The following is a 57,671-nucleotide window of genomic DNA, read 5'->3' on the forward strand; positions in this document are numbered from 1 at the left end:
TCCGCTGCTGCTCAAGGATGACATCGTGGTCGAGCGGCCCACCTATCGCGACTTCAGCCTGCACCTGCCCGAAGGACCGGGCCTGGGTCTGGCGCTCGATGAGGACAAGCTTGCGCACTACCGGCGCGATCGCGCCTGAACAATCTGATTCACGAAGAGGAACGCCATGCTTTACCTGGTCCGGATGGATGTGAACCTGCCGCACGACATGCCCGCCGCGCAGGCCGATGACATCAAGGCGCGCGAGAAGGCGTATGCCCAGCAACTGCAGCACGAAGGCAAGTGGCAGCAGCTGTACCGCGTGGTGGGCGAGTACGCCAACTACAGCATCTTCGACGTGGCCTCGCACGACGAGCTGCACACACTGCTGTCGGGCTTGCCGCTGTTTCCGTACATGAAGATCCACGTGACGCCGCTGGCTAAACATCCGTCATCGATCCGCTGAAACGCGGCCCGGGACAAGAAGAACCCGCATCGCGCGGGCACGCAGAGAGGAGACTCATGAAAACGTTGTTCCAGCGGCTGGCCTGCACCGGCCGCGCAGGCGCGCTTGCCCTGGCGGCAAGCCTTTCGTTCGCCGCACCGGCCGCGCATGCGGCCTACCCCGACCACCCGATCCGCTGGATCGTGCCGTTCCCCTCGGGCGGCGCCATGGACAATATCGCACGCACGCTGGGCGAAGACATGTCGCGCACGCTCGGACAGTCGATCGTGGTCGAGAACCGGCCTGGCGCCGGCGGCAACATCGGCGCCGAACTCGTGGCGCGGTCACCGGCCGACGGCTATACGCTGATCATCGTGGCCAATGGCATGGCCGTGAACCAGGCGCTGTATGGCAAGCTGTCGTACGACCCGGTCAAGGACTTCGCTCCGGTCTCGCTGCTGGCCGTGGTGCCGAACGTGCTGGTGGCCAACAAGGCGCGCCGGCAGGAAACCACGGTCAAGGAGGTGATCGCCCACGCGAAGGCATCGCCCGGCAAGTACACCTATGCCTCCGCGGGTAACGGGACTTCGATCCACCTTGCGGCGGAACTGTTCACGTCGATGGCCGGCGTGGATATGCTCCACATCCCCTACAAGGGTAGCGGTCCGGCCATGACCGACCTGCTGGGTGGCCAGGTCGACTACATGTTCGACAGCATCACCTCGGCCAAGCCGCAGATCGATTCGGGCAAGCTGACGCCGATCGCCGTCACCACGGCCAAGCGCTCCAGCGCGCTGCCCAACGTGCCGACCGTCGCCGAGGCAGGACTGCCCGGCTACGAACTGTCGCCGTGGTTCGCGGCCTTCGTGCCGGCCAGGACGCCGCAGCCGGTGATCGACACGCTGAACCGCGCGATGCTCGAAGCCCTGCGCAAGCCGGCCGTGCAGAAGCGCCTGGCGCTGATCGGCGCCGAGCCGATCGGCAGCTCGCCGGCCGTGCTGCGCGACCACCTGGCCCGGGAGACCGAGAAGTGGGGCGCGCTGATCCGCCAGCGCGGCATCCGCGCCGACTGAACCCATACCGTGCCCGCCGTGGCGGGCTGCCTGATATGACCCATTCCGCTCTACCAGCCCGCACCGGCACGGCCACCAGCGCCGGCGTGTCCATCCACTATTCGATCGAAGGCGCCGCGGGCGCGCCGGTGCTGGTCATGTCCAATTCGCTGGGCACGACGCTGCAGATGTGGGACCCGCAGATGCCGGCGCTGCTCAGGCATTTCCGCGTGCTGCGCTATGACACGCGCGGCCATGGCCGCTCGTCGGTGCCGGCGCAGCCGTTCGGCATGGCCGAGTTGGGTGCCGACGTGCTCGCGGTGATGGAACATGCCGGCGTCGGGCGCGCGCATTTCTGTGGCCTGTCGATGGGCGGGATGACGGGCATGTGGCTGGCACGCCATCATGCCGACCGCTTTGGCCGCTTCGTGCTGGCCAATACGGCCGCGCTGATCGGGCCCGCGTCGGTCTGGGACAACCGCATTGCCACCGTGCAACGTGACGGCATGGCGGCCATCGTGCCGGGAGTGCTGGAGCGCTGGTTCACGCCGTCCTATCGCGCGTCGCACGCGCAGGCCATGGAGCCCGTGCGCGACATGCTGCTCGGGTGCGATCCGGTTGGCTACACGGCCAACTGTGCAGCCGTGCGTGATGCAGACCTGCGGGCCATGCTGCCGCAGATCGACGCGAAGGTGCTGGTCATCGCCGGCGAGCAGGATGCCGCGACCACGCCCGCGCAGGGTCGCGAGGTCGCGCAGGCCGTGCCGGAGGCGGAGTACCTGTCGCTCGACGCAGCGCACCTGTCGAACTGGGAGTTGCCGCAGGCGTTTGCTGACGCGGCAGTCCGGTTCCTGGGTGCGGCCTGACTGGCGGACTCCCGGTTGTGGTGCCTGGCATGCGCCGCTGCTTCGCCGGCGCAGGCCTGGGTTGCTTCCATCGGGCTCGCTGAGGCTGTCTATACTTGCCTGCGAGGACGATTGGAACGAAGTGCAGAATGCAGCGCGCCGCAAGACTCGGACGTTGCAGTACGCCGCGTCGGTGGCCTTCGCATCGGGCGCCCGGTTTCTGCGCCATCCGGTGATGGCAGTTCGGACGCGCCGCGCAGGCGAATCGGCCTCGAGTGAACCCATCGCATCTGCACGGGGGGCGCCATGCTGGCATTGTTCGAATCGCTCACCAGGCGGCTGATCACGGAGTGGGAACTGCGCAAGCGGGACGAGAAGCTCTCCCGCACCTACCACTGTCGTTGCGGCACGGCCATCTTCTTTCGCAACACACAGTGCCTGAATTGCGCATCCCAGTTGGGCTATCTGCCGGATACCCTGTCCCTGGTCGCGCTGGCCCCCGGCTCCGAGCCTGGCACGCTGAGGGCCGACGACAACGAGCGCGTCTACAAATACTGCGGCAACCGCGAGACACCGGCGCTGTGCAACTGGATGGTGGAGGCTAGCGATCCCGCTTCGCTTTGCATTGCCTGCCGTCTCAACCGCACGATCCCGGATCTCGATGACGCCGACAATGCCCGCTACTGGGCCGCCATCGAAGTAGCCAAGCGGCGCCTTGTGGCGCAACTGCTCGCCTTGGGGCTTCCGGTGAAGTCCAAGGTCGAGGAAGACCCCGAACGGGGCGTGATGTTCGATTTCCTGCGTTCGCCGCCGGAAGGACCGGCCGTGATGACCGGCCATGCGAATGGCCTCATCACCATGAATGTCGAAGAGGCCGACGATGTCAAGCGCGAGAAGCTCAAGCACGACCTGCACGAGCCCTATCGCACGCTGCTTGGCCACTTCCGGCACGAGATCGGCCACTACTACTGGAATCTTCTGGTGCGCGACACGAAGTGGCTGGAGCCGTTCCGGCAGCTCTTCGGCGATGAACGTGCCAGCTACGCCGAGGCGCTGAAGCGCAACTACGAAGCGGGGCCACCGGCAGACTGGGGCAATTCCTACATTTCTTCCTACGCCACGATGCATCCCTGGGAAGACTGGGCCGAGACCTGGGCGCACTACCTGCATGTGGTCGACAGCATGGGCACGGCGCTCGGCTTCGGGCTGGGTGCCGAGGATATCGAGGGCACAGTGACCCCGTTCACGAGCGAAGACCTGTACGCACCGGATGACCCCGGCGCGTCGGGCTTCCTGTCGCTGCTGAACTCATGGATCGAGGTGATCATGGTCCTCAACGAACTGGCGCGCAGCATGGGGCAACCCGACTTCTATCCGTTCATCATGTCCAGGCCCGTGGTGGCCAAACTGCAACTCGTGCACATGATCATCTTCGACGCGCAAGACCAGGGTGCGACTTGAAGACAAGGACGGTGCCGGCCTGAGCCGGACAGGGGAATGTGAGCATGAACCTGTCGCCTTCGCGATGCCTGCCTGGCAGTGCGCCGGGATGTAAAAGGGTGCTGGTTCCCGGGGAGAATACTCGTTGGTTCCGGGCCAACAGGGCAGGGCAGTGACGTAGTCCGGAGGGGCATGGGGCGCGACAAACAGCCCACGTGTCGCGCAAGACGTGGTGCCGCCCTCACAAAACGCAGCGCGAGTCGCGCCGGATGGTGCAACGACGCGCCGGTTCGCGCACAAGCACTCAACGCTGGCTGGAAACTTGCTTCTCCTCCTGTGTGAAGCCACTTGCACAGTCTGGAGGTTCCATGCACGCACGCATCACTGCTCACAAGGGAATTCTGGTTGTCGAACTGGTGCAGAACCAGGTGACGGAGGACGGCGGCCGTTCAGGCCTGGACAAGCTGCGCAACCTGGGCACGATTGTCCACGACACGCGACGCTATCTTGGCGTTTCGGACGAGGCGCTGGGGCTGCTGAAGATCGTCAAGCGCGGCCTCGACCGCATCGGCGATTTCGCGTGGTTCCGAAGCGATGATGGCATGGATCATTTTGCCTGGCTTGGCGGCCCCAAGCGTCTGGTCGATCCGAAGGAAGTCGCGACGGCCCGGAGCTACGAGATCCTGGCGCACCAGGTCATTCCGAACGAAGTGCCCGAGGGCGCAAGGGCCGCCATCGAAGCGAACTTCTGAGAGGCAGAGCGGCGACAGGATACGCATCCTGCCGCCGCCTTGCCCAACCGCTCCCCGGTTCTAGCGTGGCCTATTTCGTGCAGGCCAGATTGACGTAGAGTCCGCCCCAGGCGGTGGCCTGGTTGGTGTCAAGCTGTACCTGCAGCTTGTCGTTGTGGCTGACGGTCCCGGCCGGCATTTGCTGGCTGCAGTTTTGCTGTCCGTTGCTGATCTTGCAGCTCAGGTTGCCCACTGGCGCCATGGTCGCCGCCGCACCCGAACCCGTGACCTTGAACACGGCCATATTGAGGGTTCCGGTAGCCTTGCCGAGCGTGTGTGCGGTCAGGGTGATGCTGGTGCAGTCATAGGGAATGACGACGCCGAAGTCAGACGGCAACGGAACCGCACCGCCAGCCCCGGTCATCACGTACTTGCCACGGCTGAGCGTGTCCGGCACGTTGAAGTTGCCGTTGTAGACGGTAGGTACGGTGGCGCCCGTGGTCGGCCAATGGCCGCCGGACTTTGGCCCGTACAGGGTGCCGGTCGCAGTATCGAAGTAGAAGTCCCCGTCGACACCGATACTGTCGGTGGGTGCCCCGTTGCCGTAGATGACGTGGGCGCCGCCGACAGTGGTGCCACCGCCAGTGCTGCCGCTGCCACCACTGCCGCTGCCAGGCTGGCCGGCCAGTGCGACACCTGCAGGCCATTGCCCATTGGCCTTGGGCCCATAGAGCGTCCAGGTACTGGTGTCGAGATAGTAGTCGCCATTGGCCCCGATATTGTTGCCGGGCGCCCCCACGCCAGTCAGGACGGTGCCGCCACCGCTTCCCGGCGAACCGCCACCCAGCGGCACACCCGGTGGCCAGGTGCCATCGGCCTTCGGCCCGAACAGCATTCCTGTCGAAGTGTTGATGTAGTAGTCGCCGTTATTGCCGACGCCACTGGTCGGGTCCACCGAACCGGACAAGATGGTATTCCCGGCAGTACCGGTGTTGCCAACTGCCCCCGTATCGCCCTTGGCTCCCGTCGCGCCCGCCGTGCCGGCCACGGCAACACCCGGCGGCCACGCGCCGTTTGCCTTGGGCCCAAACAGCACCCCGGTCGCGGTGTTCAGGTAGAAGTCCCCGTCCTTGCCGATGTTCGCCCCCGGATCGCTGGTGCCCGTCAGCAAGGCGCTGCTGGAGGCTGCCGTCGGCGTTGTCGCAGGCGCTGTAGTTCCCGGACTTGGAGCAGCCGTGGTGGCGGCGGCCGGAGCCGAGTCGCCGCCCCCTCCGCCACAACCGGCCACGATGATGGCCAGGCACGCGAGCGGCAAGACCGCCAACTTCATGTGGATGCTTTTCATGACCCCCTCCCCGGATTGTGCGAATGATCGAAGTTCGATGGCACTTCTTCGATGCCAGCGATGCGTTCAATCTAGTACCCGGACAGGGGGACGGAAATACGCTCTATGGACGAGCCGCACATGCTCCAGAGTGCCAACCGTCTGCATGGGCAGGACCGGGTTTTCCCGAGGAAAAGTGGTGGTTTACGGTCCGGCACCCCTACCGCCGATGGAGGCCGATCCGGCAACCCCACGAAGGGGGATAGCAAAAGGGTGAGTCAGAATTGAAACGAGTGATCGGGGGAGGGTCGGGGAACCTCCACTGCCTGCGTTTGGCAGGGGAGGTTTCGCAGGAGGCAGGAGCGGAAATCTGGTGTTGCCGCGAACCTCACGTGCGCGAGGTTTGCGGAAGAGCGTAGAGAAGGTGTCGGCAGAAAAGCAACGGATCGGCGCTGCAGCCCGGCCAAACCAGTATCAGCGGAATTGGGGTCTTGAAAATCGGATATTCTGATTATTGGAAGCAACCGTCGGGCTTACAGTCAGAACACGAAATCTGGCCCGCTTCCATGAGGGGACACCATGACATCCTTTTTCACGACCTTCACCGCCGGGGTTCCGATCGACAGGCGCGCCGAACACTGCCCGCCTGCGGCCGCGGAATCCCCTGTTCCGGCGGCGCCTGAAATTGCGCCCGCGAGGCGGCAGCGTTTCGTCGACATCGCGCTTCGTGCAAAGTCCCGGGTGATGGCTGCGTTGCGGAGATTGCGCCGGTAGTGGCTGGCCAGCCGGCGCCGGTTTGCCCATGCCCGGGCGTGGGCATCAGCCATTGCCAACCGCCTGGTTGAGAGTGGCCTGGTCGATGGCGCCGTGCAGGTCCTCGGTATGCACCATCAGCCCGCGAACCTGGTGAAGCGTTGCATACTGGTTGAGCACGGTTTTCCAGCGCTCCGATTCCAACAACGAATGCCAGAGTGGCTCAAGCTCCCGGGCATCCGCATGCTCGCTTGCCGCGAGGTGGCTGGCGAATGCCAGGCTCTCGTCCGCCGACAGGAGTTGCATGCGGCTGGCGGCGCCGAGCAGGCGCGGGGCCGTTTCAGCGCGGGCATCGCAGCAATACAGCACCGTGCGTCGCAGCTCGGCCTCACTGGCGGAGAGCGCACCGAGCGAGGCACCCTGCAGGCACACCGTTCCCTGGCGGGATTCGAAGGCATAAGCCGCGTCATCGGTCGCGTGCGCAAGCAGGCGGATGCCGCGCAGCAGCCGCGGGAAGTCCGTGGTGGCCGCATCCACGGATGCCTTGACCTCGACGAGCAGGCAGACATCCCAGGCTGGCAGCCCGTCGATCGGGCTTGCCCGGCGCAGCAGGACCACGTCCCACTCGGTCTTGGCGCGCTCGTGGCTCGCGGGGATCGAAGCCGGGACGCGGAGCGAGGTGACGACGCGGTAGGGAGCGTCGTCTCCCTCCGCTTCATTCAGGCGCCGCGCCATGGCATGGAGCGCTTGCGCAGCCAACGCCTCGGCGCCGGCACCCCGTTGCTGCGCCGACACGCCCTGGGCAAGCGCTGTCGCGCTCCCCGGGCGAGGACCGACCCGGTCCCACAGCGACACGTACCGACGCACCAACTGGTCCGCCCCCAGGGCTTCGATGCGCTGCAAGCGCTGCAGGGCGGGGTTGTCCAGCAACCGCGCCAGGCCGGGCGCAACGGGCGCGTCATCTTCGTTATCGGGCGACCCGACAAGACGCTGCGCGATGCCGCGCAGCGCTGACCAGGACGCAGATGCCGCCGATGCATGCAGGTCCGCCAACGCTTCACGCTGCCAGCCTGGCGCCATTCGTTGTTGCCGGTTCGGATGCGCAACCGCGTTCACGGCAGCAAGGACCACGCGCCGATCCCCCTCGGCACGCGCCGACAGTGACGCGAACTCGCGCACAGGAGCCGCCCGGTGTCGAAGTACCATGGCCTGGAAAGCCGGATCTCCGGAATCCGGGTGAATCGCTTCGCGCACCATGTCCGCCAGCGCGTCGGCAAACCGGCGCTTCAGCGAACCGTCCGGCACCTTGCCGTGGACCACGGCCCGGCGCGCCTGCTCGATGGCGATCGCGAGCCGCTCTGCAGGGCTGGCTTCGCCGACGGGGCCCGATGGGACGGGCATCTCCGGCACCTGGTAGCGGCGCGTGACCGTGCGCAGGATTTCGTCGAGCAGATGCGGGGATGGCGTTCCGGAGATCACAGTGGCAACAGGGAAAAGCGCTGCGTGGTTTGCCTGGCGGCTCCCGATGCGGCTCGCGCAGGCGCCAGGGATGTCTGGGCAGGCGTCAGGATAGCCTGTTCGCGTCGCCCCGTCGTCCGCATCCGCCTCGATCGGTCATCTTCCCGCCATTCGCCGAAGATCCACCAGCCTGTCGAACGTTTCCCCATCCAGCAATCCAAGCTCGATCGCCGCCGCACGGGGCGTGATCTTGCGAGCTGTGGCGTGGCGGGTAATGGCAGCCGCCTTGTCGTATCCGATCACCGGATTCAGCGCCGTGACGGCCAGCAATGGGCTCTGCAGATCCCGGTCCAGCCGCTCGCCTGCCGGCTGAATGCCCGGAATCAGGCGCGTGGCCACCACGTTCGCGCAGTCTGCCAGCAGCCGGATCGACTGCAGGACGTTGTAGACCAGCACGGGCTTCGCGACATTCAGCTCGAAGTTGCCGGAGGAAGCCGCCATGGTCACCGTCACATGGTTGCCCGCCACCTGCATGGCCGCCTGCACCATGACTTCCGCGATGGTCGGATTGCGCTTGCCCGGCATGATGGACGACGTCAGCCCGTCCTCCGGGAGCAGCAGTTCGCCGAGCCCGGAATTCGGGCCGGAGCTCATCCAGCGCAGGTCGTTGGCGATCTTCGTGAACGAGGCGGCGATCACGTTGAGCATGCCGGAAAGTTCCAGCAGCGCGTCGTGCGCCGCCATGCCCTCGACCTTGCAGGGGTTGGGGCGGAACGCGAGGCCGCTCAGCCTGCCGGCCTCCTCGCAGAAGGCCACGTCGAATCCAGGCGGGGCGTTCAGGCCGGTGCCGGCGGCGGTGCCTCCCTGTGGCAGCACCAGCAGGCGCGGCATCGTATCGCGCAGGCGCGCGAGCGCGTTGTCGACCTGCGCCGTGAAGCCGTCGAAGGTGCGGCCAAGCGTCGTGGGCACCGCGTCCATGAGGTGCGTGCGGGCAATCTTGAGCACATCGGCGAAAGCGGTGGCGCGCTCGCGCAAGCTGTCGCGCAGGCCGCCAAGCGCCGGGACCAGCCGGTCTTCCAGCTCGATCGCCGCGGTCATGTGCATGACCGACGGGAAGCTGTCGTTCGATGACTGCGAGGCATTCACGTGGTCGTTCGGATGGACGGGCGATTTCGTGCCCAGCGGCTGCCCCAGCCGTTCGTTGGCCCGGTTCGCGATGACCTCGTTGGCATTCATATTGGTCTGCGTGCCGGAGCCGGTCTGCCAGATCGTCAGCGGAAAGTGCTCGTCGAAGCGGCCGCAGCGCAGTTCCGCCGCGGCGGCAACGATGGCCTCGCCGAGCCGGGCATCGAGTACGCCGCAGCGCAGATTGGCGTGGGCGGCAGCCATCTTGTGCAGGCCGAAGGCATGGGTCAGGCAGCCGGGAAAGCGTTCCTCCCCAACCTCGAATACGCCCAGTGCGCGCTGGGTCTGCGCGCCCCAGTAGCGGTCGGCGGGAATGTCCACCGGGCCGAAGGCGTCATGCTCCGTGCGGTACGTTGCCATGTTCGTTGTGTTCGTTCGTGTGGTGCCGGTCAGCTGGCCGTGGCGCGCTGCATCGGAATGCCTGACGAATGCGGATTGGCGGCGTTGGCGTCGTCCCCCAGCAGCGTGCCGTCGTCGAGCGCCGCGTCGGCGGCGGCCATGTCGGGATATCGCTCGGGATACAGGTGGCGTTTCGCGGTCTCGGCATCGAACGTGCCGGACCACTTCGCCACGACCACCGTCGCCACGCTGTTGCCGATCGTGTTGCAGGTGGAAATGGCCATCGACAGGAAACGGTACACGCCGAAGATCACGGCCAGCCCTTCAACCGGCAGTACCCCGGTTGATGTCACCGTCGCGGCGAACACCACGAAGGAACCGCCCGAGACCGTGGCCGCACCCTTTGACGTCAACAGCATCAGCACAAGGATGCCGAGCTGGTGGTCGAGCGTCAGCGGCACCCCGTACGCATGCGAGATGAACATCACGCCCATCGCCATGAAGATCGACGTGCCGTCGAGATTGAAGGCATAGCCGGTCGGCAGGACCAGGCCGACGGTCTGCTTGGCGCAGCCCAGCCGCTGGAGCTTGATCAGCAGGCGCGGCAGGGCGCTTTCCGATGATGCCGTGCCGAGCACGATGAGGATCTCGTCCTTGATGTAGCGCAGGAATCGCCACAGGCTGAATCCCGCCAGCTTCGCCACGATGCCGAGCACGACGGCGATGAACAGCACCACCACCGCATAGAAGCTCAGCACGAACTGCGCCAGCGCGACCAGCACGGCGACGCCGTTGCTGCCCACCGAGTAGGCCACCGCGCCGAAAGTGCCGATCGGCGCCAGCTTCATCACGAGGTTGATGAACGAGAACAGGACTTCCGAGATGGTGTCGAGGCCGTCGTTGATCTTCGCGCGGCGCGTCTCCGGAATGGCAAGGATGCCGATGCCGACCATCACCGCCAGCACCACGACCTGAAGCAGTTCGCCTTTGGCGAAGGCGCCGACGAAGTTGTCGGGCACGATATGCATCATGAACTCGAGGAAGCCCTGCGGCGCGGCGGCCTTCGCAGTCGCCGGCGTGGCGGCGCTGCCGGCGATGTGCGACATTCCCTTGCCGATCTCCAGCAGGTTGCCGGCGAGCATGCCGATCAGTAGCGCGATGGTCGAGATGACCTCGAAGTAGAGGATCGAGCGCCAGCCCACGCGCCCGGCGCTCTTGACGTCGCCCGCCGAGGCGATGCCGTGGACGATGGTCAGGAACACCAGCGGCGCCACGCCGGCCTTGATCAGCGACAGGAACATATCGCCGAGCAGCTTCAGCTTCGACGCGAACGCGGGGAACGCAAAGCCGACGGCGATGCCGAGAATCAGCGATACGAGCACCTGCATGCCGAGCTTGCGATACCACGGGAGCCGCGGCGCAACCGGCGGCGCGGCAGGGGTCTGAATGGTCTGGTCTTGCATGATGTCTTCCTCCACCGGGGCCCGTGCTCAGGCCACCTTGCCTGAAAGTTCGATGGCGCGATCCACCATCTGCGGGGCGAGCCCCAGGTAGTTGGCCGGATCGCACAGGCGCTCGATCGCCGCACGGTCGAAATGCTGCGTGACGGCGGGCAGGGCGCACAGCGCGTCGGCCAGCGTGCCGCCGGCCTCATTGACCGTGCGGCAGGCGTCGTACACGACGTCGTGGGCCTGCTGGCGGCCAATATGCGGCGCCATGCCCATCATCACGGCTTCGGCCACGATCAGGCCGTTGGTGATGCCAAGGTTGTGCTTCATGCGCGCGGTGTCGACGACCAGTCCGCCGAGCGCGAACTTCGCCTGGTGCAGGGCGCCGGAGGTCAGGATGAAGCTTTCCGGAATGGCGATCCACTCCGCATGCCAGGGGCCGGTGGCGCGCTCGAAGTCCTGCACCATCGCGTCGACCATCAGGCCGGCGTGCTGGCGCACGGCCTTCGAGGCCGCCAGCATCAGTTCGCTGGAGATCGGGTTGCGCTTCTGCGGCATCGTGCTGCTGGCGCCACGGCCCTTCACGAAGGGCTCGTAGACTTCCGCGAATTCCGTCGACGCCATGATCATGATGTCGAGCGCGATCTTGCCGAGCGAGCCGGTGACCAGGGCAAGCAGGTTGACCGCTTCGGCGAAGCCGTCACGCGCCACGTGCCAGGTGGTGGCCGGCACGCCCAGGCCCAGTTCGTCGGCGAGCGCGCGCTGCACCTCGAAGCCCTTGTCACCCAGCGATGCGAGCGTGCCGGCCGCGCCGGCGAACTCCACCACCGCCACACGCGGGCGCAGTTCGGCGATGCGCTGCTGGTGGCGGTCGAACATCGCCAGCCAGATCGCGGTCTTGTAGCCGAAGGTGACCGGCAGCGCCTGCTGCAGGTGAGTCCGGCCGGCCATCGGGGTATTGCGATGCTTCACCGACAAATCGGCGAGAATGGCGCGCAGTTCACGGATGTCGGCGTCGATGCTGTCGAGCGCATCGCGCACCTGGAGTGCGACGGCGGTGTCCATGATGTCCTGCGTGGTGGCGCCCCAATGGACGAAGCGGCCGGCTTCGCCGCACATCTGCACGAGCTGGTGGACCAGCGGCAGGATCGGGTAGCCGACAATGTCGGTCTCCTCGCGCATGTGGTCGAAGTCGATCCGCTCGATGTCCGACGCGCGCGCGATGGCCTCGGCAGCTTCGGCCGGGATCACGCCGACACGCGCTTCCGCCTTGGCCAGTGCGACCTCGACGTCGATGTAGCGCTGCACGAGGGCGCCGTCGGAAAAGATCTGGCGCATTTTCTTCGTGCCGAATGCGTCGCGAAAGAGCGCGGAGTCGACGACGGTGCTGGCGGCGGGAATGGCGTAGATGGACATGTTGCTACCTTGTGGCTAACAATCGGGTTCGCTAATATGTTCGAACATATCCAGTATTAAATATGTTCGAACATATGAGCGAAATAAGGGTTTTCCCGAGATTCATGAAACGGATGTCGTCGAACCAGATGAGCAGAACCAACTCGGCGGAGATCGCCAGGCAGCTTCTTGAGGGGATCGTCAACGGCCGGTTCCCGGTCGGATCGCTGCTGCCCACGGAATTTGAGCTGTGCGAGCAGTTCAACGCGAGCCGCTACACGATCCGGGCGGTGCTGCAGGAACTGCAGGACCAGGGCCTGGTGTCGCGGCGCAAGAACGTCGGCACGCGTGTCGAGGCGTCGCGGCCCAAGGCCAGATTCCGGCCCACGCTGGCCTCGGTCGACGATCTCGTCCAGTTCGGCGTTGAACATATGCGCCGCGTGCAGTCGGTGGAGACCGTGACCGTGACGGGAGACCTCGCGCGCGAAATCGGCTGTGCGGAAGGCACGCCGTGGCTGCGCATCTCCAGCATCCGTCTGGACGAGGGGCGGGCCGATTCGCCGATGGCGTGGACGGACATCTATATCGATCCTGCCTACACCGACATCGGCGAGCTGGTGAGCACGTCACCGGAACTGGTCAGTTCGCTGATCGAGGCGCGCTATGGCCGGCAGATCGCCGAGATCGAACAGGACGTTCGCGCCTCTACGCTCGCGGATGCGCGTGTCGCGAAGGCGCTCGGGCTTGAGGCGGGCGCGGCAGTGCTGAAGATCCTGCGCCGCTATCTTGACGCTTCCGGTGAAGCGTTCGAGTTCTCCGTGACGGTGCACCCGGCAGACAGCTTCTCGCTGTCGATGCGGCTCAAGCGCTCGACCGCATAGGGGATTCGACCCAGGCCAGGTCGCAGGCCCGTGGACTGTTCTCCAACGCCGGCGCCGCAAAGTCCTATGCTTGATGCAGGGGGTACTTGGGCGCATTGCCGGGGTTCGTGCCGTGCGCGATCAGCCCGGCCAGAGTCACGGCACGGAAAGCAGGACGGTGACGAGATGAACCGGGTTCGCGCAATGGTTGTCGTGTGCAGCCTGATGACTGCGTGTGTTTCGACGGGCGTCGACGTCATGCCGGAGCAACTGGACAACTTCCTTCCTGGATTTTCCACCGTCGAAGACGTGACCGGACAGCTCGGAGCCCCGACATCGAGAGCGGCGTTAAGCAACGGAACGCTGATACTGGTCTATTCGTTTGCGACCTCGAAGCCTCATCCCGAGAGCTTCATTCCGTTCATTGGCCCGCTGTTCGCCGGCGGCGAGATCCGGTCATCCACGGTCCTGTTCGAGTTCGACCAGCACGGCGTTCTCATGAGCCAGCGCAGGACGAGCTCCGTCGGCGCTTCGGGCCTGACCGTATTGCCACCTTGAGGAGGCGCCCGGAAAGGCGCTTGCATTCCCGCGGTGGCCATCAGCGATAACCATGCCCATGGCCCCAGTACCCGCGCGAATCATGGTAGCCATCGTAGTACCCGCCACCGTACGGCACCACGACACAACCGCCGAGCAGCGTGGAGATGGCAATCAGCAGCGCGACAATGACTTTCATGGCGACTCCACAAAGATGACAAAGACGGAGAGGCCAGGCTGACCATGCTGCCAACCGGCACTCTCCACAAAGCTCCTGCACGCGAACAGCGTTGCCACGGCTTTGCCCTGGCAACTGACCTCCCGTTCGCGCGAGTGGAGCGACTTACTGCTTCTTCGTCTTGTCGTTATCGGCGCTGGCTGTGGCCTTCACGGCATCGGCCTGTGCGCCCGGCTTTGCGGCATCCACGCTGGCCTTCGCGTGGCTGGCGTCTTTCTTTGCGTCAGCCTTTGCCTTGCCCGCCTCGGAACTGGCGGCTCCCATCTTGGCCGACTTGTGGTGGGTACCCTTGGCGGCAGGCTTGCTGGCATCAGCCTTGACGTCGGCCTTATCCTTGACGACCTTTGCCTGGTCTTTCGTCGCCCCTGCTTGTGGCTGAGTCCCGGAAGCTGGCGCACCAGTCTGCGCGAAGACGGTACCGACAAGGGCTGCAGAGGCGAGGGCAGCGAACAGCTTCTTCATGGCGTAACTCCCGAGAGGTTTTTTGAAGCGCGGCGATTCGCCGTGCCTGTCCCCTACAACGGCATTGTCCCAGGGGAAGATGACGCAGAACTCGTGACAATCCGTAAGTCTTGAAACAGACCGATGTGAATCGCATGCCTTGCCGCTGTGCCAAAGATGAGGCCGCCCGCTCGTAGCAAGCCGCGTCAGCGCAGGTACTGTTCGGCCAGCGCCACCCAGCAAGCGGCGCCGATGGGGATCAGCCTGTCGTTGAAGTCATAGCCGTCGTTATGCAGCGAGCAGCCGACCCACGCCTGGCCAGCCATGCCATTGCCCAGGGCAAAGTAGCAGCCGGGCATTTTCTCCAGCATCCAGGCAAAGTCCTCGCTGCCCATCTGCGACGACGGCGGCACGCGGATCACGCGCTCGCTGCCCACCACCGATGCCACCGCGTCGCGGGCGATCCCGGCCTCGCGCGCGCTGTTCCGGATCGCCGGCACCATGCGCTCATACCCGACCTCTGCCTGCACACCGTACGAGGCGGCCTGGTGCGCGATTACCTCACGGATGCGGCGCTCCAGCAGTTCGCGCACTTCCGGCCTGGTGGCGCGCACGCTCAGCCTGAGCGTCGCCGTCTCGGGAATGATGTTGTATGTCGTGCCGGCATGCATCTCGCCGACACTGATGACGGCCGCGTCCACCGGCGCCACGTTGCGCGAGACGATGCCCTGCAGGGCCAGCACGGTGGCCGACATGGCGAGGGTCGGATCGACGGCGAGGTCAGGCATGGCACCGTGGCCGCCGCGGCCGCGGAAGGTCACGGTGACGCGGTCCGACGAGCCGCCCAGCGGACCGTCCTGCACCACGGCCGCACCCAGCGGCAGCCCGGGCGCGTTGTGGAAGGCATAGACGCCGTCGCACGGAAAGCGCTCGAACAGGCCGTCGGCCATCATGGCGAGTGCCCCGGTCAGGCCTTCCTCGTCCGGCTGGAAGATCAGGTTGAGTGTGCCCGTGAAGTTGCGCGTCGAAGCCAGGTATTCGGCCGCCGCCAGCAGCGTGGCCGTGTGGCCGTCGTGACCGCAGGCGTGCATGCGGCCCGGGATTTCACTGGCGTAGGGCAGGCCGGTGCGTTCCTGCAGCGGCAGGGCATCCATATCGGCGCGCAGGCCGATGCCGCGCGTGCCGTCGCCCACCTTGAGCTGGCCCACCAGGCCGCGGCCGCCCACGGCGTGGACACTGTAGCCCCACTGCTTCAGCAGACCGGCCACCAGCTCGGAGGTATTGCCGACCTCCGCGCCCAGTTCAGGACGGGCGTGGATGCGCTGGCGGACTTGGGCGAAGCGCTGCGCGGCCTCATGCAGCGCTGCGGGGATGTTCAGGTTCTCGGGCAGTTGGATCATGGTGTCGTGCGTAATGGGGTGGGAGTCAGTCGCGCCCCGGGTGCGACGGGAACATCGACAGGGCAATCAGGCTGATGGTGCTGGCGGTCATCAGGTACCAGGCGGGCGCCATCGGCGAACCGGTGGCGGCAATCAGCCAGGTCACGATCAGCGGGGCAAAGCCGCCGAAGACGGTCACGCCCAGGCTGTACATCACCGACATGCCGGTGGCGCGGTGCTCGCGCGGGAACGCCTCCATCATCATGGCGGCGCCGGCGCCGCCGCTGATCGACATGATGGTCACGCTCACGCCGATCTGCAGCACCACCGACACCAGCGTGGCATGCGTGGTCAGCAGCAGGAAGTTCGGATAGCACCAGGCCAGCGACGCCAGCACGGCCGCCACGATCATCGGCTTGCGCGAGGGCAGGCGGTCCGCCAGCCTGCCAAAGAGGGGCGACATGACCAGCATGGCAAGGCCGGCCATGCAGGCGGCCAGGAAGGCCGTGACCGGGGGCATGTGGAGCGACTGGATCAGGTACGTCGGCATGTAGAAGACCGTGATGTACATGCCCGAGGTGCTGCCGGTCATCAGCAGCATGCCCAGCAGCAGCACGCGCCAGTACTGGCGGAAGACGGACTTCAGGTCGGCGTGTTCGGCGCCGCCCGTGTGCGTCTCCTTCAGGTTGCGGCGGATGTAGAGGCCGACCGGCGCGATCAGCAGGCCGATCATGAACGGAATGCGCCAGCCCCACGACATCATGGCCTCTGGCGAGAGTGTCGCGGTAATGGCGGCGCCGGTCAGCGCGCCAGCGAGTGCCGCGCCGCCCTGGGTGGCGCCTTGCCAGCTCACCAGGAAGCAGCGCTTCTGCTTGCTGGCCGATTCCATCAGGAGCGCCGAGGCCGCGCCGATCTCCCCGCCGGCCGACAGGCCCTGCAACAGGCGCCCCAGCACCACCAGCACGGTGGCGGCCAATCCGATCGAAGCGCGCGTCGGCGCGAAGGCGATCAGCGCGGTGCCGGCCGTCATCAGGCCGATGGTCAGCGTGAGCGCGGCCTTGCGGCCGCGGCGGTCGGCGAAATGCCCGATCAGCACCGCACCCAGCGGCCGCATCACAAACCCCGCTCCGAAGGTGGCGAACGACAGCATCAGCGAGGCCAGCGGGCTGCTGCTCGGGAAGAACAGGCGGCCGATGGTGGCGGCGAAAAAGCTGTAGACGGTGAAGTCATACATCTCCAGGCCGTTGCCGATGGCGGCGGCCACCACCGCGCGGCGCGCATGGGAGCGCTCGGCGGCCGGCGCGGCGCCGGCAGCGGCACCCGGCTGTGGCGGGAGGGGGAGTGACGCGTGCTGCGAATCGATCATTGAGTCCTCGCTGGTAAGGCCTGGGGCGCTGTAGGAAGCCGGAACGGGAGACCGGTGCGCCCGATCCTGTGTGCGCCAGATGGTAAGAGGACGGCCGCGTTCGCGGTCCTAGCTTTTGTTCATGGGTATGAGCAATGGCTATGACTCTCGGGTAATCCCGGGGTGTTGCCGCGCGCAAGGGCGCGGCGTCTCGCGAACGGGGCTTGCCCGCCGCAGTCAGGCCGCGGCGTGCCCGGCCTGTCCGTGCACTTGCTGCAGCCCGTCAAGCAGGCGGTTGTGCAGGCGTTCGGCGGCCCAGGTGAGGGTGTGGCGGTCACGCGCGACGAGCGACACCATGCGGTCCGGCAACGGTTCGTCGATGGTGATGAAGTCGATGGTCTGCAGGATCAGCGCGCTGCGCAGCGACTCGGCCGAGAGCAGCAGGAGCGCATCGGACTTCCAGCACAGGTCCAGCGCAAGGCTCATCGACGTGCATTCCACCACGCGCGGTGGCAGTTCCATTCCGGCGCTGGCGAAAAGCAGCGGAAAGGGCGAGTGGAAATCGCTGAGCGGATCCAGCGTGAGCCAGTCAGCCTGCTGAAGCTCGCGCAGGGAGCGCGAGCCGCGCAGGGAATGGCCCTTGCGCGCGCCGATCACCGAGGGCACGCGGCACACAGGGGTGCAGTCGAGCCCGCGATCGGCCGGCAGCAGTTGCGACGTGAGGGCGAAATCCATCATGCCTTCGCGTACCTGCTCCAGCAATTGCGCCGGCCGCATTTCCTGGATGCGCAGGCGCGCGGCGGGGAATTCGCGGCGGAAGGTGTCGAGCACGGACGCCACCGGCCGCATCAGGGCCGTCACCGGCGTCACGCCGAAGCTGATTTCGCTGACGACGGTGCCCTTCATGTCTTCGAGGTCGTCGCGCGCGCGACGCACGTTCTCGCTGATGAGCCGCGCATGGCCGACCAGCCGCTGGCCAGTCGGCGTCAGGCGGATGCCCTTGCTGGAGCGTACGAAGAGTGTTGCACCCACCGAGGTTTCCAGCTCCTTGATGGCCTTGCTGAGCGCGGGCTGCGTGACGTGCAGCACGCGCGAGGCTTCCTGGATGCTGCCGGCGTCGGCAACCGCGGCGAGCGCGCGGAGCTGATGTAGTTTCATGGGATGTGCTGGGCAAGATCGCTTGCGGCGCGATTCGGCCATTTGCCGGAACGGATGCCATTGTGTCGTGGATGGCGGCAAGAGGGCAATGTCCGCGGGAGTGCCTGGCCGGGTTGCGGTCATACGGGCATCGGTGCTGCAGCACAACAAGGGCAACGCCCGGCGTGCCGCTGGCCCCGCTCTGGCGTTTCAGCGGCATATCTGCCAAGATGCGCCCCCCACCGACCACAGGCAATCCATTGCAGTCCCATCATGGCCTCACGAAAAGCACACCACGCCACGGGATGGGCGACGGCCGTCATCGCGGCCTCCGTTATCGCGAAATGCGGTGGTGGAGGGTGGGGCTGGGCAAGCGCGGCGGGGTTCGTGGCGGCGCTGCTGGGCAGCACGGCGCCGGACTGGCTGGAAGTGGCATGGTGGTCAAGGTCGCGCCGCCTGTGGATTACCCACCGGACCTGGACGCACTGGGGCGTCGCGTGGATCGGCTTGCTGTGGTGGGCATACCATGCACTGGGAACGCAAGCCCTGGCGGCGCCGGCATTCGGATTTGCCTGCGGGGGCGTCATGCACCTGCTGGCCGACTGGCCGAATCCGCTGGGCGTGCCCTGGATCGCGGGCCGTCACTCCCTCAACTGGTGGAAGAGCGGGCGCTGCGACCTTGTCATCGTCACAGCATCCTGGCTGATCGCCCTGGCTGTTTCGGATGAACTCTGGCTTCATGGAAGACATAGCCTCGCGCTGATCCATCATCTGCGCTTTGGGCCGGCTTATTTCTGAAGGGCCGGTACATCTGCTTAGAGACCCGATGCAGATTTTTTTCAACCGTTTGAAGAAGATTCATATCGACGCGCGCACGGCAATTTGAGCCACGTATTCTTGCGCGCCACATATGAAAGCGGCCGCATATTTCGATCCACATCCACGCAAGCGTTTGCTTTGGCACGTCCATTGCTGATGTACCTCCGGGATATCTCGCCGGGCGACACCGCAGGCCTATCCCATCCCTGGAGACACCTGGAGAAGAAAATGTCAAAAGACATTGGATACAGACGCTTGCCAGCTCCCGTCGGACTGGCGCCGCGCGTCGTTGCGACAGCCGCAATACTGGTCTTGAGCGCCTGCGGTGGCGGTGGTGGCGATGACGACCATGCCAATAATCCTACGCACCCGATTACCCCGGTTTCCTGCGAGAACATGCCTGGCCACACCGTTGCAGCAAGCAGCATCGGTTTGCCGACCAAGGGAGCGACCGTAACCGCCGCCGTCAAGGTGCCGGCCTCGGGCGGTGGCCAGCTTGGCACGGGCGAGTTCTGCAAGGTGACCGGCACGATCGCCCCGGTCGATCCGACTGCGCCGGACATCAAGTTCGAGGTCGACATGCCGGCGAGCTGGAACCAGAAGGTTGTCATGTTCGGCGGCGGTGGCTACGACGGCACCATCCCGAACACGGCGGGCAACGTGCCGGCAGGCCCGACAGACCAGCCCACGCCGCTTGCGCGTGGCTATGCCACGTTCGCCAGCGATTCCGGCCACCAGGCCGGCGCGCTCGGCAGCCGCGACGGCTCGTTCGGCACCAATGACGAGGCGCTGCGCAACTTCGCCGGCGACGCGCTGAAGAAAACCCGCGACGCCGCGATTGCGCTGATCCAGCTGCACTACAACGCCGATGGCCCCAAGAAGGCCTACTTCGCGGGCGGATCGTCCGGTGGCCGGGAAGCGCTGGCGGTGGTGCAGCGCTGGCCTCAGGATTGGGACGGCGCTATCGTGCTCTATCCTGCCTGGAATGCCGCCAGCCTGGACCTGCAGTTCGGCCGCATCACCCGCGCGTTCGCTGCGCCGGGTGCTTATCCGAACCAGGCCAAGCGCAAGGTTCTGTATGACGCAGCCATTGCCGCATGCGACAACCTCGACGGTGTCAAGGACGGACTGATCAGCAATATCGCCGCCTGCAACGCCAGTTTCGACCCGTCAACGGCAATGCTGAACGGCCAGGCGGTACGTTGCGCCAACGGCGCCGATACCGGCGATAGTTGCCTGTCTGACGCGCAGATCAACGCCCTGAAGGTCTATAACTCGCAGATCGTGTTCGGCTATGCGCTGGGCAGCGGCGAGACGAAGTATCCGGGCTTCAACGTCTGGGGCGCAGACCTGGGTCTTGCCGGAAGTGCGTCCGTACAGCCTACGGTCATCGCGCTGGCACTCAATATCGATGCCCCGGCCAATCCGATGCCGACGACTGCGCCGTACATGAGCGTGTTCTGGGACCAGTGGGTGCGCTACTTCGTTACGCGCGACCCGACCTTCAACTCGCTCACGCTCGACCCGCAGAACCCGGGGTCGTGGCAGGACCGGGTCAGCCAGCTCACCGGTATCCAGGACGTCAACAAGACCGACTTGTCCGCCTTCATGAACCATGGCGGCAAGATCCTGATGGCGCACGGGATGTCCGACGCGCTGGTCAGCACGCGCTCGACGGAAGACTATTTCACGCGGGTGCAAAGCACGATGGGCGCTGGCAATGTCAGCACATTCATGCGCTACTACGAGATCCCCGGCTATGGCCATGCCGTGAGCTCCGTATTCAACGCTTCGTGGGATTCGCTGACAGCACTGGAGAACTGGGTCGAGAAGAATACGGCACCGGTCTCGCAAACGGTGACCGACACCGTCGGTGTACCGGGCCGGACACGACCGCTGTGTGAGTATCCGAACTGGCCGAAGTACAGCGGATCCGGCGATGTCAACGTAGCGGCGAGCTATACCTGCGCCACCCAGTGACGCGAAGAAAGGGCCGGCCACCACGCCACTACGGCCGGCCCCTGTGCAGTTCCTGCTATTCATCCCCGCGCGCTGCGCTGAACAGCGCTTCGCCGCGTTCCTGCAGCAGCGCCATGAGCCGAAGCGCGGCGGGCGACAGGTAGCCTTGCCGCCGGTACGTGACGCCAAGCCTGCGCCGCAGCGTAGCCTCTTTCAACGGCACTTCACGCAAGGCGTGCGCGTGTTCGTTGAGCGTATGCCTGGAGAGAAAGCTCAGCAGCTCGGTCTTTGCAATCAGCCGGGGCAGCAGCGGAATGGAGTTGGCATCGATCTGCGTGGCGGGGCGGGGCAGCCCGTGCGACTGGAACGCGGCGTCTATCCATTGCCGGCTGGGAATCGATGCGGCCGGCAAAACCCATCGCCATGACAGCAGCGATTTGAGCGTCACGCGCGGCAGCCCGAACACCGGGTGATTGCGGCTGGCGGCCACCACCACCACGTCTTCGACGATGGCATGGCTCACAAGCGTGTCATCCTGCCCGGGCATCAACCCGATCAGCAGGTCCAGCGTGCCTTCCTTGAGCCGTTCGCGCAGCACCAGGCTGGGGGCCACGGTGATGTCGATGGTGGTGGCGGGCGCCTCTTCCAGCAGCAGGCTGCAGATCTCCGGCAGGACGTGTTCGGCCGCAATCGGGCCGCTGCCGATCCGGACGTGTCCGGCATTGCCCTTGGCGAAATCCCCGACTTCCCGCAAGGCCTCGTCCGTGGCGCCGCGCAGCATGCGTGCACGCGCCAGCAACACCTCGCCCACCGGCGTGAGCCGGATGCCGCGTCCCCTGCGCTCGAACAGTTCGCTGCCGAATGCCTCTTCCAGTCGCTGCACCGCCTTGGTCAGCGCTGGCTGCGTGCGCCCCAGCTTTTCGGCGGCCTTGCCGATGTGACCGAGTTCGGCCACGGCCTCGAAATACCGCAGGTCCCTGAGCTGGATATCCATCGATAACTCACAGGAATGAAAGCATGAACATTATCAAATAGACGGAATGTTTTTGCACGGCAAGAATGCCTGTCATGCAGAGGGAGACAGGAGACACGATGCGCAAACTCGGAATGCTGGCCCTGGCCGCCGCGATGGCCGTTTGCAGCGGCGCGGCGAATGCCGACACCTGGCCCGCCAGGCCGATCCGGCTGGTGGTGCCGTTTCCGCCCGGCGGCGGCACCGACGCCGTCGCGCGCCTGATTGCCGAGAAGATGTCGGTGCAGGCGCACTGGACGGTAGTGGTGGAAAACCGGCCGGGCGCCGGCGGCAATGTCGGACTCGACGTCGTTGCCAAGGCGCCGGCGGATGGCTACACGATCGGGCTCGGGCAGACGGCCAACCTGGCGATCAATCCCGCGTTGTACCCGAAGATGCCTTTTGATCCGCTCAGGGACTTCGCGCCGGTTTCGACGGTGGCATCGCAGCCTGTGGTGCTGCTGGTCAACGCCACGTCGCCGTTCAGGACACTGAAGGACGTCGTGGCCGCGGCCAGGGCCAAGCCGGAGTCGCTGCGGATGGGCACCCCGGGCAATGGCACGGTGGCGCACCTGGCCGGAGAACTGCTGGAGCGCCAGGCTCGCTTCAGGTTGCTCAATGTCCCCTACAAGGGAGCGAGCCCGGCGATGATGGACCTGGTGGGCAACCAGGTCGAATTCAACTTCGCCAACACCGCGGCAGCCATCCCGCAACTGACGAGCCGGAAGGTCCGCGCGCTGGCCGTCACCTCCGCGCAGCGCCTGCGCAATGTACCGCAACTGGCAGGCGTGCCGACGGTGGCGGAGTCCGGCTATGCGGGCTTCGATGCGATCACGTGGACTGGCCTGGTCGCGCCGGCACGTACGCCGCAAGCCGTGGTCGAGCGCATCAACCTCGAAGTGCGCAAGGCGCTCGATACCCGGGAAGTCCAGGACAAGCTCGCCGCGGAAGGCAGCACGCCGATGGGCAGCACGCCGCAGCAGTTCGCCGACTACCTGCGAGCGGAGCATCAGAAGTGGGGCGGGCTGATCCGCGACGCCAATATCAAACTCGATTGAACCGCGAGATCTTCCATGCATATCATTCTTGTCACCGCTCCCGGGCTTGCACCGGCCGGCGCTGAACTGCTGGATCGGGCCGGCGCGCGCGTGATCTTCCTGTCGTCGCCCGACGATGCGCGGGAGGTCGAGCGTATCATGGCCAGCGAAGCCGTCGATGCCGTGATTTCGCGGACGGTAACGCTGTCTGCCACGGCCATCGCGTCCTGTGCCACGCTCAAGGTCATTTCGAAGCACGGCGTCGGCGTCAGCAACATCGACGTGGAAGCCGCCACGCTACGCGGCATTCCGGTCTATGTCACGCCCGGCGCGAACGCGCAGTCCGTGGCCGAGATGACGCTGGGGCTGATGTTCGCCGCGGCGCGACGCATCGCGTGGATGGATGCGGAACTGCACGGTGGCCGCTGGACGCGCGCGCAGGATGGCGTCGAACTATGCGGCAAGACGCTCGGCCTGGTCGGTTTCGGACAGATCGGCCAGCGCGTGGCAAGGGTCTGCCTGGCGCTGGGGATGAACGTGGCAGCGTTCGATCCCGCCCTGAACGGCGGCAAGAGTCCCGTCGACGGTGTCACGCTGGCCCCGTCCCTGGCGGAGTTGCTGCCGCAATCCGATGTACTGAGCCTTCATGTCCCGCTCAACCGGCACACGCGGAATATGCTTGGCGACGCGCAGTTCAGCCAGATGCCGAAGGGCGCGATCCTGATCAACACGGCGCGCGGCGAAGTCGTGGACGAAGCCGCGCTCGCCGCCGCACTGCAGGACGGCCGGCTCTTTGCCGCGGGCCTGGACACGATGGCCGTCGAGCCGTTGCCCGCCGACAGCACGCTGGCCACGCTGAACAATGTCGTGCTGACGCCGCATGTGGGCGGATCGACGCCTGCGGCACTGGCGACTATGGCAAGTGCTGCCGCGCGCAACGTGCTCGGCTGGCTGGACGGCAAGCCGGTGGATCGCGCCGCCTGTGTCAATCCGCAGGTCTTTGCCTGATTTCCGCTTCCTGACTTCGATTCCTGTTTCCGGAGACATTCATGCGTCAATCCGACTCCAACGCGGCGGTGCAGTGGCCCGCCGGCTATCGCATCCACCCGCGTGCGGCGGGGCCCGTCGCCGCGGTCGTGGCCGCGTTTCGCGAGATTCCCGTCGCCGCGATCGGCGACTCGATGAGTCGCAACATCGGCACGGTGGGGCTGCGCCAGTACCATCGTCGCCTGGAGACCGTTCTTTGTGGTCCGGCGGTGACGGTGCGCGTGCGGCCCGGCGACAACCTGATGATCCACAAGGCGCTGATGATGGTGCAACCCGGCGACGTGCTGGTCATCGATGGCGGCGGGGATGTCACGCAGGCGCTCGTCGGCGGCCTGATGCGCACGACTTGCGTCGCGAAGCAGCTTGGGGGCCTGGTCATCGACGGTGCCATCCGCGACCTGTGCGAATGGGCCGAGGATGGCATGCCGGTCTTCGCCAGGGGGCACACGCATCGCGGTCCGAGCAAGGACGGCCCGGGCGAGATCAACGTGCCGGTCTCCTGCGCGGGGCTTGCGGTGATGCCCGGCGACCTGATCGTCGGTGATGCGGACGGTGTCATCGCCGTACCGGCGTCCGACGCTGCGCATGTGCTGGAACGCTGCCACGCGCATCTTGCCAGGGAAGCCAGGATCCGCGCGGAAAACGCCGCCGGCACCTCCGATCCCGAGCGCTTCGATGCCGCGCTGCGGGCCAAAGGGCTGCCGGTGTAGGGACGACAAGCGTACGCGGGCGGTGGGGGACGGGAGCTGGGGCCGAGTTTGTACTTCAGAACTACGCCCTCCCAGCCGTTAGCCAGTCGTGCTCCCAACCGGCAACCGCGAGTGTGACCAACATGAACAGCGCAGAATCGTCGCAGATCATCCTCCAGGCCGCTTTCCTGCGGCATGAGGAAACCCTGGTACGGAACGACCACGTTTTCGGTGACGGCGACGGCGCCGTCTACCGGACGCTGCTGGAATCGACCAAGGCCATCCCGTGGAAGATCGACTGGGCAACGATGACGTTTGCCTATATCGGCCCGCAGATCGAAGCCCTGCTGGGCTGGGCACCGTCGAGCTGGCAAACCGTCAACGACTGGGCGGAGCGCATGCACCCCGACGACCGCGCCGCCGTGGTCGAATTCTGCGTGGCGCAATCCCAAGGCGGTACCGACCATGAGGCCGACTACCGCGCGCTGACCCGCCACGGCGGCTACGTCTGGCTGCGCGACGTGGTGCACGTGGTGCGCAACGACCGCGGCGAAGTCGATTCCCTGATCGGCTTCATGTTCGATATCAGCGAACGCAAGCGCACCGAGCAGGAACTGGCGCGCCTGCAGAAAGAGCTGGAGGACCTGTCATTTCGCGACAGCCTGACCGGAATCAGCAATCGTCGCATGTTCGACCGCACGCTGGAGCGCGAATGGGCAGCGGGCCAGGCCTGCGGCAAGCCGCTGTCGCTGATCCTGGCCGATATCGACTTCTTCAAATCGTACAACGACTACTACGGCCACCTGCAGGGCGACGCTTGCCTGAAGCGCATCGCCGGCCTGCTGCAGCAAGCTGCCGGACCGGATGCGTTCGTGGCTCGCTTCGGCGGCGAGGAGTTCGTTCTGGTCCTGCCTGATACCGACGCCGACGCTGCTGTGCGTACCGCGGAGCGCTGCCGCGAGATGATCGCCGGGCAGGCGATCGCGCACGTGCGTTCGCCGTACAACCAGTGCGTGACGGCAAGTTTTGGCGTAGGCACCGTGGTGCCGACTGACCGTGAAGAGGCATCGTCGTTTGTCAATCTGACAGATGCGCAGCTTTACCATGCCAAGGACAATGGCCGTAACCGCATTGCCGCGGTGGACCGGGCGGGCAGGGGTGGCGAGACGTTCAAGGTGCATTCTCGCTGACGAGGGCTTGCGCACGGTTTGAAGCGGACCGTGCCTTGGCCTCACATGCGGCAGTTCATGTGTGCATCCTGGGCGCCGTGGAGCGATACCACCCCGGCCACTGGCACCCGCTCTGCGCGGACAGCATAACTGCACCACGCCCTGAGTCCACGCCAGACTCCCTCGCACCGTCCGGGCTCACGTGACATGAGATGGGTTGCAATAACCTCACAACCGCCCTATGGTCATATGGCGTATGAGGCGGACGTGTCGGAGTGCTGATGCGGGTGCCGCAGGAAAGTGTTGGAACCGGCATGTATCAGGCATGTCCATCCTTCGAGGAGCGCGGCCATGTTTCCACGTGGTAAGCGATGGGTTCGGACGCTCTGTGTGTGGATCATAGCGGGGCTGGGGCTGGCATCAGGCGCTGTCGGCGCCCAGGCTCCCGCGGCGCCGGCTTACAAGCCGGAGGAAATCGAAGCGCTGGTCGCGCCCATCGCGCTCTACTCCGACTCGGTGCTTTCCCAGGTGCTGATGGCTTCGACGTATCCCCTGGAAATCGTGTACGCGGCTCGCTGGGTCAAGGCCCATCCGAACCTCAAGGGCGACGAGGCGGTCCAGGCGGTAGCGAACGAGTCGTGGGACGTCAGTGTCAAGTCGCTGGTCGCCTTTCCGCAGATCCTCGAGCCGATGAATGACAAGATCGACTGGACGCAGAAGCTCGGTGACGCGGTCCTCGCCCAGGAGAAGGATGTGCTGGCTGCCATACAGCGATTGCGCGCGCGGGCGCGGGATTCGGGACACCTTCAGACCAACGAGCAGCAGCGCGTGACCGTCGAACAGGCGACCACGGCCGACGCCGTCGCGCAATCGATCGTGCGTATAGAGCCGGCCAACCCTGACGTCATCTACGTGCCCGCCTATGACCCCGCCGTCGTCTATGGGGGATGGGCCTACCCCGCATATCCCTATTACTACTGGCCCCCTTACCCTGCCTATTATCCTGGCGGCGCCTTCCTCAGCGGATTTGCCTGGGGCATCGGTTTCGCGGCCGCCGGCGCGATCTTCGGCAACTGCAACTGGGGCGGCGGCAACATCAATATCGATATCAACCGGGGTGCCCACGTCGATCATCACTTTGACAGCAGCAAGTTCCAGGGCGGGCGCTGGCAGCACGATGCGAGTCACCGCAAGGGCGTTGCCTACCGGGATAACGCGTCGCGCGAGAAGTTCGGTCGCAACGTGGCTGGCGCTGACCGGCGCGGCGATTTTCGTGGCCGCGAATCCCTTGGCGGCCGGACCGGAATCGCCGACCGGGCAGGGGGTGCCAACCGTGCCGGCATCAGCGACAGGGCCAGCGTGGGGGATCGCGCGGGCGGTGCCGGCAGGGTCGGTACATCCGACCGCGCCGGGGCTGTGAACAGGGCCGGCACGTCGGATCGGGCCCGGGCCGCGGACCGGTACAGTTCCGGTTTCGGTGGCCGCGACAACGCCTTCCAGGGGGTCAACCGCAATGTGGCGCCACGGGATGTCAATCGGGGCCAGTCGAGCATGCAGTCGTCCGGCTTCAACCGCTCCGGGGGCGGTGCGCACGGATATGGCGGAGGCCACGGCGGAGGATATGGCGGCGGGCGCGGAGGCGGTGGAGGATTCGCCGGTGGTGGCGGGCGCGGCGGCGGTGGGCGTGGTGGCGGTCGGCGCTAGGGAGGCACAGGCATGTATTCACCAGTGATATCTCGTTGGCGGCAGACGAGCCTGATGGCTTGCCTTGCGGCCGCCGCGTTGCTGCTGGGGTTGGGGAATGTCACCGCCGCACGAGCGAACCAGGCCTTTGCCAACCCCGAAGCCGCGATGACGGAGTTTGGGGAGGCGGTCCTCAACGATGACGAGGCCGCCATGAAGCGCCTGCTGGGCGCGAACTATCACGACCTGATACCGCCCGTGGGGGCCGACGTCCGTTACCAGTTCCTCGCGGCCTGGGGCAAGACCCATACGGTGAAGCAGACTGGTCGCCGCGCCGAGATTGCCGTGGGCAACGATGGCTGGACGCTACCCATTCCCCTGGAAAAGTCGGACAAGGGCTGGCAGTTCGACACGCGTGCCGGCGCGGAGGAAATGCGGGTACGACGCATCGGACGGAACGAGCTGGCCGTCATCCAGACCATGCTGGCCATCCACGATGCCCAGAACGAATATGCCGAGACCCCCCGCGACGGGAGCCACGTGCTTGCCTATGCGGCCAGGTTGTCGAGTTCCCCGGGCAGGCACGACGGACTGTACTGGCCGACCCGCCCCGGCGAGCCGGAAAGTCCGCTTGGCCCCGGTTTCATTGGCGCCGGCACGCGCCATGCCAGCAAGGATGGCTACTACGGCTATCACTACAAGCTCCTCACTGCGCAGGGCCCGCACGCGCCTGGCGGGGCGTTCGACTATGTCCTGGATGGGAAGCTGTTCGGCGGCTTTGCGGTCATTGCCTGGCCCGTCCGCTACCAGGACACGGGCGTGATGAGCTTTATGGTGAGCCACGACGGCCAGGTCTACGAGCGTGACCTGGGAGCCAATGGCGCCGCGAAAGCGGAGGCGACGAAGTCTTTTGATCCCGGCGCGGGCTGGCGCAAGGTCTCTCCATGAGGCTGCTCAGTCGAGCGGCACCATGGCCCGGATCTGTTGCAGCAGCCAGACGTGCGCCTGGTCTGCATCGAACCGCCGGTGCCACGACATATAGAGCGGCGAGCCTTTGAAGTCGAGAGGTGGCTCGTGCATGCTCAGGTCGAACAGGCCGGCAAAGGTGGCGGCCATCCGGCTGGGTACGTTGCAGATGTATCCGGTACGGGCGGCGACCATCGGCATCGCCATGAAGTTCTGCACGACGGCGCCGATCTGCCGATGTTCGCCTCGTTGTGCCAGGGTCTGGTCGACGATCGTGTTCTGGCGGCTGCGAATCACGACATGTGGCCGCTTCAGGTACAGCGCAAGCGGGAAGCGGCGCTTGCTGAGCCCTTCCTGCTTCCAGATCATCGTGGTCAGGCTGACTTCATCGAGCATTTCATGCGAGATCCCCATTCCCTTGACCGTCTGGGCACCGACGATGGCGTCGAGATCGCCGGACTCCAGTAGCTGACTCGCGAGTTCTCCCTCGGGAACTGCCGCCAGCCTGATCACAATCCCCGGGGCCAGCCGGGAGACATGCTCGACCAACTGCGGCAGGATCGAGAATTCGAAATAGTCGGTGGCCGCGATATTGAACGCCCGCTGTGCCAGTGCGGGAACGAACGGTTCCTGCTCCTGCAGCGCGTGCTCGATCCGCTCGAGCGCGTCGCGCACCGGACCGATCAGCGCTTCACCGCGCGCCGTAGGTACCAGCCCACTCTTGGCGCTGACGAACAACTCGTCGCCCATTGCACCGCGCAATCGCCGCAAGGCATGGCTCACCGCTGGCTGACTCAGAGCCAACCGGTCGCTCGCGCGCGTCACGCTGCGCGTTTCCCACAACGTCACAAAGAGCACCAGCAGGTTCAGATCGAACGTTTTGATATTCACTTTTTGCATGCGGCGGATGATAACACTTCATTTTACTAATGCGTTCGGACCTGTTTTTATGTAGACCATCAGAACCTACAACGTGGAGACAAAGATGAGCAATTCCGCACCTCTCTCATTCGGCTGGTTTATCCCCACCCTCGGCGACACGAGCGCATTCGGGGATCCAGCCAGGAGCATCCCCCAATCGAAGGAGCACTTCGAGCGCGTAGCGCAGGCGGCTGAAAAGGCCGGCTTTGAGTACGTGCTTGTCCCGGTGACGCCCTTTTGCTGGGACGCCTGGGCCACCGCATCGTTTATCGTGAGCCGCACCAAGAAGCTCAAGGCACTGGTTGCCGTGAAGCCGGGCTTTATCCACCCGGTTGCCCAGGCAAAGATGATTTCGACCTTCGACCAGCTTTGGGACGGACGCATCCATATCAATCTGATCGCGGGCCTCAGCGAAAAGGACGCGATCGCCGAAGGTCAGCTTGGATCCAAGGAAGCGCGCTATGCGCAACTGGACGAGGAAGTGACCCTGATCAAGCGGCTGCTTTCCGAAGAGGCGGTCGAGCACCAGGGCGATTACTACCACGTCGACAAGCCAGTCATCATCCCGAAGCCCGTCCAGCAACCCTGGCCGCCCGTTTTCCTTGGCGGTGGCTCGGACCAGGCCGCTGACATCTCCGTCAGGCATTCGAACGTGCATCTGTTCTGGGGCGACTATCCCGAGCGCATCGGCGAGCAGATCAAGGAGTTGCGCGCCCGTGCCGCCAAATACGGTCGCGAGGACGAGATCCGCTTCGCCATGCGCCTGCAGATTGTCTGCCGTGAGACCGAGGAAGAGGCCTGGGCCGCGGCGAACCAGCTGGTGGCCGGTGCGACGGAGTGGAAAGAGCTGGCCAAGAACTTGTCTGCGGACATGAACTCCGTCGCCAACCAGCGCCAGCGGGAACTGTCGCAGACGGTCGGCAGCAGGATGACGCCGCATCTGTGGACCGGCATCACTGAAGTGCGTCCCGGCGCTGGCGTGGCCGTGGTTGGCAACCCCCAGCAGGTTGCAGCGCAACTGCAAGAGTTCGTCGACGTGGGTTGCAGCGGCTTCTGCCTGTCGGGTTATCCGCACCATGAAGAAGCCGAGCGCTTCGGACGCCTGGTGATGCCGCTGCTGGCCCGATAGCCGCATAGGGCAGGGTGAGAAGCAAAACAACAGCAAATGACGCAAAAGTCTTCGTGACCCGGGCCGGTTACGGCACAAAAGAGAGCCTGGGCACGAAGCGATGCAGGAGACAGAGATGACAACAAAGATCGACGCCCCGACTTTCCGCAGGGCACTTGGCTCGTTCACCACGGGCGTAACGGTGGTGACCACCCATGGCGAAGACGGCAATGACTACGGCCTGACGGCCAACAGCTTCAATTCCGTGTCCATGGATCCGCCCATGGTGTTATGGAGCCTGGGCAAGAAGTCTTCCAGCTTGCCGGCTTTCCAGACCACCGGACATTTCGCGGTGCATATCCTGGCCGCTGACCAGGAACATATCTCCAACCAGTTCGCCAAGAGCGGCGCAGACAAGTTTGCCGGATGCACGGTCGAGCGGGGCCATGGCCAGGTACCGCTGCTCGATGGCTGCTCTGCCCGGTTTGAATGCCGCGTGGTGCACCGGTACGAAGGCGGTGACCACGTCATCTTTGTGGGCGAAGTCTTGAACTTCAACAGCTTTGAACGGCCGCCGCTGGTCTTTCACGGCGGCAACTACGGCATGGTGATGAAGAAGACCGACGACACGGACTGCAGCCGCTCCGACATTGGCGATGGCTGGCTGGGCTTCCTGTTGGCACGGGCCTACTACCAGATGCTGCAGCCGGTCAGGAGCAATCTGGCCAGCCATGGCCTGCGCGACATCGACTACAACATCCTGACCGTGCTGAGCATGGGCGACGGCCGCACCGTCGCGGAGGTTGACCGGCTGGTGTCGATTACCGGCCTCCGCGTCACGGACGACGATATCCGGAAGCTGGCAGAGCGTGACCTGGTTGTCCTTGACGATGATGGTGGGCGCGAGAACATGGTGCGCTTCACAGACGCCGGCCGCAGCTATGCGATCCAGCTGCTGGCCATCGGCAAGGCGGCGGAGAGCGACGCCGAGCAAGACCTCGACTACCGCGAGACTCAGGTCGTGAAGTTGCTGCTCAAGCGCATCATCCGTACAACCGGGGCGATGCTCCCCGAACACTGGCAGAAAGAGCAGTTCTGGCGGGGCGACCATCTCTGGATGGAGCCGGATCGTTCAGACGCGAGCTAAGGCAAGTCACCTTACTTCGAACGCTCCATCAGCATCCATCCAGTCCGGTCTCATGGCCGGACAACCACCCGCCGATCGCCCTTACAAAATACGGCGGGGATCCCTGTGAAAGGGGGAGACAACTATGATTACACGAGATACCCACGCAACCGAGCCAATGAACTCGGCTGCGCAAGCCGCGCCCAGTGTCAGCCCGGCACGTGCCTGGTACGCCGTCTGCGTATTGCTGACCGCCTACATCTTTTCCATCATGGACCGGCAGATCCTCACCTTGCTGGTCGGTCCGATCCAGAAGACGCTCGGCATCAACGACACGCAGATCGGCCTGCTCCACGGGTTCACCTTCGCGGCCTTCTACGGCGTGATGGGCCTGCCGATCGCACGGCTCATCGACCGCGGCAACCGCCGCGCGATCATCGCCATCGGCATTGCCGTGTGGAGCCTGGCGACGGCTGCCAGTGGCCTGGCCAGCGAATACTGGCATCTGCTGGCCGCGCGCATCGCGGTGGCGGTGGGCGAGGCCGTGCTGCTCCCGGGCACGGTCTCGCTGGTGGCCGACCTGTTCACGCCGGACAAGCGGGGCCGTGCGATGGGCGTCTTCGGCGCAGCCGGCCCGGTGGGCTCCGGCGGGGGCCTGTTCGCCGGCGGCCTGATCCTGGGCGCCTACACGCTGTCGCATCCGGTGCTGCCCTTCCTGGGCGCCATCGAGCCGTGGCAGGCCACTTTCATCGCCGTGGGCCTGCCGGGTGTGGTGGTGGCTTTCTTCATGCTGGCCGTGCCCGAGCCGCGTGCCGCGAAGCAGGGAGCCACGGGCGGCAGGGGCCCCGAGTCGAAGATCGTCAACGTACCCGTGGCACAGGTCAAGGACTACATTGTCCGCAACGGCCGCACCTTCTGTGCCTTCATCGTGGGTGCCGGCGTGTTCTATATGTCGGTCTATGGCTTCGCCGGCTGGGCGCCGACCTACTTCGTGCGCCACTTCGGCTGGAGCTACCAGGAGATCGGCAAGCTGTTCGGCCTGCTGATGGTCGTCGCCGGACCAGCGGGGACGCTCTTCGCTTCCTGGCTGGGCGAGCGCTGGATCCGGCGCGGGGTAGTCCACGGCTACCTGCGGGTCGCGATGCTGGGCGTCTGCGGCATCACGGCATCGGGCAGCGCCATGGTGCTGGCGGCTACGGCGACGCCGGCCGCCATCTTCCTGGGCTTCGCCGCCTTCTTCGCGATGTTTATGTTCGGCATCGGCCCGGCCATCGTCGCGCAGATCACCCCGGCGCCGATGCATGGTCAGGTGGCCGCCCTGTTCACCGGCGCCTTGAACCTGCTCGGCGCTGGCCTCGGCCCCGTCGCGATCGGCCTCATCACCGACTACGTGCTGCGCGACCGCAACGCGATCGGCAGCTCCATGCTGATCGTGTTCCTCGGTGCCGGCGCCCTCGCATTCCTGCTCTTGCGCAGCGGTATCCGCAGCTACGGCGACTCGATGAAGCATGCGGCCCTCTGGCGCCCGGCGCACGAGCCGCAAGATCTCGCATCCGCGCCGCCCACCAGCGCAGCGCAGGGCTGACGCAACCGACATCGTCGGCGGGCAGGCAGACATCGCTTGCTGCCCCTGGCTGGCCCGATGCCCGGCCTCTTGAAGGAGTGCAAGGTCAAGGCCCTGGGCATCACCGCGCGTGAGCCGCATCCGATGTTCCCGGACCTGCCGCTGATGAGCCAGTACAAGCTGCCGCGAGACTGCACCTTGGACCTCTGCCCCGTCGTGCTGGTGCCCAGGGCGACGCCCGGACCCGCGGTCGCGACGATCAACACCGCGATGAGCGAAATCATCCAGCTTCCCGCCGTGTGCAAGGGAACGCAGGAAACCGGCGCCCAGACGCCTCGCGTCATGACGCAGGCCGGACTGGACAAGTTCTACACCAGCGAGATCGAGCGCTGACGGCGCGTGTTCAAGTCGATCAAGCTGGAACAGCAATAAGCAACTGAAATTCTGGAGACAAGAATGTTTGGTTTGATGATGGATCGCCCGCTGCTGCTGTCGAGTCTGGTCGAGCACGCGGAGCAGCAGTTCCCGGACGTGGAGATCGTTTCCCGCGAAACACACGGCCCGCTCTTTCGCTACACCTACCGTGAGCTCGCTGCGCGTTCGCGCCGCCTGGCCAAGGCCCTGGCCGCCCTCGGCGTGGCGCGCGGCACCCGGGTCGCCACCGTGGCCTGGAACAACCACCGCCACCTGGAGGCCTACTTCGCGGTCTCCGGCAGCGGCGCCGTGCTGCACACCTGCAACCCGCGCCTGCATCCGGAGCAACTCGCCTACATCCTCAACCACGCGGAAGACCAAGTGGTGCTGCTGGACAGTACCTTCCTGCCGCTGGCCGAAGCCGTGGCGCCGCTGTGCCCCGGCGTCACCGCCTGGGTGCTGATGACTGACGCTGGGCAGATGCCCTTGCAGTCCAAGCTCGCGAACCTGCTCTGCTATGAGACGCTGCTCGATGGCCAGGACGATGTCTTCGCCTGGCCCGAGTTCGACGAGCGCACGGCCAGCTCACTGTGCTTCACCTCCGGCACCACCGGCAACCCCAAGGGCGTGCTGTATTCGCACCGCTCCACCATGCTGCACAGTTTTGCGCTGAGCCTTCCCGACACGCTCTCGCTGTCGGCGCGCGACTGCGTGCTGCCTGTGGTGCCCATGTTCCATGTCAATGCGTGGGGCATCCCCTACGCCGCGCCGATGAATGGCTGCAAGCTGGTGCTGCCCGGCCCGAAGCTCGACGGCGCGAGCCTGTTCGAGCTGATGGAAAGCGAGGGCGTCACCTGCAGCGCCGGCGTGCCCACCATCTGGCTGGGCCTGGCCCAGTACATGGAGGCCGAGGGCGTGAAGCCCGCGACCATGCACCGCTCGGTGGTGGGCGGCTCGGCCATGCCGCAATCGCTGATCCGTGACTTCGACCAGAAGTTCGGCGTCGAAGTGCGCCACTGCTGGGGCATGACCGAGACCAGCCCGCTGGGCACGCAGGGCGCGCCGCTGGGCAAGCATGCGGCGCTGCCCGTCGACCAGCAGTACGCGCTTCGCAGCAAGCAGGGCCGGGCGGTGTTCGGCGTGCAACTGAAGGTGGTTGATGCCAACGGACAGGACCTGCCGCGCGACGGCCAGTCGGCTGGCGAGCTGTTGGTGCGCGGCCCGTGGATCATGTCCGAGTACTTCAAGGGCGAGAAGCCCGCACTGCAGGGCGGCTGGTTCCCCACGGGCGACATCGCGACCATCGACACCGACGGCATCATGCAGATCACCGACCGGGTGAAGGACGTGATCAAGTCCGGTGGCGAATGGATCAGCTCCATCGACCTGGAGAACGCGGCGATGGGCCATCCGGCGCTGGCGATGGCGGCCGTGATCGGCGTGAAGCATCCCAAGTGGGACGAGCGCCCGGTGCTGTGCGCGGTGAAGAAGCCGGGCCAGGAGGTGGACAAGGCGGCGGTGCTCGACTTCCTGGGCAACAAGGTCGCCAGGTGGTGGCTGCCCGACGAGGTGATCTTCGTCGATAGCCTGCCGATGGGCGCGACCGGCAAGGTCCAGAAGATGGACCTGCGCCGGAAGTACGCTGACGTGCTGATGTCGAAGTGAACGTCATGGCCGATTCGCAATTCCGGCCCCTGGCCGCCTCCTGCAGTTGCGGCGCGAGCCGCTTCCGGGTGAACGCGCGTCCCTTCGCGCGCTTCATCTGCCACTGCACGATCTGCCAGGCCTACACGGGCAAGCCATATTCGGACGTGACGGTGCTGCGCGCCCGCGACGTCGAAGTGGAAGCGGGCGCTCCGGTCGCCTACAGGAAGCACCGGCTGCCGCCCAACATCGAGCGGGGCACCTGCGCGTCGTGCGGCACGCCGGTGCTCGAATTCGGTCTGGCCGGGGCGGCGAAGCTGGCCTTCGTGCCCACCGCCAACTACGCCGACACCACGACGCTTCCGCCCGCATCGCTGCACATGTTCTATCACCGTCGCGTGAGCGACGCGCAGGACGGCCTGCCCCGCTACAGCGGCTACCTGCGCAGCCAGTTGGCCGTCGTCGGGCTGTTGTTGCGCGGCCTCTTTCGCTGTCGAGACCGATAGGCAACCCACGCTACACAGGACACCGCCAAGGCGAGCACCATGGACAACACACCATTTCATTCGACGCCGGAACTTGCAGCCACTGATCGCGTCGCACGCATCTTTGCTTCGCAGCGCAGCGCCTTTCTGGCGGATCCCTTGCCCTCGGCCGGCGTGCGGCTGAGCCGCCTGAAGGCGCTCAAGGCGCAATTGTCGCGCTATCAGGATGTGCTCGCCGACGCGATGAGCCGCGACTTCGGCCATCGCTCACATGCCGAGTCGAAGATGCTCGATCTGCTGGGTTCGATGATGGAACTCAACCACGCGGTCGCGCACCTCAAACGGTGGATGAAGCCTAGTCGCCGCAGCACCGAGTTGCTGTTCCTGTCCAACAGCGTCAAGGTGATGTACCAGCCCAAGGGGGTGGTGGGCGTGGTCACGCCGTGGAACTTCCCGATCTACCTGGCCCTCGGCCCGGCCGTTGCCGCGCTCGCTGCCGGCAACCGCGTCATGATCAAGATGCCGGAGGCCACGCCCGCGACCAACGCTGTCTTCAGGACAATGCTCGCAGAGGTGTTTGCCGAAGACCTGGTGGCGGTGGTTGGCGCGGAGTTGCTCGATCCCGGGGTATTCACCTCGCAACCCTTCGATCACATCGTGTTCACCGGCTCGCCCGGTGTGGGCAAGATCGTGATGCGCCAGGCGGCCGAGAATCTGACACCCGTTACCCTGGAGCTGGGCGGCAAGTCCCCGGCCCTGGTCACGCGCAACTACCCGGTGGCCGATGCGGCCAGGCGGATCACCCACGGCAAGTCGACCAATGCCGGCCAGATCTGCGTTGCACCCGACTACGCCTTGGTGCCGCGCGAACGCGTTGGCGAGTTCATCGTCGGCGTGCGCCAAACGTTTGAACAGTTCTTTGACAACAACACGGCCGGCAACCCCGACTACACCTCGATTGTCGACGAGCGTCAGTACAAACGCATCCAGAGACTGCTCGATGATGCGCGCTCCAAGGGCGCGCGCATCGAGTCCTGCGGGCCGATGCCGGTTGGCAACGAGCGCACGCTGCCGCTGCAGATCGTCACGGACGTCACCCCCGACATGCTGGTGATGACCGAAGAACTCTTCGGCCCCATCCTGCCGGTCGTTCCGTACGACACGATGGACGAGGCGATCGGCTTCATCAACGAGCGCGCGCGTCCCCTGGCTCTGTACTGTTTCAGCCGCGACCGCGCCGAGCGCGACGATCTGCTCAGCAGAACGCACTCGGGCGGCGTCTCGGTCAACGACTGGGGCTGGCATGTGGTGAATCACGACGCACCCTTCGGCGGCATCGGCAACTCGGGGATGGGCAACTATCACGGGGAAGAGGGCTTTCGCGAGTTGTCCCATGCCAAGACCGTGTTCAAGCGGCATCGCTTCTTCCCCATCGACCTGTTCTATCCCCCCTACGGAACGGTCATCCAGCGCATGGCACTGCAGTTCTTCCTCGGCCGCCCCGACCCCGCTCTGGGGGCCTCGAACAAGCACTGAAACTAGAGGCACCTGACTTCGACCGCTGCATCAGCAGCAATCCGGTCCGGCCTCATGGCCGGACGACCACCCGCCGATCGCCTTTACAAGATACAGCGGGGGATCCCTGTGAAAGGGGGAGACAAAGTGATTTCACAAAATGCCCACGCGACCGAGCCAACGCACTCGGCCGCGCAAGCCGCGGCCAGTGTCACCCCCGGCACGCGCCTGGTACGCCGTCAGCGTATTGCTGGCCGCCTGCATCTTTTCCTCATGGCATGCGGCCCGCGGGCGCCCGGCGCTCGAGCCGCAGGATCCCGCATCCGCGCCGCCCGGACCGACATCGATGGATGAGGTGATATCCAACGCGGTCGCCCCCTGATTTCATCAGGTTTTCAGAAACTCTCAACCGACACATGACTTGCGCGGTCGTGCACAGCAGGCCGTGCATGGGCTCCGCCGTGTCAACAGACAGCACATCAAGCGAGGAACAGCAAAATGAAGATCTACAAGCAGATTTACATCAACGGAAACTGGGTGGAACCGCAGGGCCACCAGTATGCAGAAGTGGTGAACGCTTCCACGGAAGCCGCCATCGCACGCGTGACGCTGGGCAACGCAGCCGATGCCGACAATGCTGTACGCGCCGCCCGTGCAGCTTTTGATGGCTGGTCGCAAACCAGTCCACAGGAACGTGCAGGCTTCCTCGCGAAGATTGCCGCAGGCCTGGAAGCACGGGCAGCGGAAGTCGCGCAGCTCGTCAGCACCGAGGTGGGCACCCCCATTGCCTGGTCGCAGTATGCCCAGGCCGGCGCAGCGATTGCGCATTTCGGTATTGCCGCGCAAGTGCTCGGCGAACTGACGTTGACCGAAGCGGTGGGGAACTCCCTGGTCATGCGCGAACCCGTCGGTGTCGTGGCGTGCATTACGCCGTGGAACTACCCGCTCACGCTGATCGCGGCGAAAGTGGCCCCCGCACTGGCGGCTGGCTGCACCGTGGTGCTCAAGCCTTCCGAAGTGGCGCCTCTCACGGCTTACCTGCTAGCCGAGGTAATCCATGAAGCGGGCTTGCCGGCAGGCGTGTTCAACCTGGTGCCGGGCTTCGGTCCGGTGGTGGGCGAGGCCCTTGCGTCGCATCCGGAAGTCGACATGGTGTCCTTTACCGGTTCGACCGGTGCGGGCCGCCGCGTTGGCGAACTGGGCGCTCAGACCATCAAGCGGGTTGCGCTGGAGCTGGGCGGAAAGTCTGCGGCGATCATCCTCGACGACGCCGACTTCTCCAGCGCGGTCGCCGGGGCAATCCAGGCCTGTTATCTCAACAACGGCCAGACCTGCTTCGCGCATACGCGCATGCTGGTGCCGAAGACGCGCATGGCCGAGGTCAAGCAGATCGCGGCGCAGGTGGTTGGCGGCATGAAGGTGGGCGATCCGCTCGACGAGCAGAGCCAGATCGGTCCGGTCATCTCGGCCGTGCAGCGCCACCGTGTACAGGGCTATATCCGCAAAGGCATGGAAGAGGGCGCTGAACTAGTGGTAGGCGGCCCCGACGCGCCTGCCGGTCTCGACAAAGGCTACTTCGTCCGGCCGACGGTGTTTGCCAACGTCACGCCAGACATGGTCATCGCCCGCGAGGAAATCTTCGGTCCGGTACTGAGCATCCTCGGCTATGAAGATGAGAACGACGCCGTGCGCATTGCCAACGATTCCATCTACGGACTGGGCGGCGCGGTCTGGTCGGGCGATATGGAACGCGCCAAGGGCGTGGCGCGCCGCCTGCGCACCGGCCAGGTGGATATCAATGGCGGTCCGTTCAACCTGCTTGCACCGTTTGGTGGCTACAAGCAATCGGGCAATGGGCGCGAGCTCGGCAAGTACGGCATCGAGGAGTATCTCGAATTCAAGGCCGTTCAATTGCCGATGCAGTGAGCGCGGCCATTCCGCCCGCACTGATCCGGACCTTGATGGAGCGCTTTGGCGTGGAAGTCCGCCATGCCTGGGGCATGACCGAAGCGGCTCGACAAGGACGAAACAGCAGCTAATTGGAGTTCCGGATACACATCCCACATAACACGGAGACAAGAACATGACCAACACGCCCCCAATTCTAATGAGCTGGGTCCAGCCCACCGCTGGCGACACCCCCGAGTCCTGCATGCGACTCCCGATCCTCAAGGCCATGCCGGTACCTGTTGCCTGCCTGGGTGGAGTTCGTCCATGACTACCATCGATCCGCGCACGCGTCTCCTTCTGGAAGCCCCCATCGTACCGACCGTCCTGCGCCTTGCGGCGCCCAATATGCTGGTGATGATCACACAGGCATCGGTCGGCCTCATCGAAACCTATTTCGTCGGCAAGCTGGGGAATGATGCGCTTGCCGCGATGGCGCTGGTGTTTCCGATCGTCATGCTGATGCAGATGAGTTCCGTGGGCGCGATAGGCGGCGGCATCACGTCGTCGATTGCGCGGGCGCTCGGCGCGCGACGCCGGGACGATGCCGATGCGCTGGTGCTTCACGCGCTGGTGGTTGCGCTCGGCTTCGGCCTTGCGTTCACATCGGCGCTGCTATTGGGCGGGCGGTGGCTGTATGCGGAGATGGGCGGCACCGGCGCGTCGCTCGAGGCTGCGCTGGTCTACTCGGACCTGGTATTTGCCGGTGCCGTGCTGGTCTGGCTATTCAACTCGCTGGCGGCGGTGATTCGCGGCACCGGCAACATGGCCGTACCGTCCAATGTGACCGTCGCGGGCGCGGTGGTGCTCATTCCGCTGTCGCCCCTGCTGATCTTCGGCTGGGGGCCGATTCCCGGCATGGGCATTGCCGGCGGCGCAGCGGCGCTGCTCCTGTACTACCTTGGCGGAACGCTTGCGTTCTGGCTGTACCTGCGTTCGCCGGGCAGCCTCCTCAAGCCGAAGTTCGCGGGGGTGCGGCTGCGCTGGCCGCTGTTTCGCGACATCCTGCGCATCGGCCTCGTAGGAATGATCGCGACGGTGTCCACCAACCTGTCGATCGGCATCGCGACGGCGCTGTCGGGGCATTTCGGGCCAGACGCGATTGCGGGTTACGGCACCGCCGCGCGTCTCGAGTACCTGCTGGTGCCGCTGGCGTTCGGCTTTGGCGCCCCGTTGGTGGCCATGGTTGGCACCTGCATTGGCGCCGGCGACCGGGAGCGGGCCCTCAGGGCAGCATGGATCGGCGCCGTCATGACCTTTGTCATCACCGAGGCGATCGGCCTGGCCGCGGCGATCTTCCCACACAGTTGGTTGCTGTTGTTTGGCAACGAGCCTGCCATGCTTTTGGCCGGCACCCAATACCTGCATGTCGTCGGGCCGCTGTATGGTTTCTTCGGCGTCGGACAAGTGCTGCATTTCGCATCGCAAGGCGCCGGGCGCCTGTGGTGGCCCGTGACCGGCAACCTCGTGCGCCTGACCGTAGCCGGCCTCGGAGGATGGCTTGCCTTGCGCTGGGGCGGCGACCTGATACACGTGTTCATTGCGCAGGGCGCCGGGCTCGTCGTGTACGGCCTCGTCATCGCCGCCACAATTGCCGGCGGCGCGTGGTTCGGCCGTGTGGGCTGGCCGCGCAGCACGGCCGCGTTGATGCGGCGGTTGACGCCACAATGACCATTTCCTCTGAAGAACCATGCGACAGCCAGTCCGCGAATGCCTCGATTGGCCCGGCGGCCTGACGAGCCAGTGGCCAGGCAGGCCGCTGGAATAACCGTCATGTACGCGAGCGGCCGATTCGCCGCTGGCGGGTTGCCGCCCACTTCAGAGGCGTTGGCAGAGAGCGATCAGGTTCTCGCGTAGCCATCGGTGCGCCGGGTCGGTGTCCGCCGAGCGGTGCCAGCTCAGGTAGATCGGGAAGCTCGGCACGCGCAGCGGCACCGTGTGTGCCGCCAGCCCGAAGTTGTCGGCGTACAGGTGCGCCATGCGCTTGGGCAGGGTGCACAGCAGCTTGGTCTTTTGCACCAGCACCGGCATCGACTGGAAATGCGGCACTTCAATCGCGATGTGCCGGCGCAGCCCGCGCTTGGCCAGGGCCAGTTCGATCATTGACATCGAGCCGGCACGCGGTGTGAGCGCGACATGTCGCTGCGCGAGATACTGCTCCAGCGTCAGACGACCGGACAGGTGCGGATGATCGCACTGAGAGAGTGTGAGCAGACTGTCCGTCAGTACGCATTCATTGCGAAACGAGGGGTCGTGCTGCACGAAGAAGTCCAGGGTCAGGTCGACCTGACCGTCCTTCATTGCCATGCCCAGTTGTCCGCCTGGCTCGGGGCGGATCTTGAGCCGGATATTCGGCGCCGTTTGTGCAAGCCACTCCGAGAAGCGCGGCAGGATCACGGTCTCGCCATAGTCCTCCACAGCCATCACGAAGCAATGGTCCGAGCGGGCAAAGTCGAACGCGTCGTCCGAACGGATGCCGCGCTCGATCAGGTCCAGCGCCTGGCGGACGGGATCCGCCAGCGTCTTGGCCCGTGCTGTCGGCACCATGCCGTCGGGCGTGCGCGTAAACAGCGGGTCGTCCAGCCGTTCGCGCAGGCGTGCCAGGGCGTTGCTTACCGTCGGCTGGGACAGCGCGAGCTTGCTCGCGGCCCTGGAGATGTTGCGCTCGCTATAGATGGTGTCGAACACCAATAGCAAGTTGAGGTCGATCGAACGCAGGTTCATGGCGGAAGGTGGGCGTCAGAGCGCCGCGTCGGCATGGCAGCACTAGGGTAATGGAGCATATTCCAACTATCAATAAAGCGCATTCGGTTTCTAAACTTCTTGAATTGGCTTGCGCTGCGTACGATTGCCCTGAACCCATCAGCGTGCAGCCATGAACGAAGCCAGTGACTTGTTACTCAGAGACCAGCCTGCCCCAGGCGTTGCGCGGCTTCGCATCAATCGGCCACACGCCCGCAATGCGCTCAATTCCGCGCTACGCCAGCAGCTTGCGGAAGCCTTCCTCGAACTTGATCGCGACAGGAACGTGCGCTGCGTGCTGCTGTGCGGCAGCCAGGGACATTTCGCTGCCGGGGCCGACCTCAAGGAGCTGGCGGAGCTGGGCTCCCACGCGGTCTGGGCGCTGGACGTACCGCGCTGCTGGAAGGCGATTGCCGACTGCAGCAAACCGGTGGTGGCGGCCGTGTCCGGCTTCGCACTGGGTGGTGGCTGCGAGTTGGCGCTGCACGCCGACATCATCGTGGCAGGCCGCAGCGCCCAGTTCGGCCTGCCCGAAGTGACGGTCGGCGTCATGCCGGGCGGCGGCGCCACGCAGCGCCTGATGCGGGCGGTCGGCAAGTACCACGCCATGAAGTTGCTGCTGACCGGAAAGCCGATCCCGGCAGAGGACGCCTTGGCGATGGGGCTGGTGAGTGAGGTCACCGACGATGAGGCGTGCGAAGCGGGTGCGCTGGCGCTCGCGGAGATGATTGCCTCGCGTCCGCCGGTTGCGGTGCGCCTGATCAAGGAAGCAGCGCTGGCGGGCGGCGACGCGGCACTCGCTACCGGATTACTGCTGGAGCGGCGCTCCTTCGAACTGCTGTTTGACACCGATGACCAGAAGGAGGGCATGAACGCCTTCATCCAGCGCCGTACAGCGGCGTTCACAGGGCAATGAGACACGGCAGCGTTTCACAACGAATCTTCTTTGACTTCAAAAGGAATTTCTCACTATGACCATGCGCTCGGAAGTCGCCATCGTCGGTGTCGGGCGAACGCCATATAGCCGGGCCAAGCCCGGCGAGCCGGCACCGACTGTTGACGAATACATCGCCTGGGCCGCCGATCTCGCGCTGAAGCAGGCGGGCCTCAGCAAGAAGGAGTTCGACGGGCAGGGCCTTGGCGTGGCGCATGCCGAAGTCGCGCATACGGTGAACTGGTCAGCCGCCACGGCCGAGAACCTGGGCATCAGCCCGCAGGTGCTGCTGCGCGCCGACCAGGGGGGCGCTTCGGCATCGGCGATGCTGATCCGCGCCGCGGCGATGATCAAGGCGGGCATCGTGGACCGCGTGCTGGTGGTGGGGGCCGATACGCCGCTGAACATTCCGTCCGCGGCCCCCGGGCTTCCGCTATCGCCGGAACGCACGCGCGGCGTCTATTGGGACTTCCAGGGACCATTCGGCGTGATGGGCGCGAGTGCGCAGTTCGCGCTGGTGCTGACCCGGTATCTGCATCAGTTCCCCTCGCTTCGCTTCGAGCAGCTGGGCAAGCTTGCGGTGTCCACGCGCTACAACGCATCGTTCCATCCCGGTGCCATCTATCGCAAGCCATTCACGCTGGACGAGTACATGGACTCGCGCATGCTGTCGCATCCGATCCGTCTGCTTGACTGCGTGCCTATCGTCAACGGTGGCCTGGCCTACGTGGTGACCTCGGCCGAGACGGCCCGCACGCTGACCGACAAGCCGGTGTTCCTGCGCGGCTTCGGCGAGGCCAACAACTACTACCATGGCTCGCGGGCCTTGCCTGACGTGACCACCACTGGCTATGCACAGTCAGCGCCACGGGCGATGGCGATGGGTGGCGTGCGGCACGCCGACATCGACCTGTTCCAGCCCTATGACGACTACCCCTTCATCGCCATGATGACGCTTGAGGACTGGGGCTTTTGCAAGAAGGGCGAGGGCGGGCGCTTCATCGAGGAACGCGACCTGCGCTTCCACGGCGACTTCCCGCTCTCCACCGACGGCGGCCAGCTCTCCGGCGGCCAGCCCGGTGGTGCGATCGGCGGCTTTATGCCGCTGGTCGAATCGGTCACGCAATTGCGCGGCGAAGCCGGTGAGCGCCAGGTCAAGAATGCGCGCATTGCCGCATCCTGCGGATTTGGCGGCATCCCCTACGGACGCCCGGGCCGCAGCTGTATTTCACTGATCCTTGGAACGGAGCCATGAACCCATGACCAGCCCCTTGACAGCCAAGCCGCTGCCCGCCATCACTGACCAGACCCGCCCGTTCTGGACCGCGGCGAAACAAGGCCGTTTCGTGCTGCAGAAATGCGGCGATTGCGGGACCTTCAACTTTCATCCCAAGCCCTGGTGCATCGAGTGCGGCAGCCGCGCGCTTGCCTGGACCGATGCGCAACCGCATGGCACCGTCTATTCGCACACGGTGTCGTATTCGGTCGCGATGAACTATCCCGGCTGGGAGGCTGACCTCCCGCTGGTCCTGTGCCTGATCGATCTGGATGACGGTGCGCGCATGTACGCCCAGGTGACCGATTGCAGGCCCGAAGAGATCCATGTCGGCATGCGCGTCGAGGTCCACTGCGAGGACATCAGCGCCGAGGCCGGTATCCCGAAGTTCCGCCCGTTGCGCAACCACTCAAGCAAAAGGATCTGACCATGACCCATCCGGCCCCGGACCCGCTTACGCTGCGCAAGGCCGCGATGCGCGACGTGCCATTCGACTGGCAGGACCCGTTGCAACTGGACACGCTACTCAGCGACGAAGAGCGCATGATACGTGACAGCGCACGCGCCTACGCCCAGGAGCGGCTCGCGCCTCGCATCCTTGCCGCCAACCGCCACGAGCGCTTTGACGTCTCGGTGATGAAGGAGATGGCCGAGCTTGGCTTCCTGGGCGCAACCATCGAAGGCTTCGGCTGCGCCGGCATCAGCTACGTGGGCTATGGCCTGATCGCCCGCGAATTCGAACGCGTGGACACGAGCTTCCGCTCCGCGCTGGGCGTACAGACCACCTTGTCGATGACGCCCATCTACCTGTTCGGCAGCCAGGCGCAGCGCGAGCGCTACCTGCCGGCGATGGCGCGCGCGGAGTTGCTTGGCTGCTTCGGCCTGACCGAGCCCGACCACGGCTCGGATCCTGGCAGCATGGCCAGCCGTGCACGCCAGGTGGAAGGGGGGTGGCGGCTGTCGGGCTGCAAGACCTGGATCACGCATGCGCCGATCGCTGACCTGATGGTGGTCTGGGCCAAGGACGACGAAGGCATGGTGCGCGGCTTTATTCTCGAGCGGGGCATGAAGGGCCTGGCAACCAGCAAGATCGAGGGCAAGTTCTCGGTCCGCGCGTCACCCACCGGGCAGATCCTGATGGACGATGTGTTCGTGCCGGAGTCGCAGCGTCTGCCCGACGCGCGCAGCATCGCAGCACCTTTCGCCTGCCTGAACAATGCGCGCTTCGGCATCTGCTGGGGCGCCATGGGCGCGGCCGAGTTTTGCTGGCACGCGGCGCGCCAATATGTGCTCGACCGCAAGCAGTTCGGCCGCCCGCTGGCCGCGAACCAGCTGGTGCAGAAAAAACTTGCCGATATGCAGACGGAGATCGCCCTCGGCCTGCTCGCTTGCCTCCAAGTCAGCCGGCTGCGCGACGCGGGCGCGGCCAGTTCCGAGATGGTGTCGCTGCTCAAGCGCAATTGTGCCGGCAAGTCGCTGGAGATCGCGCGCCTGGCTCGCGACATGCACGGCGGCAATGGCATTTCTGACGAATATCACGTGATTCGCCACCTGATGAACATGGAAACCGTCAATACGCTGGAGGGCACGCACGACATTCACGCGCTCGTGCTCGGGCGCGCCCAGACCGGCCTGTCGGCGTTTGCCAATTGACCTGCCATGCCTTCCATCGCCTTGACTGCACACCTACCTATTACCGCCGAACGCACGATGAACACCACCCAGTCCCTTGCCGGCTCCGCGGAGCCAGCGCGCAGTGCGCTGGATTGCCTGTTGCGCCCTCGCTCGATCGCGATTGTCGGCGCCTCGCCACAGTTCGCGAAAGTCAACGGCCGGCCGCTCAGGCACCTGATCGCAAAGGGCTACAGCGGGCGCATCTACCCCGTGAACCCCAAGTACCCCGAGATTGCCGGGCTTGCCTGCTATCCCGACGTCGCCGCGCTGCCGGAGGCGCCCGACCTCGCCATCGTCGCGTTGCCGGCGCGCGACGTCGAGGCCTGCATCGCGGCGCTGGGGCGACGCGGTGTCGCTGCCGCGGTGATCTTCAGTTCCGGCTTCGGCGAGATGGGCGCCGAAGGCAGGCAGATCGAGCAGTCGTTGCGCGCCTGCGCGGACGCGCACGGCGTGTTGATCTGCGGTCCGAATTGCCTGGGCTTCGTCAACGCGTTCGACAACGTCTATGCCACCTTCAGCCAGTATGCCGACGGCGATACCGGTGCCGGCCCGGTGGCGTTCGTCACGCAGTCGGGGGCGTTCGGCACGGCGATCGCGGCCCTGGTGCGCCAGCGCGGACTGGGGCTGGGGTATTTCATCAACACCGGCAACGAGGCCGGCGTTACTTTCAGTGACCTGATGCTGGCGGTCATCGAGGATCCGCGCATCCGCGTCGCCGCCGGCTATATGGAGGGCATGCGCGACGGCCCTGGCCTCGTTCGGCTGGCCCAGCGTTGCGCCGAGCTTGGCAAGCCGCTGGTGCTGACCAAGGTCGGCCGCATGGCCGCCGGTGTGCGCGCCGCGGCTTCGCACACCGGCTCCCTCGCGGTGGAGGACGACGTGTTCGACGCGGTGCTGCGCCAGCACGGGGTGCTGCGTGCCCGCAATGAAGAGCAGATGCTCGACATGCTCGAGGCGCTGTGCTCGGACCGCGTGCCGCAGGGCACCGGGCTTGGCATCGCCACGCAGTCGGGCGGCGCCGGCGTCATGATGGCCGACCGGGCCGAAGAACTCGGCCTCGAGGTGCCCGCGCTGGCGCCGCAGACGCAGGTGATGCTCGCCAGGGTGATGCCGGCCTTCGGCGCTGCCGGCAATCCGGTGGACGTGACTGGCCAGTTCGTCGCCAACCCTGATTTGCTGCTCGAATCCGTCGTCACATTGCTGACCGACCCGCAGGTGCATGTGGGCATCGTCTGGCTGCAACTGATGACCGCGCACGTGGACCTTCTGGTGCGCATCTTCTGCCAGATCCGTGACCGCACCGACAAGCCGTTCATCATCTGCTGGGTGGCGGCGCCGCCCGAAGCGGTGCGGCGGTTGCGAGCCGAAGGCATGGTGGTATTCGGCGCCGGGGAACGGGCGGTCGAGGCGGCCGCGGCAATGGTTCGCCATCGTCAGGCACTGCGCGTGGCGGCCGAGCAGCACGCCGAGCGCGCGGCGCTGGCGGCCGCGGTGGCGCGTGTCGCGGCGGACGTCCGCGGCAACGGCTTTCGTGATGGCGTGCAGCCGACCGTGCAGGCTGCCGGCTGGCTTCACGCAGCCGGCGTGCCGATGGCGCCAGTGGCGCTGGCGCGCCATGCCGATGAGGCGGTAGCGGCCTGGCGTACGGCGGGCGGCCCGGTGGTGCTGAAGATCGAGTCGCCCGACATCACGCACAAGACCGAAGTCGGAGGCGTCCTGCTCAAGCTGAACGACGAGGTCGCGGTTCGCCAGGGCTATGCCACCCTGATACAACGGGCCGTAGCGGCCCGACCCGAGGCGCGGCTCGATGGCGTGGTCGTGCAGCCGATGGCTACCGGTCAGCTTGAGCTGGTGATCGGCGTACAGCGGGATCCGGGCTTCGGCATGGTGCTGATGGTCGGGCTGGGCGGCGTGCTGGTCGAGGTGCTGAAGGACGTGGTGTTCCGGCGGGCCCCGTTCAGCGAGGCCGAAGGTCTGCGCATGCTGGATGAGTTGCGCATGCGAGCGCTGCTCGATGGCGTGCGGGGCCAGCCTGCAGTCGATCGCGCGGCACTCGCCGCGCTGCTGTCCCGGCTGTCGGTCTGGGCTGCGGCGATGGCGCCATGGCTCGAGGAGCTTGACCTCAACCCCGTGCTGGTCGGTCCGGCCGGACCTGTCGGAGTCGATTGCGTGATGGTGCTCGGAGGGCCGAAGGCAGGCTGACGGCGCGCCCCAGGGTGGAGGCGCGGCGCAAGAAGAGCCCCCCGTCCCCGGGGCGGCTCCACGAAGGAGACAAAGGATGAACAAGCAATCCTCATGGTGCGGCTGGCCGGCTGTACTCGGCAGCTTGCTGCTTGCGCTGGCCGGCAGCGGGGCGCAGGCGCAAGGCGGCTACCCGAACAAGCCGATCACACTGATCGCACCCTACAGCGCCGGCGGCGATTCAGACCTTGCCGCGCGCAACTTCGCCGCCGCCGCCCAGCGTGCGCTGGGCGTGCCCGTGATCGTGGTCAACAAGCCCGGCGCCAGCGGCGTGATCGGCTCGGCTCAGGCGATCGCTGCGCCCCCCGACGGCTACACCCTGCTGCTGGCACGACCGGGATCGCAGTCGATCCTGCCGGCCATCATGCCGACCCGCACGAAGTACAAGTGGGATAGCTTCACGATGATCGGCATGCTCGAGCTCAACCCCTATGGCTGCATGACGCGCAGCCCGAGCTACAAGACCTTCGAGGAGCTCGCGGCCGCGATGCGCGCCAGGGGCCCGGCCATGAACTTCGGCACCGCCGGCGTGCTGACCACCAATGACATGGGCCCGCGCCAGTTGTTCCGGGTACTGAACCTGGGCGGGAAGGCTCCCATGCAGGTCCCGTACAAGGGCACCTCGGAGGCAACCACTGCGCTGGTCGCCGGCCAGATCGACTTCGCCTGCGGGAGCGTCGGCACCTTCCTGCAGTTGATCAAGGCAGGTTCGCTACGGGCAGTGATGGTGACAACGCCGCAGCGGCTCGCGGTGCTGCCCGACACGCCGACAGCGCGGGAACTCGGCTATCCGGAAATGGAACGCATGACGGGCTGGAGCGCGGTCTACGGCCCCCCGAACCTGCCCGCCGAAGTGGTCACCAAGCTTGGCGAGTTGATGAAATCGCTCGCGCAGGACGCCGCCTGGGTCCGGACCACGGAGCTGACCGGTTCGATTCCTTTCCAGCGCGGGCCGGACGACACGCGTGAATACGCCCGCAGCCAGTTTCAGATGTACCGCGCGCTTGGCGAGTCGCTGAACATCATCGACAAGGAGAACTAGATCCCGGAGGGTCGGCGCCTTGCTCCGGCCTCCTGGAAGCCCTTTTTCCCGGGGGGGCGGCGCAACGTCCCCCGTAGAGATTACCTTCAATGTCTGGGCCGTCATTTCCGCACCCAAGAGTACTGCTTCTGGGCGCAATCGGGCCGAGCCCATCAACCCCGGGGAACGGCGCAGCAGGCGCTTCCGCCACCCGAAGCACACGCAGGCGTGCTCCGGTCCGATCCGTCAGGACTTCCCCTTCAAATGGCACCTGTTGCCCGCTTCGCTTTACCCCAGTGCCGCAGTAGCGCGTGGACTGCGGACGGGCTTCTTGTACGATCACCTGGCTGAGTGCCGGAGGCTGCAGTCTGCGAGGCCGACAATCCCATTGTCGTTAGGGCAGTGATATCCATAAAATTAGAAAATGCCCTCCCGCTATGTCGCAAACCTCATGGAGTTGCCGTCATGGAATGGACCCAACGCCTGCGCATTCGTCAACTGCAAGTGCTGGTCGAACTGCACCGCTCGGCCCATTTGAGCCAGACCGCAGCCAAACTAGGCATGACCCAGCCGGCGCTCTCCAAATGGCTGGCGGAGCTCGAAAGTGATCTGGGCGTTCCCTTGTTCGAGCGGCAACCCAAGGGGCTGGTGCCCACGGTCTTTTGTGATGCACTGATCGTCCATGCACGGACGATCCTGGCGGAGATCCTGCGTACCCAGCAGACCATCGAGATGATGGCTCAGGGCACGAGCGGTACCCTTGCGCTGGGGGCGACCCACGCCGCGGCCGGGTACTTTGTGCCGACTGCGATTGCCCTGCTGCATACGCAGTATCCGGACGCCTACGTCACGCTTACGGAAGGCGTGCTGCAAGCACAGGCGCAACAGTTGAGGGAGGGCAGCCTGGACTACGTGATTGGCCGGATGGACGCACGCGTGTCCTGCGATTCGCTCCGGTACGACGAACTGTTCGACGATACCATCCGCGTGATTGCCGGGCCCTCCCATCCGCTTGCGGGACAGCGGGAAGTCGCCTGGTCACAGACACGGCAGTTTGGATGGGTCGGGTTGCCCGAGGGCAGTCAACTGAGGAGCGAACTCGGATTCGAGCTTGCGGTTGCGGCGGAGCCGCCCCCAAAAGTGCGCGTCGAGACCGCCGGGCTTCTGCCTACCCTGGCCATGCTCGGGCGGACCGAGCTGCTGGGCGTCTCCTCCGGCCGTGCGGCAAAGTACTTCTGCGACAGGGGCTACATCGCAATTCTGGAGCTGCCCTATGCCGGCCGGGGGAGCGTGGGCATGCTGAGCCGAAGCGATTCCGAACAGACGCCCTTGCGCAAAGCCTTCAGCGAGTGCGTCATGTCCCTGGCGAAGGCCGGCACCTGGGGAGCCAACTAGCCCCCGTCCTCCCTTTCCGGATCCCGATTCCGGTGCGGCGCCTGGCGGCGGGCGAGGACTTGGCTGAGACATAGGGCCCTGACGCGATCGATGGCCCGTCCAATCGCGGTCCGAGTCATCGGCCCGGAGTCCCCTTCGTCAAGGCGGCTACCTCATGGTGGGGGGCGACTGCAGGCTGACAGGGGCGGGTAGGGCGCCGAGCAGCGCTTTCCTGCTCGCAAATCAACGTTGATCCACATCACGTTTGCCCCGAAGGCTTTTGCCTGCCTTGCCGTTGATGAGGAGATCGCAGCCGGTGCGTGATGCCCCGGGCTGCGGCGGCATCCCCGTGTCCTTTGACTTTCCCGATCAAGATGACCCACTTCGTCCATTCCATCCGGTTCCGCGTCCTGCTGGCATTCGGCCTGTGTATCGCTCTGATGCTGGCCATCGGGCTCTTCGGCCTGCGCTCGATCTCCAGCCTGAGCCATGACATGCGCGACATGTACCAGGGCAACGCCGTGCCCATCGGCCAGCTCGCCAAGGTCCGGGCGACGTCCTTGCAGATCCGTTCCACGCTGTGGCGCATGCACGCCACCCGCGATGGCTCACAGGCCGACCAGCTCCGCGGCTACGAGAAAGATCTCCAGGCGGCATGGGCCGAGTACTACCCGGCCAGCATTACCAGTGACGCGGAACGTGGCGTGGCTGACCGGATCAACGCGCAAATGAAAGTGCTGCTCAGCGCCGTCGACGAAGAGTTGCAACTGCTGGAGGGCAACGATTTCGAGCGTGCCGCCGACATGATGAAGAACAAGCTGATCGGCGCTCAGGAGGAGTTCACCGAGCTGGTTGGCGCCGACGTCAAGCTGAATCTGGACCAGGCCGGCGCCCTTGCCGCCCAGGGCGAGAGCACCACGCAGCGCCTGACCTGGATCTCCGGCTCGCTGATCTGCGCGGGCGTGCTATTGGCGATCGGCATGTCCATCTCGGTGGTGCGCGCCATCGCGGCGCCGCTGCGCAAGTCGGTGGATGTGGCCCACGACATTGCCGCCGGCCATCTGGACCGCGAGGTGATGATCGACACCCGGACCGAGTTCGGCCCGCTGCTGGAAGCCATGCGCCACATGTCTGGCCAGCTCTCCGGCACGGTCATGGAAATCAAGGCGTCGAGCGACTCGGTCACCGTCGCGGCGCGAGAGATCGCGAGCGGCAATATGGATCTGTCCTCGCGCACCGAGCAGCAGGCCTCGTCGCTCGAGGAAACCGCCGCCAGCATGACGGAACTGGCGCAGACCGTGCGCCAGAATGCGGAGAATGCCCGCCAGGCCAGCGCGCTGGCGACCTCGGCCCGGGAAACGGCGAACAGCAGCAATGGCGCTGTCCAGGCCATGGTGCGCACGATGAACGAGATCACCGATAGCTCGACCCGCATCGCCGACATTACGACCCTGATCGAGGGCATCGCCTTCCAGACCAACATCCTGGCACTCAACGCCGCGGTGGAAGCGGCCCGTGCGGGGGAGCAGGGCCGAGGCTTCGCGGTGGTGGCGGGCGAAGTGCGCACGCTTGCGCAGCGTTCGTCGGCGGCCGCCAAGGAGATCAAGGAACTGATCGATTCCTCGGTCGTCCTGGTGCGCGACGGCTCGCAGCAGGCAGTCGAGGTCAATGCTTCGGTGGAGAAGGTCATCCAGGGCATCAATCGCGTGACCGACATCGTCGCCGAGATCTCGGCAGCATCGGAAGAGCAGAGCCAGGGCATCGATCAGGTGCACCAGGCGGTGAGCCAGATCGACGCCGTCACGCAGCAGAACGCAGCGCTGGTCGAGCAGTCCGCCGCAGCGGCCCAGTCGCTGGAAGAGCAGGCCAGCAAGATGGGCGACGCAATCTCCGTGTTTCGCGTGGCCAGTATGGCGCCGGCGGCACGGCCGCGCGCACTGTCCGGGGCGAGGACTGAATCGTGATCAGGCGGTCATGCGTTGCATGCCTGCCTTCATTTGAAGCCGAAGGAGTGGCTCCACCGGCTGTGAGGAGACTCGATTGAAAGCTGCTTACCGGCGACGATCACTGTCGCGGCTGATCACGACAGCCGTGGTTGGCTGCATGGCAATTGCTGCTGTAGTCTTTGGCGGTCTGATCGTGATGAAGAAGTTCGATTCGCTCATCCACACCATCTATTACGGCAATACCAAGCCGATCACGCACCTGGCCAATATCCGTGCCGCGGAGACCAACATCAGGCGGCTGCAATGGCGAATCCTGGCACAACGCGATCCCGCGCAAACGGAAAAGCTGCTGGCACAGATCCGCGAGAAGCTGGCGCTGAGCGAGCGGGAGTGGGCGCATTACTATCCGGCAGGGGTCAGCAGCCCCGACGAGGCCGAGCTCGCCCGCCAGCTCGCCGCCGACATGCCGCGCTTCGTGGCGGCAGTCCACGGCAGCCTCGATCGGCTCGGCACGGGCCACTACGACGACGCGATGCAATGGCTCTTGACCGTCATCCCGTTCCTGGATCACTTCGACGAACTGGTCACGAAAGACATCAACGCGAATGCGGCCCAGGCTACCGGCTTCGTAGGGATGAGCGAGTCGACGATCCAGGTCGTCACCGGCACGGCCGTTGCGATGCTTGCGCTGGTTGTCGTCGGGGTCATGACATTGGCGCTGCGGCTGATGCGGCAGCGCGACGACGCTGTCCAGGAATCCATTGAGCATTTGCTGATGGTCGACCAGGTCTACAAGATGTCCACGGATAGCGTCATCATCACGGACAAGGCCGGAACGATTACGAAGGTCAACCCCGCCTTTACCAAGCTTACCGGCTACACCGAGGCCGAGGTTTTGGGCCGCAACCCGAGCATGTGGAGTTCCGGCCGGCAGCCGCCGGAGTTCTATCAGGAGATGTTCCGGTGCCTGGAAGCCGATGGTAGTTGGACAGGGGAAATCTGGAATCGCCGGAAGTGTGGAGAGCTCTATCTCGAGTCCATCTCGATCTCCAGGATTGGCGGCGCCGCCGCCGACGAAGCCCACTATGCCGCCATCTGTTCGGACATTACCAGACAGAAGATGGAGGAAGAGCAGCGAGAGTACCTGGCGACCCACGATCCGCTGACGGACTTGCCCAATCGCCTGTTGTTCAATGAGCGTCTGAAACACGCGATCGCGCGTGCGCATCGCGCATCTTCGCTGGTCGCTGTCATGTTCGTGGATCTTGACCACTTCAAGGAGATCAACGACAGCCTTGGGCACCAGGCCGGGGACGAAACGCTGCGCACGGTAGCGCAGCGACTGCGCGGCGGACTGCGCGAGGCGGACACCGTCGCACGGCTCGGAGGCGACGAATTCGCCGTCATACTCGAAGATCTGCATGCGCATTTCCAGATCGAGCCGATCGCGCGCAAGCTCCTGGCCGCGGTCGGGGAGCCCATCCTGGCGGTAGGCCACGCAGTTCAAGTCACGCCGAGCATCGGGATCAGCGTCTACCCGGATGACGGTGTCGACCCCAGGCAGCTCGTCGAGCGGGCTGACCACGCCATGTACGCCGCCAAGCGCGCGGGGAAGAACGCGGTGCGGTTCTTTGAGGAGGCCGTGGCCATAGTGGACAACGTTCAATAACTATCCGGCTAGCCACTTCGATCCGGAAACTGCTCAAATTCCACCAGGGCATCGGAGTCCGCAGGTGGTGTCGGGAAAAATCCGCGACGGATCTTGCTGCGCGAATCGGTGCCGGAACCTCGCTACGTGCGAGCCTGTTGATGGCAACGATACGTCCAGATGCATTTATCTCTTTCCACTGTTCCCGAGCTCATCGCGGAGCTTGCGGCTGGCCGCATGGTGATCCTCGTCGATGACGAACATCGCGAGAATGAAGGCGACCTTGTCATGGCCGCAGACTTTGCCACAGCCGACGCGATCAACTTCATGGCCACGCATGCACGTGGACTGATCTGCCTGACGCTGACCAGCGCGCATTGCCGGCGCTTGCAGCTGGCGCCGATGACGTCCTGCAATGGCGCGCTTCACCGCACGGCGTTCACCGCATCCATCGAGGCCGCGAGCGGCGTCACCACGGGCATTTCCGCGCACGACCGGGCACGGACGATTCAAGCGGCGGTCGCCCCGGATGCCGTGCCGGGCGATCTGGTGCAGCCCGGCCACATCTTCCCGCTGGAGGCGCGCGAGGGCGGTGTACTGGTCAGGGCAGGGCATACCGAAGCCGGCTGCGATCTCGCCGGCATGGCCGGACTGACACCGGCAAGCGTCATCTGCGAAGTCATGAACGACGACGGCAGCATGGCGCGCCTGCCCGACCTGAGCCGCTTTGCACGCGAGCACGGGATCCGGATGGGCACCATTGCAGACCTGATCGCCTATCGTTGCATCCATGAGCCGCTGGTCACGCGAACGGCAACACAATCGGTGCGCACCGCGCATGGCGAGTTTTCGTGCCGGACTTACCACGACCGGTTCGGGGGCGTCCATCATGCGCTGTCATGCGGAGCGTGGCGGCGCGGTGACGAGGTGCTGGTGGGGATGCATGAAGCGGCATCGATTCCCGCGCTGCTGGACGCCACCGCAGTGGGTGAGGACTGGCCGCTGGCCGCGGTGCTGGACAGACTGCATGCGACGGGCCGGGGTGTGGCATTGCTGTTGAATGCCGGAGCCGCGGGGATGGCCACAGGGCGCCGGGCGTCAGGCGCGCGCGTTGACATCCGATCCCAAGCCATCGGCGCGCAGATCCTGCATGATCTGGATGTGGGCCGGATTACGCTGCTGGCCGGTGTGGAGCGAGTCGCCGGCATGGCCGAATCCGGCATCGAGGTCCGTGGCATCGCAGTGAAGCCAGCCATGAGCGAGCGCGGGTAAGGGGAGATTGCCCAGGAGGCCGCCGGCCCTGCGGCTCCCCCTGCGGCGCCGTGCCCGAATCGCCGGCGCGATCGGGCACAGGGCGCTGGCCTATGCAGCCTTGCGGAAGCGGCCGTGAGGGTCGATGACAAACTTCTTCGGCGCACCGGAATCGAAGGTCGCATAGCCGCGCGGCGCGTCGTCCAGCGAGATGACCTCGACGCCGACGACGTCGGCAATACGGATGCGGTCCCACAGGATGGCCTGCATCAGCGCCCGGTTGTACTTCATGACCGGTGTCTGCCCGGTGAAGAAGCTATGGGACTTGGCCCAGCCGAGGCCAAGCCGGATGCTCAGCGCGCCGCGCTTCGCGGCGGCGTCGCTCGCACCGGGATCGTCGGTGACGTAGAGGCCCGGGATGCCGATCTTGCCGGCGGCGCGGGTCACCTCCATCAGCGCGTTCAGCACGGTCGCCGGGGCTTCCTGGCGCGAGCCGTCATGGCCGTGCCCGCGCGCCTCGAAGCCGACGGCGTCGACCGCGCAGTCCACTTCCGGCACGCCGAGGATCTGCTCGATCTGCTCCGCCAGCGTGGCGTCAAGCGACAGATCGACCGTGTGGAAGCCCACGCCGCGTGCGTGCGCAAGCCGCGCCGCGTTGACATCGCCGACGATGACCACCGCGGCACCGAGCAACCGTGCCGATGCCGCCGCGGCCAGCCCGACCGGTCCGGCGCCGGCCACGTAGACCGTGCTGCCGGGGCCGACGCCTGCGCTGACCGCTCCGTGATAGCCGGTCGGGAGGATGTCCGACAGGCAGGTCAGGTCGCGTATTTTCGCCAGGGCCTGTGCGCGGTCGGGAAACTTCAGCAGATTGAAGTCCGCATACGGCACCATCACATACTCGGCCTGTCCGCCGACCCAGCCGCCCATGTCGACATAGCCGTAAGCGCCGCCCGCGCGCGCGGGGTTGACGGTGAGGCAAACGCCGGTGTGCTGCTCCTTGCAGGTCCGGCAGCGGCCGCACGCCACGTTGAACGGCACCGAGACGATGTCGCCGGGGGCGAGCGTCTCGACATCCCGGCCCACTTCCAGCACTTCGCCGGTAATCTCATGGCCCAGGATCAGTCCTTCGGGCGCGGTGGTCCGGCCCCTGACCATGTGCTGGTCCGAGCCGCAGATATTGGTCGTCACGACCTTGAGGATCACGCCGTGATCGATGCGGCGGCCCCTGGGGTCCACCAGTTCCGGGAATGGAATTCCCTGCACCTCTACCACGCCCTGGCGGATATAGGCCACACCACGATTGCTATGCATCATTGCCTCCGGTTCGCGCGGGCCCTGCCTGCGGGCCGCGCCGTTGTGAAAGATGAGCCGTGCGTACCGGCTACCAGGTCCAGCGGAACACCAGATTGGGGGTGGTGCGGGACTTGTCGCCGCCGGTGTTGAGGACGTTGTTGCCCGTCACGGTGTGGTGCTCCAGCCGCAGGCCCACGGCGAAGGCGTCCTTGGGCCCGAAGTTGACGAAGACTTCGGGCTCCAGGTAGATGTCCCAGCCGCCCCCGATCAGCGGGCTGAAATAGACCGGCCCGCTGAAGGTGGCATTCATCCCCGCGACGCGGAACGGCACCAGGAAGAACAGCCGGATCAGCGCCCGCGTTCCCTGCACGTCTTCGGTGCCGACCGCGTACCACTTCTTCCTGGCGAGCACCGAGGTTTCGAGCATCGATCCCTTGGTGAACGGCAGGTCCCAGTACACGGAGAGGCCGGCGGACACGGCGCGGTAGTGCGAGTAGCTGCCATCTTCGACCCGCACCATGGCCAGCACATCCTGGATCGGGCCGTACGAGAGGCTGGTGCCCGTCACCTTCGACAAGCTCAGGTGAGAGTTCCACAGGAAGTAGTTCTGGCGGTTCGATGTGCCCTGGCCAAGGTCATTGCCGCGGTAAGCGTCGAACAGCACATAGTTGTCGCCCAGGGCATAGGTGCCGAAATGCTCGAAGCGAAGCGTCGCGCGGCTGCCATAGCCGGTCCCGGTGCCCATGATGAAATCGTTCGGGTCGGTGGGGGCGTAGGCAAACTGCACATTGGTCTGTGAATAGTCCTCGGCGCTGGCGCAGCTTGCGGCAAG

Annotated in this window: 50 protein-coding genes and 1 pseudogene (1 of these 51 running past the window's edge); 35 read left to right on the forward strand and 16 right to left on the reverse strand. The window is 65.5% G+C overall.

Going from position 1 to position 57,671, the window contains the following annotated elements; translation table 11 throughout:
- The 6 genes and pseudogenes from KHO22_RS32525 to KHO22_RS21085 form a co-directional block, all read left to right on the forward strand.
- Positions 1–139: pseudogene (locus KHO22_RS32525) on the forward strand (muconate cycloisomerase); the annotation flags it as partial.
- Positions 140–166: 27 nt separating this feature from the next.
- Positions 167–445, forward strand: a complete 279-nt coding sequence (gene catC / locus KHO22_RS21065) for a muconolactone Delta-isomerase (protein WP_211949115.1) — start codon at positions 167–169, stop codon at positions 443–445.
- 56 nt (positions 446–501) lie between these two features.
- Positions 502–1,497 carry a tripartite tricarboxylate transporter substrate binding protein gene (locus KHO22_RS21070; protein WP_211949116.1) on the forward strand — a complete coding sequence of 332 codons (996 nt, stop codon included), beginning with the start codon at positions 502–504 and terminating at the stop codon, positions 1,495–1,497.
- 35 nt (positions 1,498–1,532) lie between these two features.
- Positions 1,533–2,342 (forward strand): 3-oxoadipate enol-lactonase, encoded by an 810-nt coding sequence (gene pcaD, locus KHO22_RS21075; RefSeq protein ID WP_211949117.1) that lies wholly within the window; start codon positions 1,533–1,535, stop codon positions 2,340–2,342.
- 285 nt (positions 2,343–2,627) lie between these two features.
- Positions 2,628–3,782 carry a zinc-binding metallopeptidase family protein gene (locus KHO22_RS21080; RefSeq protein ID WP_211949118.1) on the forward strand — a complete coding sequence of 385 codons (1,155 nt, stop codon included), beginning with the start codon at positions 2,628–2,630 and terminating at the stop codon, positions 3,780–3,782.
- Positions 3,783–4,129: 347 nt separating this feature from the next.
- A complete protein-coding gene (locus KHO22_RS21085; protein WP_211949119.1) occupies positions 4,130–4,513 on the forward strand; it encodes a hypothetical protein in 384 nt (127 codons plus the stop codon).
- A 70-nt stretch (positions 4,514–4,583) separates the two neighbouring features.
- Here KHO22_RS21085 and KHO22_RS21090 read toward each other — a convergent pair whose 3' ends face one another.
- The 6 genes from KHO22_RS21090 to KHO22_RS21115 form a co-directional block, all read right to left on the reverse strand.
- A complete protein-coding gene (locus KHO22_RS21090) occupies positions 4,584–5,837 on the reverse strand; it encodes a hypothetical protein (RefSeq protein WP_211949120.1) in 1,254 nt (417 codons plus the stop codon).
- 518 nt (positions 5,838–6,355) lie between these two features.
- The gene (locus KHO22_RS21095; RefSeq protein WP_211949121.1) at positions 6,356–6,643 is read right to left on the reverse strand and encodes a hypothetical protein; all 288 of its coding nucleotides are present in this window, start codon (positions 6,641–6,643) and stop codon (positions 6,356–6,358) included.
- A complete protein-coding gene (locus KHO22_RS21100) occupies positions 6,636–8,045 on the reverse strand; it encodes a 3-deoxy-D-arabino-heptulosonate 7-phosphate synthase (protein WP_211949254.1) in 1,410 nt (469 codons plus the stop codon). Before KHO22_RS21100 ends, KHO22_RS21095 begins: the two co-directional genes overlap by 8 nt.
- A 138-nt stretch (positions 8,046–8,183) precedes the next feature.
- Positions 8,184–9,572, reverse strand: coding sequence for a class II fumarate hydratase (locus tag KHO22_RS21105; RefSeq protein ID WP_211949122.1), 1,389 nt, complete (start codon positions 9,570–9,572; stop codon positions 8,184–8,186).
- Positions 9,573–9,601: 29 nt separating this feature from the next.
- A complete protein-coding gene (locus KHO22_RS21110; RefSeq protein WP_211949123.1) occupies positions 9,602–11,014 on the reverse strand; it encodes a cation:dicarboxylate symporter family transporter in 1,413 nt (470 codons plus the stop codon).
- Positions 11,015–11,041: 27 nt separating this feature from the next.
- Positions 11,042–12,415 carry a class-II fumarase/aspartase family protein gene (locus KHO22_RS21115; RefSeq protein WP_211949124.1) on the reverse strand — a complete coding sequence of 458 codons (1,374 nt, stop codon included), beginning with the start codon at positions 12,413–12,415 and terminating at the stop codon, positions 11,042–11,044.
- Between the two features lie 128 nt (positions 12,416–12,543).
- Between KHO22_RS21115 and KHO22_RS21120 the strand changes: the two genes are divergently transcribed.
- A complete protein-coding gene (locus KHO22_RS21120; protein WP_211949125.1) occupies positions 12,544–13,275 on the forward strand; it encodes a GntR family transcriptional regulator in 732 nt (243 codons plus the stop codon).
- 165 nt (positions 13,276–13,440) lie between these two features.
- A complete protein-coding gene (locus KHO22_RS21125; protein ID WP_211949126.1) occupies positions 13,441–13,812 on the forward strand; it encodes a hypothetical protein in 372 nt (123 codons plus the stop codon).
- A gap of 40 nt (positions 13,813–13,852) precedes the next feature.
- On the opposite strand, the gene KHO22_RS21130 is transcribed toward KHO22_RS21125, so the two are convergent.
- From KHO22_RS21130 to KHO22_RS21150, 5 genes are all read right to left on the reverse strand, one after another.
- The gene (locus tag KHO22_RS21130; protein WP_211949127.1) at positions 13,853–13,990 is read right to left on the reverse strand and encodes a hypothetical protein; all 138 of its coding nucleotides are present in this window, start codon (positions 13,988–13,990) and stop codon (positions 13,853–13,855) included.
- Between the two features lie 144 nt (positions 13,991–14,134).
- The gene (locus KHO22_RS21135; protein WP_211949128.1) at positions 14,135–14,491 is read right to left on the reverse strand and encodes a hypothetical protein; all 357 of its coding nucleotides are present in this window, start codon (positions 14,489–14,491) and stop codon (positions 14,135–14,137) included.
- A gap of 185 nt (positions 14,492–14,676) precedes the next feature.
- A complete protein-coding gene (locus KHO22_RS21140; RefSeq protein ID WP_211949129.1) occupies positions 14,677–15,870 on the reverse strand; it encodes a M20 aminoacylase family protein in 1,194 nt (397 codons plus the stop codon).
- A gap of 25 nt (positions 15,871–15,895) precedes the next feature.
- Complete coding sequence (locus tag KHO22_RS21145) at positions 15,896–17,215, reverse strand: MFS transporter (RefSeq protein WP_211949130.1); 1,320 nt, start codon at positions 17,213–17,215, stop codon at positions 15,896–15,898.
- 216 nt (positions 17,216–17,431) lie between these two features.
- Complete coding sequence (locus KHO22_RS21150; protein ID WP_211949131.1) at positions 17,432–18,352, reverse strand: LysR substrate-binding domain-containing protein; 921 nt, start codon at positions 18,350–18,352, stop codon at positions 17,432–17,434.
- Positions 18,353–18,604: 252 nt separating this feature from the next.
- Here KHO22_RS21150 and KHO22_RS21155 point away from each other — a divergent pair, with 252 nt between their 5' ends.
- Both KHO22_RS21155 and KHO22_RS21160 read left to right on the forward strand, forming a co-directional pair.
- On the forward strand, positions 18,605–19,129 hold the full coding sequence (locus tag KHO22_RS21155) for a metal-dependent hydrolase (RefSeq protein WP_211949132.1): 525 nt from the start codon (positions 18,605–18,607) through the stop codon (positions 19,127–19,129).
- A 249-nt stretch (positions 19,130–19,378) separates the two neighbouring features.
- Entirely contained in the window at positions 19,379–21,130 is a 1,752-nt protein-coding gene (locus KHO22_RS21160) for a tannase/feruloyl esterase family alpha/beta hydrolase (RefSeq protein WP_211949133.1), read from the forward strand.
- A gap of 55 nt (positions 21,131–21,185) precedes the next feature.
- Here KHO22_RS21160 and KHO22_RS21165 read toward each other — a convergent pair whose 3' ends face one another.
- Positions 21,186–22,103: a LysR family transcriptional regulator gene (locus tag KHO22_RS21165; protein ID WP_211949134.1), complete on the reverse strand. Its 918-nt coding sequence runs from the start codon at positions 22,101–22,103 to the stop codon at positions 21,186–21,188.
- Positions 22,104–22,201: 98 nt separating this feature from the next.
- Between KHO22_RS21165 and KHO22_RS21170 the strand changes: the two genes are divergently transcribed.
- The 6 genes from KHO22_RS21170 (at position 22,202) to KHO22_RS21195 (ending at position 28,694) form a co-directional block, all read left to right on the forward strand.
- The gene (locus tag KHO22_RS21170) at positions 22,202–23,179 is read left to right on the forward strand and encodes a Bug family tripartite tricarboxylate transporter substrate binding protein (RefSeq protein ID WP_211949135.1); all 978 of its coding nucleotides are present in this window, start codon (positions 22,202–22,204) and stop codon (positions 23,177–23,179) included.
- A 15-nt stretch (positions 23,180–23,194) separates the two neighbouring features.
- Complete coding sequence (locus tag KHO22_RS21175) at positions 23,195–24,166, forward strand: hydroxyacid dehydrogenase (protein ID WP_211949136.1); 972 nt, start codon at positions 23,195–23,197, stop codon at positions 24,164–24,166.
- Positions 24,167–24,207: 41 nt separating this feature from the next.
- On the forward strand, positions 24,208–24,915 hold the full coding sequence (locus tag KHO22_RS21180) for an RraA family protein (RefSeq protein ID WP_211949137.1): 708 nt from the start codon (positions 24,208–24,210) through the stop codon (positions 24,913–24,915).
- Between the two features lie 122 nt (positions 24,916–25,037).
- On the forward strand, positions 25,038–26,084 hold the full coding sequence (locus KHO22_RS21185; protein ID WP_211949138.1) for a GGDEF domain-containing protein: 1,047 nt from the start codon (positions 25,038–25,040) through the stop codon (positions 26,082–26,084).
- A gap of 330 nt (positions 26,085–26,414) precedes the next feature.
- Entirely contained in the window at positions 26,415–27,767 is a 1,353-nt protein-coding gene (locus KHO22_RS21190; RefSeq protein ID WP_211949139.1) for a DUF3300 domain-containing protein, read from the forward strand.
- A gap of 12 nt (positions 27,768–27,779) precedes the next feature.
- Positions 27,780–28,694 carry a DUF2950 domain-containing protein gene (locus tag KHO22_RS21195; protein WP_211949140.1) on the forward strand — a complete coding sequence of 305 codons (915 nt, stop codon included), beginning with the start codon at positions 27,780–27,782 and terminating at the stop codon, positions 28,692–28,694.
- A gap of 6 nt (positions 28,695–28,700) precedes the next feature.
- Here the strand turns inward: KHO22_RS21195 and KHO22_RS21200 are convergent, their stop codons facing one another.
- The gene (locus KHO22_RS21200) at positions 28,701–29,612 is read right to left on the reverse strand and encodes a LysR family transcriptional regulator (RefSeq protein ID WP_211949141.1); all 912 of its coding nucleotides are present in this window, start codon (positions 29,610–29,612) and stop codon (positions 28,701–28,703) included.
- A gap of 85 nt (positions 29,613–29,697) precedes the next feature.
- On the opposite strand from KHO22_RS21200, the gene KHO22_RS21205 reads away from it, so the two are divergent.
- The 9 genes from KHO22_RS21205 to KHO22_RS21245 all read left to right on the forward strand — a co-directional run bounded on the left by KHO22_RS21205 (position 29,698) and on the right by KHO22_RS21245 (position 41,107).
- Positions 29,698–30,762, forward strand: a complete 1,065-nt coding sequence (locus KHO22_RS21205) for an LLM class flavin-dependent oxidoreductase (protein ID WP_211949142.1) — start codon at positions 29,698–29,700, stop codon at positions 30,760–30,762.
- Between the two features lie 115 nt (positions 30,763–30,877).
- On the forward strand, positions 30,878–31,888 hold the full coding sequence (locus KHO22_RS21210) for a flavin reductase family protein (protein WP_211949143.1): 1,011 nt from the start codon (positions 30,878–30,880) through the stop codon (positions 31,886–31,888).
- 124 nt (positions 31,889–32,012) lie between these two features.
- Positions 32,013–33,452 (forward strand): MFS transporter, encoded by a 1,440-nt coding sequence (locus KHO22_RS21215; protein ID WP_211949144.1) that lies wholly within the window; start codon positions 32,013–32,015, stop codon positions 33,450–33,452.
- Positions 33,453–33,509: 57 nt separating this feature from the next.
- The gene (locus KHO22_RS21220) at positions 33,510–33,824 is read left to right on the forward strand and encodes a type 2 periplasmic-binding domain-containing protein (protein ID WP_211949145.1); all 315 of its coding nucleotides are present in this window, start codon (positions 33,510–33,512) and stop codon (positions 33,822–33,824) included.
- Positions 33,825–33,887: 63 nt separating this feature from the next.
- On the forward strand, positions 33,888–35,510 hold the full coding sequence (locus KHO22_RS21225; protein ID WP_211949146.1) for a 3-(methylthio)propionyl-CoA ligase: 1,623 nt from the start codon (positions 33,888–33,890) through the stop codon (positions 35,508–35,510).
- Positions 35,511–35,515: 5 nt separating this feature from the next.
- Positions 35,516–35,995: a GFA family protein gene (locus KHO22_RS21230; protein WP_211949147.1), complete on the forward strand. Its 480-nt coding sequence runs from the start codon at positions 35,516–35,518 to the stop codon at positions 35,993–35,995.
- A 39-nt stretch (positions 35,996–36,034) separates the two neighbouring features.
- Positions 36,035–37,510: a coniferyl aldehyde dehydrogenase gene (locus tag KHO22_RS21235; protein ID WP_211949148.1), complete on the forward strand. Its 1,476-nt coding sequence runs from the start codon at positions 36,035–36,037 to the stop codon at positions 37,508–37,510.
- Positions 37,511–37,987: 477 nt separating this feature from the next.
- Positions 37,988–39,415 carry an aldehyde dehydrogenase family protein gene (locus KHO22_RS21240; protein WP_211949149.1) on the forward strand — a complete coding sequence of 476 codons (1,428 nt, stop codon included), beginning with the start codon at positions 37,988–37,990 and terminating at the stop codon, positions 39,413–39,415.
- A gap of 288 nt (positions 39,416–39,703) precedes the next feature.
- A complete protein-coding gene (locus KHO22_RS21245; RefSeq protein WP_211949150.1) occupies positions 39,704–41,107 on the forward strand; it encodes an MATE family efflux transporter in 1,404 nt (467 codons plus the stop codon).
- Between the two features lie 147 nt (positions 41,108–41,254).
- Here KHO22_RS21245 and KHO22_RS21250 read toward each other — a convergent pair whose 3' ends face one another.
- Positions 41,255–42,160 (reverse strand): LysR family transcriptional regulator, encoded by a 906-nt coding sequence (locus KHO22_RS21250; protein WP_211949151.1) that lies wholly within the window; start codon positions 42,158–42,160, stop codon positions 41,255–41,257.
- Positions 42,161–42,311: 151 nt separating this feature from the next.
- Here KHO22_RS21250 and KHO22_RS21255 point away from each other — a divergent pair, with 151 nt between their 5' ends.
- The 10 genes from KHO22_RS21255 (at position 42,312) to ribB (ending at position 55,564) form a co-directional block, all read left to right on the forward strand.
- Positions 42,312–43,094 carry an enoyl-CoA hydratase-related protein gene (locus tag KHO22_RS21255; protein ID WP_211949152.1) on the forward strand — a complete coding sequence of 261 codons (783 nt, stop codon included), beginning with the start codon at positions 42,312–42,314 and terminating at the stop codon, positions 43,092–43,094.
- A gap of 55 nt (positions 43,095–43,149) precedes the next feature.
- Positions 43,150–44,367, forward strand: a complete 1,218-nt coding sequence (locus KHO22_RS21260) for a thiolase family protein (protein ID WP_211949153.1) — start codon at positions 43,150–43,152, stop codon at positions 44,365–44,367.
- Positions 44,368–44,371: 4 nt separating this feature from the next.
- Positions 44,372–44,815 (forward strand): Zn-ribbon domain-containing OB-fold protein, encoded by a 444-nt coding sequence (locus KHO22_RS21265; RefSeq protein ID WP_211949154.1) that lies wholly within the window; start codon positions 44,372–44,374, stop codon positions 44,813–44,815.
- 2 nt (positions 44,816–44,817) lie between these two features.
- Positions 44,818–46,041: an acyl-CoA dehydrogenase gene (locus tag KHO22_RS21270; protein WP_420839636.1), complete on the forward strand. Its 1,224-nt coding sequence runs from the start codon at positions 44,818–44,820 to the stop codon at positions 46,039–46,041.
- 57 nt (positions 46,042–46,098) lie between these two features.
- The gene (locus tag KHO22_RS21275; protein WP_211949155.1) at positions 46,099–48,264 is read left to right on the forward strand and encodes an acetate--CoA ligase family protein; all 2,166 of its coding nucleotides are present in this window, start codon (positions 46,099–46,101) and stop codon (positions 48,262–48,264) included.
- 76 nt (positions 48,265–48,340) lie between these two features.
- A complete protein-coding gene (locus tag KHO22_RS21280) occupies positions 48,341–49,345 on the forward strand; it encodes a tripartite tricarboxylate transporter substrate binding protein (protein ID WP_211949156.1) in 1,005 nt (334 codons plus the stop codon).
- 444 nt (positions 49,346–49,789) lie between these two features.
- Positions 49,790–50,719 carry a LysR family transcriptional regulator gene (locus tag KHO22_RS21285; protein ID WP_211949157.1) on the forward strand — a complete coding sequence of 310 codons (930 nt, stop codon included), beginning with the start codon at positions 49,790–49,792 and terminating at the stop codon, positions 50,717–50,719.
- Positions 50,720–51,072: 353 nt separating this feature from the next.
- Positions 51,073–52,662, forward strand: a complete 1,590-nt coding sequence (locus KHO22_RS32780) for a methyl-accepting chemotaxis protein (RefSeq protein ID WP_211949158.1) — start codon at positions 51,073–51,075, stop codon at positions 52,660–52,662.
- 76 nt (positions 52,663–52,738) lie between these two features.
- Positions 52,739–54,313: a diguanylate cyclase domain-containing protein gene (locus KHO22_RS21295; protein WP_211949159.1), complete on the forward strand. Its 1,575-nt coding sequence runs from the start codon at positions 52,739–52,741 to the stop codon at positions 54,311–54,313.
- 159 nt (positions 54,314–54,472) lie between these two features.
- Positions 54,473–55,564 (forward strand): 3,4-dihydroxy-2-butanone-4-phosphate synthase, encoded by a 1,092-nt coding sequence (gene ribB / locus KHO22_RS21300; RefSeq protein ID WP_211949160.1) that lies wholly within the window; start codon positions 54,473–54,475, stop codon positions 55,562–55,564.
- A gap of 90 nt (positions 55,565–55,654) precedes the next feature.
- Here the strand turns inward: ribB and fdhA are convergent, their stop codons facing one another.
- Positions 55,655–56,857 (reverse strand): formaldehyde dehydrogenase, glutathione-independent, encoded by a 1,203-nt coding sequence (fdhA, locus tag KHO22_RS21305; protein WP_211949256.1) that lies wholly within the window; start codon positions 56,855–56,857, stop codon positions 55,655–55,657.
- Positions 56,858–56,927: 70 nt separating this feature from the next.
- Positions 56,928–57,671, reverse strand: the 3' portion of a protein-coding gene (locus KHO22_RS21310; protein WP_211949161.1) for a hypothetical protein. Its footprint extends 69 nt past the window's final position; 744 of the gene's 813 nt are visible here — the last part of the coding sequence; its start codon lies beyond the right edge, outside the window; its stop codon occupies positions 56,928–56,930.

It is taken from the genome of Cupriavidus yeoncheonensis (assembly GCF_905397275.1).
In the GTDB taxonomy this organism is placed as follows: Bacteria; Pseudomonadota; Gammaproteobacteria; order Burkholderiales; family Burkholderiaceae; genus Cupriavidus; species Cupriavidus yeoncheonensis.

Coding starts and splice junctions, on each gene's coding strand:
- KHO22_RS21145 (WP_211949130.1), bottom strand. CDS start 17,215: ATGATCGATTCGCAGCACGCGTCACTCCCCCTCCCGCCACAGCCGGGT.
- KHO22_RS21270 (WP_420839636.1), top strand. CDS start 44,818: ATGACCCATCCGGCCCCGGACCCGCTTACGCTGCGCAAGGCCGCGATG.
- KHO22_RS21175 (WP_211949136.1), top strand. CDS start 23,195: ATGCATATCATTCTTGTCACCGCTCCCGGGCTTGCACCGGCCGGCGCT.
- KHO22_RS21155 (WP_211949132.1), top strand. CDS start 18,605: ATGGCCTCACGAAAAGCACACCACGCCACGGGATGGGCGACGGCCGTC.
- KHO22_RS21120 (WP_211949125.1), top strand. CDS start 12,544: ATGAGCAGAACCAACTCGGCGGAGATCGCCAGGCAGCTTCTTGAGGGG.
- KHO22_RS21150 (WP_211949131.1), bottom strand. CDS start 18,352: ATGAAACTACATCAGCTCCGCGCGCTCGCCGCGGTTGCCGACGCCGGC.
- KHO22_RS21245 (WP_211949150.1), top strand. CDS start 39,704: ATGACTACCATCGATCCGCGCACGCGTCTCCTTCTGGAAGCCCCCATC.
- KHO22_RS21235 (WP_211949148.1), top strand. CDS start 36,035: ATGGACAACACACCATTTCATTCGACGCCGGAACTTGCAGCCACTGAT.
- KHO22_RS21205 (WP_211949142.1), top strand. CDS start 29,698: ATGAGCAATTCCGCACCTCTCTCATTCGGCTGGTTTATCCCCACCCTC.
- KHO22_RS21285 (WP_211949157.1), top strand. CDS start 49,790: ATGGAATGGACCCAACGCCTGCGCATTCGTCAACTGCAAGTGCTGGTC.
- KHO22_RS21220 (WP_211949145.1), top strand. CDS start 33,510: ATGCCCGGCCTCTTGAAGGAGTGCAAGGTCAAGGCCCTGGGCATCACC.
- KHO22_RS21160 (WP_211949133.1), top strand. CDS start 19,379: ATGTCAAAAGACATTGGATACAGACGCTTGCCAGCTCCCGTCGGACTG.
- pcaD (WP_211949117.1), top strand. CDS start 1,533: ATGACCCATTCCGCTCTACCAGCCCGCACCGGCACGGCCACCAGCGCC.
- KHO22_RS21115 (WP_211949124.1), bottom strand. CDS start 12,415: ATGTCCATCTACGCCATTCCCGCCGCCAGCACCGTCGTCGACTCCGCG.
- KHO22_RS21240 (WP_211949149.1), top strand. CDS start 37,988: ATGAAGATCTACAAGCAGATTTACATCAACGGAAACTGGGTGGAACCG.
- KHO22_RS21070 (WP_211949116.1), top strand. CDS start 502: ATGAAAACGTTGTTCCAGCGGCTGGCCTGCACCGGCCGCGCAGGCGCG.
- fdhA (WP_211949256.1), bottom strand. CDS start 56,857: ATGCATAGCAATCGTGGTGTGGCCTATATCCGCCAGGGCGTGGTAGAG.
- catC (WP_211949115.1), top strand. CDS start 167: ATGCTTTACCTGGTCCGGATGGATGTGAACCTGCCGCACGACATGCCC.
- KHO22_RS21190 (WP_211949139.1), top strand. CDS start 26,415: ATGTTTCCACGTGGTAAGCGATGGGTTCGGACGCTCTGTGTGTGGATC.
- KHO22_RS21215 (WP_211949144.1), top strand. CDS start 32,013: ATGATTACACGAGATACCCACGCAACCGAGCCAATGAACTCGGCTGCG.
- KHO22_RS21090 (WP_211949120.1), bottom strand. CDS start 5,837: ATGAAAAGCATCCACATGAAGTTGGCGGTCTTGCCGCTCGCGTGCCTG.
- KHO22_RS21280 (WP_211949156.1), top strand. CDS start 48,341: ATGAACAAGCAATCCTCATGGTGCGGCTGGCCGGCTGTACTCGGCAGC.
- ribB (WP_211949160.1), top strand. CDS start 54,473: ATGCATTTATCTCTTTCCACTGTTCCCGAGCTCATCGCGGAGCTTGCG.
- KHO22_RS21140 (WP_211949129.1), bottom strand. CDS start 15,870: ATGATCCAACTGCCCGAGAACCTGAACATCCCCGCAGCGCTGCATGAG.
- KHO22_RS21135 (WP_211949128.1), bottom strand. CDS start 14,491: ATGAAGAAGCTGTTCGCTGCCCTCGCCTCTGCAGCCCTTGTCGGTACC.
- KHO22_RS21250 (WP_211949151.1), bottom strand. CDS start 42,160: ATGAACCTGCGTTCGATCGACCTCAACTTGCTATTGGTGTTCGACACC.
- KHO22_RS21225 (WP_211949146.1), top strand. CDS start 33,888: ATGTTTGGTTTGATGATGGATCGCCCGCTGCTGCTGTCGAGTCTGGTC.
- KHO22_RS21125 (WP_211949126.1), top strand. CDS start 13,441: ATGAACCGGGTTCGCGCAATGGTTGTCGTGTGCAGCCTGATGACTGCG.
- KHO22_RS21275 (WP_211949155.1), top strand. CDS start 46,099: ATGAACACCACCCAGTCCCTTGCCGGCTCCGCGGAGCCAGCGCGCAGT.
- KHO22_RS21170 (WP_211949135.1), top strand. CDS start 22,202: ATGCGCAAACTCGGAATGCTGGCCCTGGCCGCCGCGATGGCCGTTTGC.
- KHO22_RS21085 (WP_211949119.1), top strand. CDS start 4,130: ATGCACGCACGCATCACTGCTCACAAGGGAATTCTGGTTGTCGAACTG.
- KHO22_RS21185 (WP_211949138.1), top strand. CDS start 25,038: ATGAACAGCGCAGAATCGTCGCAGATCATCCTCCAGGCCGCTTTCCTG.
- KHO22_RS21195 (WP_211949140.1), top strand. CDS start 27,780: ATGTATTCACCAGTGATATCTCGTTGGCGGCAGACGAGCCTGATGGCT.
- KHO22_RS21110 (WP_211949123.1), bottom strand. CDS start 11,014: ATGCAAGACCAGACCATTCAGACCCCTGCCGCGCCGCCGGTTGCGCCG.
- KHO22_RS21180 (WP_211949137.1), top strand. CDS start 24,208: ATGCGTCAATCCGACTCCAACGCGGCGGTGCAGTGGCCCGCCGGCTAT.
- KHO22_RS21105 (WP_211949122.1), bottom strand. CDS start 9,572: ATGGCAACGTACCGCACGGAGCATGACGCCTTCGGCCCGGTGGACATT.
- KHO22_RS21200 (WP_211949141.1), bottom strand. CDS start 29,612: ATGCAAAAAGTGAATATCAAAACGTTCGATCTGAACCTGCTGGTGCTC.
- KHO22_RS21210 (WP_211949143.1), top strand. CDS start 30,878: ATGACAACAAAGATCGACGCCCCGACTTTCCGCAGGGCACTTGGCTCG.
- KHO22_RS21095 (WP_211949121.1), bottom strand. CDS start 6,643: ATGGCTGATGCCCACGCCCGGGCATGGGCAAACCGGCGCCGGCTGGCC.
- KHO22_RS21255 (WP_211949152.1), top strand. CDS start 42,312: ATGAACGAAGCCAGTGACTTGTTACTCAGAGACCAGCCTGCCCCAGGC.
- KHO22_RS21080 (WP_211949118.1), top strand. CDS start 2,628: ATGCTGGCATTGTTCGAATCGCTCACCAGGCGGCTGATCACGGAGTGG.
- KHO22_RS32780 (WP_211949158.1), top strand. CDS start 51,073: ATGACCCACTTCGTCCATTCCATCCGGTTCCGCGTCCTGCTGGCATTC.
- KHO22_RS21260 (WP_211949153.1), top strand. CDS start 43,150: ATGACCATGCGCTCGGAAGTCGCCATCGTCGGTGTCGGGCGAACGCCA.
- KHO22_RS21130 (WP_211949127.1), bottom strand. CDS start 13,990: ATGAAAGTCATTGTCGCGCTGCTGATTGCCATCTCCACGCTGCTCGGC.
- KHO22_RS21265 (WP_211949154.1), top strand. CDS start 44,372: ATGACCAGCCCCTTGACAGCCAAGCCGCTGCCCGCCATCACTGACCAG.
- KHO22_RS21230 (WP_211949147.1), top strand. CDS start 35,516: ATGGCCGATTCGCAATTCCGGCCCCTGGCCGCCTCCTGCAGTTGCGGC.
- KHO22_RS21165 (WP_211949134.1), bottom strand. CDS start 22,103: ATGGATATCCAGCTCAGGGACCTGCGGTATTTCGAGGCCGTGGCCGAA.